This is a genomic window from Streptomyces spiroverticillatus (genome assembly GCA_014650415.1).
GTDB lineage: Bacteria > Actinomycetota > Actinomycetes > Streptomycetales > Streptomycetaceae > Streptomyces > Streptomyces spiroverticillatus.
The window spans coordinates 1-57671 of the sequence record BMUX01000018.1; the positions used below are offsets into that span (position 1 = coordinate 1).

Below are 57671 nucleotides of genomic sequence, written 5' to 3' on the forward strand. Positions count from 1 at the left end.
GCCCGGTAACGGGTGGAGCTGACTGGTACTAATAGGCCGAGGGCTTGTCCTCAGTTGCTCGCGTCCACTGTGTTAGTTCTGAAGCAACGAACAGTTGCTGGTAAAGAGCAGAACCCACTTAATTGAAGAGTGTGCTTGTTCGCTCGAAACCGATAGGGTTTCGGTGGTCATAGCGTTAGGGAAACGCCCGGTTACATTTCGAACCCGGAAGCTAAGCCTTTCAGCGCCGATGGTACTGCAGGGGGGACCCTGTGGGAGAGTAGGACGCCGCCGAACAATCTTTCAAAAGGACCCTTGGTCCCAGCGTTCATGCTGGGACCAAGGGTCCTTTTTGTTTTTCTGCCCGAAGCGCGTCGGATGGCCGACTGCGCGAGAATGACTGCGTTGCCCGAAGACTAGGAGTCACCCATGTCCACCAACTCTCCTGACGATCGTCCGGAGCGCGAGCCGCGTCACCGCGACAACAGCGGTGACCGGGGCGGATACCGCGGTGGTCGTGACAACGACCGTGGCCCCCGCCGTGACAACGACCGTGGTGGCTTCCGTCGCGACGACAACCGTTCCGGTGGCGGGGACCGTGGTGGGTTCCGCCGCGACGACCGTCGTGACGACCGTGGTGGTCGTCCCGCAGGTGGCGGCTACGGCCGGCGCGACGACAACGCGTCCGGCGGTGGGTTCCGTCGGGACGACAACCGTGGCGGTGGCGATCGTGGTGGCTTCCGTCGGGACGACAACCGTTCCGGTGGCGGCGACCGCGGCGGGTTCCGTGGGCGTGACGATCGTGGTGGGCGACCCAGCGGTGGTGGCTTCGAACGTCGCGACGACCGGGGCGGCGACCGTGGGGGCTTCCGGCGTGACGACCGTTCCGGTGGTGACCGTGGTGGCTTCCGTCGCGATGACAACCGCGGTGGCGGCGATCGTGGTGGCTTCCGTCGAGACGACAACCGTTCCGGTGGCGGCGACCGCGGCGGGTTCCGCCGCGACGACAACCGTTCTGGTGGCGGGTTCGAGCGTCGTGACGACCGGGGTGGCGACCGCGGTGGGTTCCGGCGGGACGACCGGCCGAGCGGTGACCGTGGCGGCTTCCGTCGGGACGACAACCGGTCCGGTGGTGGGTTCCGTCGCGACGACAACCGTGGTGGCGGGTTCGAGCGCCGGGACGACCGAGGTGGCGACCGCGGTGGGTTCCGTCGGGACGACAACCGTGGTGGGCGTCCCAGCGGTGGTGGCTTCGAGCGTCGGGACGACCGTCGTGACGACCGTGGGGGCTTCCGGCGTGACGACCGTTCCGGCGGTGACCGTGGTGGATTCCGCCGCGATGACAACCGCGGTGGACGTCCGGGCGGGTTCGAGCGTCGGGACGACCGTCGTGACGACCGCGGTGGCGACCGTGGCGGGTTCCGTCGGGACGACAACCGGTCCGGTGGCGGCTTCGAGCGTCGTGACGACCGCGGTGGTGACCGTGGCGGGTTCCGCCGCGACGACCGTGCGCCCAGGCGGGACGACGACCGTGGGTTCCGGCGGGACGACCGGCCGAGCGGTGACCGCGGCGGGTTCCGTCGCGACGACCGCCGGGACGACCGGGGGCCGCGTCGTGACGACCGGTCCGGCGGTGGCTTCCGTGGGCGGGACGACCGTGGTGGCGAGCGCGGCGGATACCGGGGCGGACGTGACGACCGTCGCGACGACCGCGGGGGCGACCGTGGTGGGTTCCGGCGTGAGGACCGGGACCGTGAGCCGATCAAGCGGCTGCCGATCCCGGACGACGTCACGGGCCACGAGATCGACCCGGACGTGCGTCAGGAGCTGATGAGCCTGCCGAAGACGCTCGCCGAGGACGTCGCCAGGAACCTGGTGATGGTCGCCAAGCTCATCGACGATGAGCCCGAGGAGGCGTACGCGTACTCGCGCATCGCCCTGCGGCTCGCGTCGCGTGTGGCCGCCGTGCGCGAGGCAGCCGGTTTCGCCGCGTACTCCACGCAGCGGTACACCGAGGCGCTCGCCGAGTTCCGGGCGACCCGTCGGATGACCGGCACCGTCGACCTGTGGCCCGTCATGGCCGACTGCGAGCGCGGTCTCGGCCGCCCCGAGCGGGCGCTGGCCATGGCCGGCGAGCCCGAGGTGCAGAAGCTGGACAAGGCCGGCCAGGTCGAGATGCGGCTCGTGGCGGCGGGTGCCCGTCGTGACATGGGGCAGATCGACGCCGCCATCGTCACGCTTCAGGGTCCGGAGCTCGGCTCCAACTCCGTACAGCCGTGGACCGCGCGACTGCGGTACGCGTACGCCGACGCCCTGCTGACGGCGGGGCGTGAGGACGAGGCGCGCGAGTGGTTCGCGAAGGCCGTCGAGGCGGACAAGGACGGCACGACCGACGCCTCGGACCGGCTGGCCGAGCTGGACGGTGTCGAGTTCGTCGACGCGCTGGACGAGGACGAGGACGACGAGCCCGGTGTGATCGAGACCGTGACGGTCGAGGCGACCGAGGACGTCGTCGAGGTGCCGGTCGAGGAGGAGCCCGTGGTGGCTCCCGCCGAGGCCGAGGAGCCGGCCGAGCGTGAGGCCGACAAGGGCTGAGTGTGAAGGGCTGAGTGTGAAGGAAGGGCGGCACTCCGGGAATCCGGGGTGCCGCCCTTTTTTGCGTTCGGGGCGAGTCAGTTGACGTCGAGACTGCGCAGGACCAGGCCGGTGGCCGGTTTCGGGCCGAAGGACGTCGACTTGCGGGGCATGGTGACACCCTGGCGGGCCAGGTCCCGTACGACTTCCTCGCGGACCGGGTGCATGAGGACGGCCGTCGCGTTGTTGCGCTCGGCCTGTTCGACCGCGGCTTCCGTGCCGTGGATGTACGCGATGTCCTCGGGGGCGTCCGGGACGTGCCAGATCTGGGCGAGGAGGGTCTCGTGCAGGACGGCCGCGTCCAGGGTGCGCCAGGCCTCCGGGCGGTCGCGGCGGACCGTGCGGGCGAGGAGGTCGGGGTCGGGGCGGTCCAGGAGGTGGTACGAGCCGTCGCCGGCCAGGAGGAACGCGTTGCCGTGGGCGGCCGCCTCGGCGAGGGCCGTCATCGCGTCCGGCAGGGGCACGTCCAGGTGTCGTACGCGGAAGGAACTGCCGACCGCGGCCAGTGCCTCGGTGACCGGGAGGCGGTGCAGCAGGCGGTGGATGGCGCGGACCTGGAGGGGGTGACGGGCGGTGTCCACCAGGAGGACCAGGCCGTAGTCCCAGGGGCTGGGGGCGGTGGAGTGCTCCTGCTGGAGGCGCAGATAGGTGGCCCAGCGGTGGTGGCCGTCGGCGATGAGCGCCTGGTGGCCGGAGAGGTCGGCGGCGGCCTCGGCGATCTCGTCCGGGTCGGTGATCGCCCAGAGGCGGTGGTGGTAGCCGTCCTCGGTGGTGGTGGCGAGGAGCGGGGGACGGGCGACGGTGCGGTCGATGACGGACGCGGTGTCGGCCGGGCCCGGGGTGCCGCGGTAGGTGAGGAGGAGGGGTTCCAGGTTTGCGGCGGTGGCGCGCATCAGGGCGGCGCGGTCCGCCACCACGTGCGGCATGACGTCCTCGTGGGGGAGGACGACGCCGTCCTCGGGGGCGGACAGGGCGAGGGAGCCGATGAGGCCGCGCTGCAGGAGGCCGTCGCGGGACTGCTCGTACACGTACAGGGCGGGTACCGGGTCCGGGGCGAGGATGCCCTCGGCGGTCCAGTCGTGGAGCGTGCGCGCGGCCTGCTGGTGGCGGGCGGCGGCGGTGTCCGCCTGGGGGAGGATCAGCCGCACGATGTTGTGCGGGTCCGCGGACTCCAGGTGGAGCAGTCCGTCGGGGCGGACCACGACGTCGTACGGAGGAGAGGTGACGGCGGACAGACTGCCGACCGCCTCCGGGACGTAGCGAAGTCCGCGCAGGGGGACTAGTCGCAGGCCGTGGTCCCCGTCCGGCCCTGGTGTGGTCATTGGTGCATCGTAAGTGGGGTGGGGGGATGCGTGATGATCGGGGGAAAAGCAGTGGAGCGAGGAGCGGATCAGAATGAGCCAGCAGCAGGGCAGGACCCGTCCGGGCAGCAGTGAGAAGGCGCTCAGGGAGGCTTACGACACGGCGCTGCTGGACCTGGACGGTGTGGTGTACGCCGGGGGCGAGGCGATCGTGCACGCGGTGGATGTGCTGGGGGTGGCGCGGGACGGGGGGATGCACCTCGCGTACGTCACGAACAACGCGCTGCGGACACCGGAGGCCGTCGCCGCGCATTTGACGGAACTTGGGGTTCCGGCGGAGGCCGGGGACGTCATCACGTCGGCGCAGGCGGTGGCGCGGCTGATTTCGGAGCAGGTGCCGCAGGGGTCGCGGGTGCTGGTGATCGGCGGGGAGGGGCTGCGGGTCGCGCTGCGTGAGCGGGGGCTCGTGCCGGTGGAATCGGCGGACGACGAGCCGGTCGCGGTGGCGCAGGGGTACGGGGGGCCGGACCTGGCGTGGAGCCGGTTCGCGGAGGCGTCGTACGCGATCAGGGCGGGGGTGCCGTGGTTCGCGTCGAACACGGATCTGACGATTCCCAGTGCGCGGGGGATCGCGCCCGGGAACGGGGCGGCGGTCGAGGTCGTACGGATCGCCACGGGGGCGGAGCCGCAGGTGGCGGGGAAGCCGTTGCCGCCGATGCACCGGGAGACGATTCTGCGGACCGGGGCGGAGCGGGCGTTGGTGGTCGGGGACCGGCTCGACACGGACATCGAGGGGGCGAATGTCGGGGGTGTGGATTCGCTGCTGGTGCTGACCGGGGTGACGGATGCGGTGCAGTTGTTGAGGGCGGAGGCGAAGTACCGGCCGACGTATGTGGATGCGGATCTGCGGGGGTTGCTGGTGGGGCAGCCGGAAGTGGTGGAGAGGGACGGAGGATTCGGGTGTGGGGGGTGGACGGCTTCGGTGAAGGGCGAGGCGTTGGTGGTTGAGGGGGAAGGGGATGCGATGGATGGGTTGAGGGCGATGTGTGCGGTGGCGTGGGGGAATGCGGGGGATGGGGCGTGTGGGTTGGAGGTGGAGGGGGCGGTGAAGCGGGTGGGGTTGGCGTAGGGGGCCTGGCTAGTGCGTGTGGGGGCGGTGTCCGGGTGGGCCGGGAGCGGGTGGCCTGCCCGTTCCGCCCCCGGGGGCTCGGGGGAGGCAGGGAGCGCAGGGTAGGCTAGCCTTACCTGGTGTTGGTTGAGAGTGGGCCTGGTCAGAGCGTCGAGCACGGCTCCGCTCCGGTCTCGGGCCGTAAACGGAATTCCGCGCGGGTGCTCGGGCTGCTCGTGTCCGTGGGCCTGCTGGTGCTCGTGGTGCTGGCGAGCATCGCGGTCGGGGCGAAGAACATCCCGCTCGCGGAGGTGTGGCACGGGCTGTGGCACTACTCCGGGACCCCGGACGACGTCATCGTCCGGGATGTGCGGGTGCCGCGCACCATCCTCGGGATTCTGGTCGGTGCCGCCCTCGGCACGGCCGGCGCGGTGATGCAGGGGCTCACCCGCAATCCGCTGGCCGAGCCCGGGATTCTGGGCGTCAACGCGGGGGCGTCCGCCGCCGTCGTGTCAGCGATCAGTTTCTTCGGGGTGACCTCGCTCACCGGGTACGTGTGGTTCGCGTTCCTGGGGGCGGCGGTCGTCTCCGCCGTCGTGTACGTGCTCGGCGGGAGCCGGGGGGCCACGCCCGTGCGGCTGGCGCTGGCGGGGACGGCGGCGACCGCGGCGCTCTTCGGGTACGTGAACGCCGTACAGCTGCTGGATTCGGCGGCCCTGGAGCGGCTGCGGTTCTGGACCGTGGGGTCGCTGGCGTCCGCGGACATGGCGGTCGTCGGGAAGGTCTGGCCGTTCATCGTGGCGGGGCTGGTCCTCGCGCTGGTGCTGGCGCGACCGCTGAACGCCATGGAGATGGGCGAGGACAGTGCCCGGTCGCTGGGCGTGCACCTGACCCGTACACGCGTGTTGTCGATGGTCGCCGTGACGCTGCTGTGCGGAGCGGCGACCGCCGCGTGCGGGCCGATCGTCTTCGTCGGGCTGATGGTGCCGCATCTCGTACGGGCGGTCACCGGCCCCGACATGCGGTGGATCCTGCCGTACGCAACCGTGCTCGCGCCCGTGCTGCTGCTCGGCTCCGACGTGGTCGGCCGGGTCGTCTCCCGGCCCTCGGAACTTCAGGTGGGGATCGTGACCGCGCTCATCGGCGGACCGGTCTTCATCCACCTCGTACGGCGTCGGCGGATGGGGCAGCTGTGAGCATGGACCTGCACAAGGCCGACAAGAGTCCGGCCGCGAAGACGGACGCGCGCAAGGGGGCCCGGGCCCTGCGGGTCGGCGGGGTCTCGGTGCGGTACGACGTCCGGGCGGTCGTCCTCACGCTGCTGATGGGCCTCGTGGCGCTGGCCGTCGCTGTGCTGCTCGTGCTGGTGGGCGGCGGCGACTTCCCGATGTCGCCGGGCGACGTGTTCCAGACGCTGCTGGGCAACGGCGCCATGGCGCAGGAGTTCATCGTTCTGGACGTCCGGCTGCCCCGGGTGCTGACCGCGTTGCTGGTCGGCGCGGCGCTCGGGCTGTCCGGGGCGGTCTTCCAGTCCGTCTCCCGCAACCCGCTCGGCAGCCCGGACATGCTCGGCTTCAGCCAGGGCGCGATGGTGGGCGCGCTGCTGATGATCGTGGTGTTCCGCGGGAACACCTGGACGATCGCCGCCGGCGCCCTGGTGGGCTGTCTGATCACCGGTGTGCTGGTCTACCTGCTCGCCTGGAAGCGGGGAGTGCACGGCTACCGGCTGGTGCTGGTCGGTATCGCGGCGTCCGCCATGCTGACCGCCGTCCTGCAGTACCTGCTGACCAAGGCCAACCTGGCGGACGCGACCGAGGCGATGGTGTGGCTCACCGGCTCGCTCGACGGGCGCGGCTGGGAGCAGGTGTGGCCGATGGCCGCCGCGTGCGTCGTGCTCGTACCGCTGATTCTGCGGCACGGGCGGTCGCTGCGGATGATGGAAATGGGCGACGACGCCGCGTTCGCCCTGGGTGTGCCCGTCGAGCGGGTCCGGGTGGCGCTGATCGTGCTGGCCGTGCTGCTGATGGGCGCCGCCACGGCGGCGGCCGGGCCGATCATCTTCGTCTCGCTCAGTGCGCCGCAGGTCGCACGGCGGCTGACGCGGGCGCCGGGGCCGAACCTGGTGGCCTCCGCGCTGATGGGCTCGGCGCTGCTGATCGTGGCGGACTGGGCGGCCCAGTCGGCGTTCGGCGAGCGGCAGCTTCCGGTGGGCGTGGTGACCGGTGTGGTCGGCGGCTGTTATCTGCTGTGGCTGCTGGTGACCGAGCGCAAGGCGGGACGGCTGTGACGGACGCCCGTGAGGACAGGACCAAGAACGATCTGAGGAGTACGACGCCCATGCAGCGCCTCGCCGCGGAATCCGTGACGCTCGGCTACGACGAGCGGGTCATCGCCGAGAACCTCTCGGTGGAGATCCCCGACAACTCCTTCACCGTCATCGTCGGCCCGAACGCCTGCGGCAAGTCCACCCTGCTGCGCGCCCTGTCCCGCATGCTGAAGCCCGCGCAGGGGCGGGTGCTGCTCGACGGGCAGGTCATCCAGTCGATGCCCGCGAAGAAGGTCGCCAGGACCCTGGGGCTGCTGCCGCAGTCGTCCGTCGCGCCCGACGGCATCACCGTCGCCGACCTGGTGGCCCGCGGCCGCTACCCGCACCAGGGGCTGCTGCGGCAGTGGTCGCCGGAGGACGAGCGGATCGTCGACGAGTCGATGGCCGCCACCGGGGTCGGCGAACTCGCCGAGAGGTACGTCGACGAGCTGTCCGGCGGGCAGCGGCAGCGGGTCTGGATCGCCATGGCGCTGGCCCAGCAGACACCCCTGCTGCTGCTGGACGAGCCGACCACCTACCTCGACATCCAGCACCAGATCGACGTCCTGGACCTGTGCGCGGAGCTGCATGAGACACAGGGGCGCACCCTGGTGGCCGTGCTGCACGACCTCAACCACGCGGCCCGGTACGCCACCCACCTGATCGCCATGCGCGACGGCGAGGTCGTCGCCGAGGGTGCCCCGTCGGACGTCGTCACGGCGGAGCTGGTGGAGCGGGTCTTCGGGCTGAAGTGCCAGGTCATCGACGACCCGGAGACGGGGACGCCGCTGGTGGTGCCGGCGGCGCGGAAGGCGCGTACCGCTGTGGCCTCTTGAGGTGTGCGCGAGCACCACGACCGGTGCTCGCATCGAGGCGCACCACACGTGGTGCTCGCCGCTACAGCAGTTTTCTGAGGTGCAGCAGGTCGCGAAAGCCCGCTTCCAGGCGGACGCGGCCCGAGGCCCACGCCTTGGCGAAGTTCAGCTCGCCGTCGACGAGGGCGAGAAGGTCGTCGCCCGCCATCGCGAGGCGGATCTGTGCGCGCTCGTGCGGGGGACCCGGCCTGGTGTCCTCGACGGTGATCCGGCCGTCCGCGAGACGGCCGCCGAAGGTCGTGTCGAGGTCGGTGATGTGGCAGCTGAGCGTGCGGTCGAAGGCCGCGACGCCGCGCACGCCGTCGTGGTCGGAGCGGGTGAGGTTCTCCGAGAGTCTGTCGAGTGCGTCGCGGCACTCCTGCATGGTCGCCATCAGGGCCGACCGTACCGCAGGCCTTCGCGGTAGCGTCATGACCATGGACGAAGAGGACGCAAGGGCCACCGGGGACGCGGGCGGCGAGGCCGCCGGCATGGTGGCGTACGACCCGGCCGCCCCGGCCCCGCTCGGCGTCGTGCGCGAGGCGACCGGGCACTCCGAGGTGGACGCCCGCCTGGAGCGGCTGGCCGACGTCGACCACCTCACGGCCGACGGACACATCGAGGTGTACGAGGATGTACACCGGGGGCTGCGCGAGACGCTGACCGCACTCGACGCACGCCCGGGACCTCCGGCGCCCCCCGCTTCACCGCACGACAACAGGAGCTGAACGCACGTGGCAGGAGTGGCACGCCGCCGCCTGGACGCCGAGCTGGTCCGCCGGAAGCTCGCCCGCTCGCGGGAGCACGCGAGCCAGCTCATCGCCGCAGGCCGGGTCAAGGTCGGCGGGGCGGTGGCGACGAAGGCCGCCACCCAGGTCGAGACTGCCGCGGCCCTGGTGGTGCTCCAGGACGACGACGATCCCGACTACGTCTCGCGCGGCGGCCACAAGCTGGCCGGGGCGCTGGCCGCCTTCACCCCGCTGGGCCTGAAGGTCGAGGGGCGGCGGGCGCTGGACGCCGGGGCCTCCACCGGAGGCTTCACGGACGTACTGCTGCGCGCGGGCGTGGGGCACGTCGTCGCGGTGGACGTCGGGTACGGGCAGCTCGCCTGGTCCCTCCAGTCGGACGAGCGGGTCACCGTCAAGGACCGTACGAACGTCCGTGAGATGACCCTGGAGATGATCGACGGGGTGCCGGTGGACGTGGTGGTGGGCGACCTGTCGTTCATCCCGCTGGGGCTCGTGCTGCCCGCGCTCGCGCGGTGCGCCGCCCCGGACGCGGACCTGGTGCTGATGGTGAAGCCGCAGTTCGAGGTCGGCAAGGAGCGCCTGGGCAGCGGGGGAGTGGTGCGCAGCCCCGAACTGCGGGCCGATGCCGTACGGAACGTGGCGCGGCAGGCGTGGGGGCTCGGGCTCGGGGTGCAGGGCGTGACCGCGAGTCCGCTGCCCGGGCCCTCCGGGAACGTCGAGTACTTTCTGTGGCTGAGGGCCGGAGCACCCGAGCTCGACCCCGCGGATGTTGACCGTGCAGTGGCGGAGGGGCCCAGGTGACCGGAGCAGCGACGACAGGGACGACTGGAACGGCCGGAGTGCCGGAAGCGGCGCGCGTGCTGGAGCCGGCCGCGGAACGCACGGTGTTCCTGCTGGCGCACACCGGGCGGCCCGCCGCCATCCGCAGCGCCGAGCTGGTCGTGGAGGGGCTGCTGAAGAGCGGCCTGGGGGTGCGCCTGCTGGAGTCGGAGGCGGTCGACCTGCCGCTGCCCTCGTCCGTGGAGACGGTCGTCGAGGCGACCCCGGACGTCCTCGACGGCTGCGAGCTGCTGATCGTGCTCGGCGGCGACGGCACGCTGCTGCGCGGCGCGGACATCGCCCGCGCGTCCGGGGTGCCGATGCTGGGCGTCAACCTCGGCCGGGTCGGCTTCCTCGCGGAGGCCGAACGGGACGACCTGGACAAGGTCGTGGACCGGGTCGTCACCCGTTCGTACGAGGTCGAGGAGCGGATGACGCTCGACGTCCTGGTGCACAACAACGGTGACGTCGTCCACGAGGACTGGGCGCTCAACGAGGCCGCCGTCCAGAAGGTGTCACCGGAGCGGATGCTCGAAGTGGTGCTGGAGATCGACGGACGCCCTGTCACCGGCTTCGGCTGCGACGGCATCGTGTGCGCGACACCGACCGGGTCCACCGCGTACGCCTTCTCCGCCGGCGGCCCGGTGGTGTGGCCGGAGGTGGAGGCACTGTTGATGGTGCCGATCAGCGCGCACGCGCTGTTCGCCAAGCCGCTGGTGACGTCACCGACGTCGGTGCTCGCGGTGGAGGTGCAGCCGCACACTCCCAACGGGGTGCTGTGGTGCGACGGGCGCAGGACCGTGGAACTGCCGTCGGGGGCGCGTGTGGAGGTGCGCAGGGGTGCCGTTCCGGTACGCCTGGCCCGGTTGCACCACGCGTCGTTCACCGACCGGCTGGTGGCCAAGTTCGCGCTGCCGGTGTCGGGGTGGCGGGGCGCGCCGCACTGAGTGCCGGAGGGATCAACCGGGCGATGTGCGTGTCACCCGGTCCGGGCCCCGCATCCGATTCGATCGCAAGTTCGATCAAGAGGGGTCGGGGCTGCCCGGGCCGGGCAGGTGCCCAGCATGAGGCATGTCGCGGATTTCAGGGTGGGGCTTTCGTCGGGTTCCGTACGGTCCCGGGGGGCCGGGGCGGACGGGGGCCGTCGCACGGGGGGCTCAGGACCTCGTAAGGTCGTGTCCGTGTTGGAGGAGATGCGGATACGGTCGCTCGGAGTCATCGACGACGCTGTCGTCGAGCTGTCACCCGGCTTCACGGCGGTGACCGGCGAGACCGGAGCGGGCAAGACCATGGTCGTCACCAGTCTCGGGCTGTTGCTCGGAGGCCGGGCCGACCCTGCCCTGGTACGGCTGGGGTCCAAGGCGGCGGTGGTGGAGGGGCGGCTCACGGTGCGCCCCGGCGACCCCGCCGCGCTGCGCGCCCAAGAGGCCGGGGCCGAGATCGAGGACGGGGCGCTGATCGTCAGCAGGACGGTTTCTGCGGAGGGGCGTTCGCGCGCCCACCTCGGCGGGCGTTCGGTGCCGGTGGGCGTCCTCGCGGAGCTCGCCGACGACCTGGTGGCCGTGCACGGGCAGACCGACCAGCAGGGGCTGCTGCGGCCGTCCCGGCAGCGGCAGGCCCTCGACCGGTACGCGGGCGACGCCGTCTCGGTGCCGCATGCCAAGTACGTGACCGCCTACCGGCGTCTGAAGGCCGTCTCCGCCGAACTGGACGAGATCACCACGCGGGCCCGTGAGCGGGCCCAGGAGGCCGATCTGCTGCGCTTCGGGCTGGAGGAGATCGCCGCCGTCGAACCCCTCGCCGGGGAGGACGCGGAACTCGCCGCCGAGGCCGAGCGGCTCGGGCACGCCGAGGCGCTCGCCTCCGCCGCCGCGCTCGCCCACGCGGCGCTCGCGGGCAATCCCGAGGACCCCGAGGGCGTCGACGCCAACACCCTCGTCGCGGGCGCCCAGCGGGCCGTGGACGCCGTGCGGTCGCACGACGCGGCGCTGGCGTCGCTGGCCGAGCGGATCGGCGAGATCGGCATCCTGCTGGGCGACGTGGCGGGCGAGCTCGCCGGGTACGCCGACAACCTGGACGCCGACCCGCTGCGGCTGGCCGCCGTCGAGGAGCGCAGGGCCGCGCTCACGCAGCTCACCCGCAAGTACGGGTCCGACGTCGACTCCGTACTGGCGTGGGCGCAGGAGGGTGCCGCCCGGCTCACCGAGCTGGACGGCGACGACGACCGGATCGGCGAGCTGACCGCCGAGCGCGACATCCTGCGCGGCGAACTGTCGCTCCTCGCGCAGGCGTTGACCGACGCCCGCACCGAGGCCGCCGCCCGGTTCGCCGACGCGGTGACGGCGGAACTGGCGTCCCTCGCCATGCCGCATGCCCGGGTGTCCATCGACATCCGGCAGACCGAGGACCCGGCGGCCGGCATCGAGGTGGGCGGCCGTCCGGTCCAGTTCAACTCCTCCGGCGCCGACGAGGTCGAGCTGCTGCTCGCCCCGCACCCCGGCGCGCACCCCCGCCCCATCGGCAAGGGTGCCTCCGGCGGTGAGCTGTCGCGCGTGATGCTCGCGGTGGAGGTCGTCTTCGCGGGGTCCGACCCCGTACCGACGTACCTCTTCGACGAGGTGGACGCCGGTGTCGGCGGCAAGGCGGCCGTGGAGGTCGGCCGGCGGCTGGCGAAGCTGGCGAAGTCGGCACAGGTGGTGGTCGTGACGCACTTGCCGCAGGTGGCGGCGTTCGCGGACCGGCAACTGCTGGTGGAGAAGACCAACGACGGATCTGTCACCAGGAGTGGTGTCACCGTGCTGGAGGGCGAGGACCGGGTGCGCGAGCTGTCCCGGATGCTCGCCGGCCAGGAGGACTCGGAGACCGCACGGGCGCACGCGGAGGAACTGTTGGCGACGGCAAGGGCGGACGCGTAAGTGACGGGTCGGACACGGGCGCGTGCCGCCGGGGTGCTGGGCGCCGTAGGGGCGACTCTGGCGGTACGGGCCGGGATGCGCCGGTGGCCACCGGGGGAGGCCGCCCTGTGGGAGCGGAAGAACTACGAGGGCACGGTCGTGGACCTGTACGCGGGCCCCGCCACCGCCCTCGGCGCCGCCGCCTCCGTGGCCGCTTCCCCCGCCGTTCCGGTACGTGCGAAGGCTGCCACTGTGCTGGCGGTGCTCGCCGCCGGGGGCTGCGGAGCGTATGACGACATGGTTGCCCGCAACGACCCGCGCAAGGGATTCCGCGCACACCTGGGCGCACTGCGCCAGGGCGAGATCACCAGCGGCGGCGTCAAGTTGCTCGGCATCGGTGCCGCCGGACTGGCGGCAGGCGCGCTCCTCAAGGACGGTGTCGTCGACAGGGTGCTCGCGGGAGTGGTCGTCGCGGGCACCGCACACCTGGTGAATCTCGTCGACGTACGTCCCGGGAGGGCTGTGGGCACAGTGCTCGCGCTCGGCGCTCCCGGCCTCCTCAAGGGAGGCGCGGCGGGAGCGCTCGCCGCAGCACCCGTGGGAGCCGCCGCAGCAGTGCTGGAGGACGACCTCAAGAGGCGCACGATGCTCGGCGACACAGGGGCGCACGCGCTCGGCGCCGCACTGGGCGCCGCGATCGTCACCGGGAACGGACGCACCGGACTCGTCCTGCACGCAGCCGCCCTGGTCACGGCCGCGGCCTGCGGCGACAGGGTCAGCCGTGCGGCGGGTGCGTCCTGAACGGGCGATCACTCGTGCGGGTGGTACCGGGCAGGAAGTGAAAGGGCCGGGGCACATGTGGTGCCCCAACAGCCCTGCGGGCTGGCATCCTTGGCGCCGTAATGCACACAAGTGCAGCACAAGCGCAGCAGAAGTCGTACGGAGAAGCTGCACGAGGAGCGCGGCACGGCCGCACGTGTGCGGCACCGCCCCCGCAGAGGCCCCCACTTCAGGAGCACCCACCACCGTGAGCAGCACCTCGCCACCGCCGTACGGACAGTCGCCGCTCCGCGCCGTCCAGGTCCTCGGCGGCGGCAGCGCGGGCAGCAGCGTGCACGTCAGGTCGTTGACCGCAGGGCTCGTCGCGCGGGGCGTGCGGGTCACCGTGTGCGCCCCCGCCGAACTGGAGAGCGCCTACGACTTCGCGGACGTGGGCGCCGACGTGGTGACCGTCCCCCGGCGCAGCGACCCGGTGTCGGTGGCGGCGCTGCGGGCCGCCTGCGCCGGTGCCGACATCGTCCACGCGCACGGGCTGCACGCCGCCGTGCGCACCGCAGTCGCCCTGAGCGGGCGGGCCGCCCGCCGGGGCGGGCCGCAGGGCTCGTACGCGGGACGCGGCGGCCGGGTGCCGCTCGTGGTCACCTGGCACACCCGGGCGCATGCGGAGGGGCCGCGCAGTCATGTCGTACGGCTCATGGAGCGCAGCGCCGCGCGGGCGGCCGCCGTCGTCCTGGGCACCTCCTCCGACCTGGTCGACCGGGCCCGCAGCAGGGGCGCCCGGGACGCCCGCCTCGCACCGGTGACGGTGCCCGCGCCCCGGCCGGCGGAGGACTTCCGGGAGAGCAAGGCGCGGGCCGAACTGGGCGCGGTGGAGCGGCCGTTACTGATGGCTGTCGGCAGCCTGGTGCCGTACCGGGGCTACGACGTTCTCCTGGACGCCTCCCGGGCCTGGCGCGACCTCGACCCCGCCCCGCTGGTCACCATCGCCGGAGAGGGCCGTGAGCGGGCCGCGCTCCAGCGCCGGATCGAGGACGAGGACCTTCCCGTGCGTCTGCTCGGGCGGCGCGACGACATCTCCGAACTCCTCGCCGCCGCCGACGTCGCCGTGCTGCCCAGCCGGTGGGAGGCGCGCTCGGTGCTGGCGCAGGAGGCGCTGCGCGCGGGGGTGCCGCTGGTGGCGACCCGGGTCGGCGGCATCCCGGAACTGGTCGGGGAGGCCGCTGAATTCGTACCGTACGGAGATCCTCAGGCGCTCGCGCGCACGGTGCTCGCGCTGCTCGCCGACCCGGACCGGCGGGCGGTGCTCGCCGAGGAGGGCAGGCGGCAGGCCGCCACCTGGCCGACCGAGGACGAGACGGTGGCACAGGTGCTCAGCGTGTACGACGAGCTGACGGGGCAGAGCTGACGCCTCTGAGGGCCCACGACGGGGCAGAGCTGACGCCCCTGCGGGCCCACGCCACGCCGTGTCAGGAGGCGTGCCGCCGTGCCCGCAGTGCCAGGCTCAGCGCCAGCACCGTCTGCGGGTCGTCCAGGTCGGTGCCCAGCAGTTCCGAGATGCGGGCGAGGCGGTTGTAGAGGGTCTGCCGGTTGAGGTGGAGTTCGCGGGCGGTCTCCGCCTTGCGGCCCGCGTGTGCCAGATATGTCTCCAGGGTCGGCAGCAGCGGCGGGCGCGAGGTCTTGTCGTGGTCGCGCAGCGGGCCGATCGCCCGGTCCACGAAGGCGGCCAGGTCCGGATGGTCGCGCAGCCGCCACAGCAGGAGGTCGATGTCCAGGCGCCGGGCGTCGTACCAGGGCCGGTCGTGCAGCCCCTGTGCCGCCGTCGCCGTCTCCGCCGCGTGCCGCAGGCCCGCCGAAGCGGCCGCCCAGCCGCCCGCGACGCCGACCACCACGACCGGCGGGTGCGCGCCCGCCCTGCCGAGCCCGGCGCGCTCCACACCGGCGCGCAGGGCGGCGGCGACCCGGTCGGCGACCGCGGTGCGTTCCGATTCCGTACGGAGACCGAGGAGCAGCGGCACCCGGCCCTCCACGGGACGTACGCCGAGCAGCACCGGCACGCCCACCGACGCCAGCTCCTCCAGCACGGCCCGCGCGAGGACTGCCCAGTTCCCCGACGGCGACAGCTCGGCCGCCAGTCGCATCACCACCGGCAGCAGCGGCCCCTCACCGGGCTTGAAGCCCAGCACGCGGGCCTGCGCCGGGGCCTCGTCCGCCGAGATGCGCCCCTGTGCCAGGTCGGTGAGGAAGTCGCCGCGACCGCGTGCCGCCAGCTCCTCCTCCTGGCGGGCCTGCATCAGCACGACCGCCAGGATGTCCGCCGCCCGCTCCGCCGCCATCCGGTGCACCGGCAGCAGCGGATGCGCGACCCCGAGCAGCACCAGGCGGGCCCGCACCGAGCCCACCCCGTGCCCGCCGCCGGGCACGTCCACCAGCACCCCGTTGGCGGGCGGCCCCGACTCGCGGGCCTCGCGCTGGCCGCGCAGCCCCTCCCAGACCTGGAGCGGGTCGGCCCCGGAGTCGACGGCGGTGGGCCCTGCGGCGTACAGGAGCTGGCCGTCGGCGGTTTCCAGGAAGACGGGGTTGGCGGTGAAGTCCGCGAGGATGCCCAGCACCTGCGGCACCCCGCCGCCGCCGAGCAGTGCCTCCGTGCAGCGGCGGTGCACCTCCTCCGCCTGGCGCAGCAGCGTGTAGTGCCCGTTGACGATCTCGGTGTGCACCTCTTCGGTGACGGACACGAACGGCACCTCGCGGTGCAGCTGCACCAGCGGCAGACCGGCCGCCCGTGCCGTCTCCACCAGCGTGGACGGCAGCCTGCTGAAGCGCGGCCCCAGCTCCACGACGAGCGCCGCGATGCCCCGGTCGGCGAGCCTGCGCACGAAGGCGCGCTGCTCCGCCGGGCGGGTCCCCAGGCCCAGGCCGGTCGTCAGCAGCAGCTCGCCGCCCTTGAGCAGGGAGGCGATATTGGGGACCTCCCCGGCGTGCACCCAGCGCACGGTCCGGTTGAGCCGGTCGGCGCCTGCCACGACCTCCGGGAGTCCGCTGCGGAGTCCCGGCAGTTCAAGCGCCCGTTGCACGGTGATTCCGCCCTGCGTGTCCATGGATCGGGACGGTACCCGGGCGCATGTTCCAGGAACATCACCCGGGGGTTACAGGGCGAGTCCCCGGCCCGATCGCCCCGACAACTCGTCGCGCTCCGGCGGTATTTGGACGACCGGTTGCCGATTGTGGCGTACGTCACGCGGAAGGAGACTGCATCGCCGCCCCCTCCTCCCTCCTTTCGCCGGAAAAGAGAGCGCCCCATGTCGGACAGCGCACCACCTCAGGTGAACCGCCTCAAGGCCAATTCCGTCGGTCTCGTCGGCGTCGTCTTCATGGCGGTCGCCACCGCCGCCCCGATCACCGCCATGACCGGCAACCTCCCCATCGCCGTCGGCTTCGGCAACGGCACGGGCGCCCCCGCCGGATACCTCTTCGCCACCCTCGTGCTGACCGTCTTCTCGGTCGGGTACGTCGCCATGGCCAAGCGCATCACCGCCGCCGGCGCCTTCTACGGGTACATCTCGCACGGCCTCGGCCGCATCGCGGGCATGGCGTCGGGGATGCTCGCGGTCCTCGCGTACGTCGTCTTCGAGGCATCCATCGTCGGGATCTTCGCCTACTTCGCGCAGACCACCATGAAGGCGCAGCTCGGCGTCGACCTGCCGTGGATCCTGTACGCGGCCCTCATGCTGGCGGTGACGGCGGTCCTGTCGTACTTCGACATCAACCTCACCGCGAAGGCGCTCGGCGTGATGCTGGTCGGCGAGATCGCCGTCCTCTTCGCGGTCGCCACCGCCGTCCTGCTCGCGGGCGGCGGCCCCGACGGCATCCCCGTCGAGCCGATCAACCCGGTCATCGCCTTCACCGGGACCTCCGCCGGGCTCGGGCTCTTCTTCGCGTTCTGGTCGTGGGTGGGCTTCGAGTCCACGGCGATGTACGGCGAGGAGTCCCGCAACCCCAAGAAGGTCATCCCGCGCGCCACCCTGATCTCGGTGATCGGCGTCGGGCTCTTCTACATCTACGTGTCCTGGATGACCATCGCGGGCAACGGCCTGGACGGCGCGGTGAAGGTCTCCTCCTCCGCGAGCCCGCTCGACCTCTTCTTCGACCCGACCCGCACCTTCATCGGCGGCTGGGCCGTCAACGCCTTCCAGTGGCTGCTGCTCACCGGGTCCTTCGCCTGCGGGATGGCCTTCCACCAGTGCGCCTCGCGCTATCTGTACGCCGTCGGGCGCGAGGGCTTCCTGCACCCGGCGCTGGGGCGCACGCACGCCTCGCACGGCTCCCCGTACGTGGCGTCCTTCGTGCAGTCGGGGATCGCGGTGCTGCTGGTCGGCGCGTTCTGGCTGGCGGGCGAGGACCCGTACATCCACCTCTACACGCTGCTCGCGATCCTCGGCACGATGGCGATCCTCATCGTGCAGACGCTGTGCTCGTTCGCGGTGATCGGGTACTTCCGGAAGAACCACCCGCAGGACCGGCACTGGTTCAAGACCTTCACCGCCCCGCTGCTCGGTGGCATCGGCATGATCGCGGTCGTCGTCCTGCTGGTCATGAACATGGAAACGGCGGCCGGTCTGGCCGCCGATTCGCTCTTCTTCAAGGCGATCCCGTGGATCGTCGGAGTGGTCTTCTTCGGGGGGCTCGGCCTCGGCTTCTACCTCAAGGCCAAGCGCCCCGACCGGTACGCGGTGATCGGCCGGATCGTCCTGGAGGACGCCGCCGAGCGCACCGAGTCACCGCAGGAGTCAGCCCCCGTACGCCCCTGAGGCCGTCAGCCGCAGTGCCGTGTCGATCAGCGGCACGTGGCTGAACGCCTGCGGGAAGTTGCCGACCTGGCGCTGGAGGCGGGAGTCCCACTCCTCGGCCAACAGCCCCAGGTCGTTCCGCAGCGACAGCAGCTTCTCGAAGAGCTTCCTGGCCTCGTCGACCCGGCCGATCATCGCCAGGTCGTCCGCCAGCCAGAATGAGCACGCCAGGAACGCGCCCTCGTCGCCCTCCAGGCCGTCCACGCCCGCGTTGTCCCCGTCGGTGGGGTAGCGCAGCACGAAGCCGTCCGGGGTGGACAGCTCGCGCTGGATGGCCTCGATGGTGCCGATGACGCGCTTGTCGTCGGGCGGCAGGAAGCCCATCTGCGGGATGAGGAGGAGGGAGGCGTCGAGCTCCTTGGAGCCGTACGACTGCGTGAAGGTGTTGCGCTCCGGGTCGTAGCCCTTCTCGCAGACGTCCCGGTGGATCTCCTCGCGCAGCTCGCGCCAGCGCTCCAGGGGTCCGTCCGCGTCGCCGCCCTCGATCAGCTTGATCGTGCGGTCGACGGCGACCCAGGCCATCACCTTGGAGTGCACGAAGTGGCGGCGCGGGCCGCGCACCTCCCAGATGCCCTCGTCCGGCTGGTTCCAGTGGCCCTCCAGGTAGCGGATCAGCTTCAGCTGGAGGAGGGAGGCGTAGTCGTTGCGGGCCAGGCCCGTCATGTGCGCCAGGTGCAGGGCCTCGGTGACCTCGCCGTACACGTCCAGCTGGAGCTGGTGGGCGGCGCCGTTCCCGACCCGTACCGGACCGGAGTTCTCGTAACCGGGCAGCCAGTCGAGTTCCGCCTCGCCGAGCTCTCGCTCGCCGGCGATCCCGTACATGATCTGGAGGTTCTCCGGGTCGCCCGCGACCGCGCGCAGCAGCCACTCGCGCCAGGCGCGGGCCTCCTCGCGGTAGCCGGTGCGCAGCAGCGAGGACAGGGTGATGGCGGCGTCGCGCAGCCAGGTGTAGCGGTAGTCCCAGTTGCGGGAGCCGCCGATGTCCTCCGGCAGGGAGGTCGTGGGCGCCGCGACGATGCCGCCGGTGGGGGCGTACGTCAGCGCCTTCAGCGTGATCAGCGAGCGCACGACCGCCTCGCGGTAGGGGCCGTGGTACGTACAGTGCTCGACCCACTCGCGCCAGAAGTCGACCGTGAGGTCCAGCGCGCCCTCGGGGTCGGGCAGCGGCGGCGGCTCCTTGTGCGAGGGCTGCCACTGGATGGTGAACGCGAGCCGCTCACCGGGCGCCACCGTGAAGTCGGAGTGCGTGGTGAGGTCTTGGCCGTGCGTCTCGACGTCCGTGTCCAGCCATACGGAGTCGGGGCCGGCCACCGCGACCGTGCGGCCGTCCACCCGGTGCACCCACGGCACGATCCGGCCGTAGCTGAAGCGCATCCGCAGCGCCGAGTGCATCGGCACCCGGCCGCTGACCCCCTCCACGATTCTGGTGAGCTGTGGAGCGCCGTCGCGCGGTGGCATGAAATCGGTCACCCGGACCGTGCCCCGCGGGGTGTCCCACTCCTGTTCCAGGACGAGGGAGTCCCCCACGTAGCGGCGGCGCGAGGCCGCGGGGGCCTCGGTACCTTCCGCGTAGGAGGGTCCGATCCGCCAGAAGCCGTGCTCCTCGGTCCCGAGGAGCCCGGCGAAGACGGCATGGGAGTCGAAGCGGGGCAGGCACAGCCAGTCGACTGAACCGTCCCGGCAGACCAGCGCCGCTGTCTGCATGTCTCCGATGAGTGCGTAGTCCTCGATGCGCCCGGCCACGTGCAATCTCCAGTCGAACGGCCACATTCACCCCCCACGGAAGGGGGCTGCTGCGGTCAGGGGATCTTCGACGGCGAGCTTCAGGGGCCGGGAGCGGGCGGGATGGATGCCTTCGCCGGCCGGCTCGCAGCGATGTTCCGTGAAGGATACGACGCACTCAGCTCATCTGCGGGAGGTCATCGCAAGGTGAGTGGGCCGAACGGGTGAGGCGCAGGTGACGCCTGTGTGCCCGTACGGTGAAGACCGCTCGAACGGGTGGCCGGAGCACTGCCCCCAAGGGTTCCGGGCGTCCACGGGCGTCTTCACAGGTACGTATACGAAGACGACCGGAATCCGATCGGACAGGGACGCCGGGGACGCTCCGGGCACCCGTCGCGACGGACGCAGGAAGCAGCCTCCCGGAGTCACTGTTACCCTGGTAGCCCGTGGGCGGTGGGAGCAAAACCCCCCGAACCGCAGCGACGACGCCCCCAGAAATCACCGGTGGAGACACCGGCGATCCCTCGTTGGGAGGCCGGAAACGCACCCTCACCTCGCGACCACGGGAGCCCCGTCTTGGCCATGCAGCCCAAATCCACGACGACCAAGCACATCTTCGTCACCGGGGGTGTCGCCTCTTCCCTCGGCAAGGGTCTGACTGCCTCCAGCCTCGGTGCGCTCCTGAAGGCCCGCGGTCTTCGGGTCACCATGCAGAAGCTCGACCCGTACCTCAACGTCGACCCCGGCACGATGAACCCCTTCCAGCACGGCGAGGTGTTCGTCACCAACGACGGCGCCGAGACCGACCTGGACATCGGCCACTACGAGCGCTTCCTCGACGTCGACCTCGACGGCTCTGCCAACGTCACCACCGGCCAGGTCTACAACACCGTCATCGCCAAGGAGCGCCGCGGCGAGTACCTCGGTGACACCGTGCAGGTCATCCCGCACATCACCAACGAGATCAAGCACCGCATCCGCCGCATGGCCACCGACGACGTCGACGTCGTCATCACCGAGGTCGGCGGCACGGTCGGCGACATCGAGTCGCTGCCGTTCCTGGAGACCGTCCGCCAGGTCCGCCACGAGGTCGGCCGCGACAACGTCTTCGTCGTGCACATCTCGCTGCTGCCCTACATCGGTCCCTCGGGCGAGCTGAAGACCAAGCCGACCCAGCACTCGGTCGCCGCCCTGCGCAACATCGGCATCCAGCCCGACGCGATCGTGCTGCGCGCCGACCGCGAGGTCCCGACCGCCATCAAGCGCAAGATCTCGCTGATGTGCGACGTCGACGAGGACGCCGTGGTCGCCGCCATCGACGCCAAGTCGATCTACGACATCCCGAAGGTCCTGCATACCGAGGGCCTGGACGCGTACGTCGTCCGCAAGCTGGACCTGCCGTTCCGCGACGTGGACTGGACCGTCTGGGAGGACCTCCTGGACCGCGTCCACAACCCGAACCACGAGGTCACGGTCGCGCTGGTCGGCAAGTACATCGACCTGCCCGACGCCTACCTCTCGGTGACCGAGGCCATCCGCGCCGGCGGCTTCGCCAACAAGGCCCGCGTCAAGGTCAAGTGGGTCACCTCCGACGACTGCAAGACCCCCGCCGAGGCGCAGAAGCAGCTCGGCGACGTCGACGCGATCTGCATCCCCGGCGGCTTCGGCGAGCGCGGCGTGACCGGCAAGGTCGGCGCGATCCAGTACGCCCGCGAGAACAAGGTCCCGCTGCTGGGCCTCTGCCTGGGTCTGCAGTGCATCGTCATCGAGGCGGCCCGCAACCTGGCCGGCATCGAGGACGCCAACTCCACCGAGTTCGACGCCGCCACCGCCCACCCGGTGATCTCCACCATGGAGGAGCAGCTGGCGTACGTCGAGGGCGCGGGCGACCTGGGCGGCACCATGCGCCTGGGCCTCTACCCGGCGAAGCTCGCCGAGGGCTCCATCGTGCGCGAGGTCTACGGCGACGAGCAGTACGTCGACGAGCGCCACCGCCACCGCTACGAGGTCAACAACGCCTACCGCGCCGAGCTGGAGAAGAAGGCCGGAATCGTCTTCTCCGGCACCTCCCCGGACAACAAGCTCGTCGAGTACGTCGAGTACCCGCGCGAGGTGCACCCCTACCTGGTCGCCACCCAGGCGCACCCGGAGCTGCGCTCGCGCCCGACCCGCCCGCACCCGCTCTTCGCCGGCCTGGTGAAGGCGGCCGTGGAGCGTCAGCAGGGCAAGTAAGTCCCAGGTATTACGGTTGCCGGGGTGAGGGCCTTCTTCCAGGTCCTCGCCCCGGTTTTCTCGTTGCATGGAGGCGTACGTGGCGATCAAGGACACCCCCCAGGAGTGGCAGGTCACCGAGTCGGTGACCCCGTTCGAGGGCGCCAAGACCAGTGTCCGCACCGACAGCGTGGTCATGCCGGACGGCTCGGTGGCGGGCCGCGACTACCAGGTGCACCCCGGTTCGGTCGCCGTCCTCGCGCTCGACGACCAGGGACGGGTCGCCGTGCTCTCCCAGTACCGCCACCCGGTGCGCCGGAAGCTGTGGGAGATCCCGGCCGGACTCCTGGACGTACCCGGCGAGAACCCGCTGCACGCCGCCCAGCGCGAGCTGTACGAGGAGGCGCACATCAAGGCGGGGGACTGGCGGGTGCTGACCGACGTCTACACCTCGCCGGGCGGTTCCGACGAAGCGGTACGCATCTTCCTGGCCCGGGACCTCTCGGAGGCGGAGGGCGAGCGGTACGAGGTCTTGGACGAGGAGGCCGACATGGAGCACGCCCGGGTGCCGCTGGCGGAGCTGGTGAAGGGGGTCCTCGCCGGTGAGCTGCAGAACAACTGCATGGTCGTCGGCGTGCTGGCGCTGGCCGCCGCGACGGCGGGAGAAGGGCTGGACGCGCTGCGGCCGGCGGAGGCCCCGTGGCCCGCACGGCCGTTCTGAGGCGCGGACCCCATGGATCGGTGTTGATCGTAAAAACTGTTGATCCGATCGGGGGACCTCTCCGCCACGCTCCTCCGGATCGGTAGCAGAGCGTGAACTAGGCTCGAATCCCCGGCCGCATCCGCCGCCGGGGATCGTGCGCAGGCGGACGGGAGCGTGGCCCGTGACGGACCAGGCGGTGGACATCGGCGGCGCGGCGGCGGTCACTGCGACCACCCCCGCGACGGCCTCGGCCCATGACTGGGCGACCGGTGAATTCTTCGGCCGCACACGCGAGTTGAAGGAACTGCGCGCCGACATCGAGCGCACCGGACTGGACACCCTCACCGGCCGCAAGGCGCCCCGGGCCCGCGTGCTGCTGATCGCCGGACGCCCCGGTTCCGGACGCACCGCCCTCGCCGAGGAACTCGCCCGGGGACTCTCCGGCGACTACCCCGACGGGGCCTACCGGGCCCGCCTCACCGCGTCGGACGGCCAGCGCATCCCCACCGAGGAGACCGCCCGGGGCCTCCTGGACGAGCTGGGCATCGCCGCCCCGGCCGGGGCCGACGCCGACACCCTCTCCGAGATGGTCCGCGAGGCCCTCGCGGTGCGCCGGACGTTGCTGGTCCTGGACGACGCGGCGGACGCCGAGCAGGTGGACCCGCTGCTCCCCGACAACCCCGCATGCCTGGTCGTGGCCACCTCGCAGGGGCCGCTCACCGGCATCGTGGACGTACGCCCGTGCACCCTCGGCGGCCTCGACACCGCCTCCGCCGTCGCCCTCCTCGCGCACTACACCGGCAAGGTCCGCATCACCGTCGACCCCACCGCCGCCGACGCGCTCGCCGAGGAGTGCGGAGGGCAGCCCGCGGCACTGGTACTGGTCGGCGGGTGGCTGGCGGCCCGGCCCAAGTCGTCGGTCGCCGATGTCACCAAGCACCTGCACGAACTCCCCGAGGACCCCGAACAGCCGCAGGGCGCCGCCCCGTTGGCGCGGGCGCTGCGCCTGGTGTACGAGTCGCTGCCGCAGCCGGCGGCGCGGATACTGCGACTCCTCGCCCTCGCCCCCGCCGGACTCGCCGACGCCCACACCGCGTCCGCGCTCGCCGGGTGCTCGGTGTCGGCGGCGCAGACCACGCTGGACGACTTCGCCGTGCAGGGGCTGCTGCACCCGGTGCACGGGCCGGTGCCGCAGTACCTGGTGCCGGGTTGCCTCTCGCCGCTGCTGCTCGCCTTGACGGAGGCCCAGGACCGGCCCGCCGAACGGCAGTTGGCGCGGGCCCGGATGCTGGAGCGGACCGTACGGCAGCTGCACTCCTGCCGGGCGGTCACCGAGCCCGAGGGCTCCCCGGCACGCAAGAAGCTCGCCGGGCTGCCGCGCTCCCTGCGCTTTACGAACGAACGCGCCGCCGCCGAATGGCTGCGGGCCCGCCAGCCCGCGCTGCTCGCCGCCGCGCGGGCGGCCGTCGAGGACGGCGAGCTGGACACCCTCGCGCGCAGGCTCGTCGCCGCGCTCGTACGGGCGCTGGCCGCACACCGGGGCACCGAGGCGGCCGCCCCCGAGCTGTACGGGCTGCACCGCCTGGTCCTGGACGTGGCCGAGCGGCGCAACCTGCACCGCGAGAAGGCCGCCGCCCTGCTCAACCTGGCCGACCTCGACGCGGGCACCGGGCGCACCACCGAGGCGCTGGCCCGCTACCGGGCCGCCCTGGACGCCGCCCGCACCGCGCAGGACCCCTACGCCACCGCCCGCGCGATGGAATCCGTAGGAGGGACGTACCAGGAGATGGGGGACTATCCCCGGGCCTCCGACTGGTACGGGCGCGCACTCGCCCAGCGGCTGGCGCGCGGCGAGCACGAGGACGGCGCCCGGCTCTACGGGCGGCTCGGCGCGGTGCACACCTACGCGGGCCGCTACGGGGAGGCGCTGCGGGAGTGGCGGGCGGCCGCCGCCGCGCTGCGCCGGCTCGGTGATCTCCCGGGATACGCACGGGCGTTGAGCGAGATGGCGCGGGTCCAGGAGTACGCGGGGCGCCCCGAGGAGTGCCTGCGCACCTGCCAGGAGGCGGTGGAGTGGGCGCGCCGTGCCGACGACGTACGCCTTCAGGCGGCTCTTCAGCTGCGGCTCGCCGACACGCTGGACCGGCTCGGCGACCCGGCTTCGGCCAGGCTGCACCGGTCAGCGGCGGACAGACTAATGGAAGATGAGGTTCCAGCCTACGAAATCCGTAGCGCATCCGCGTGAGGTTGATGCTTTGTAAGGCTAGACAGCAGGAAATCCTTCATTAGACTGGCTTTGCTGCAACCGTCCGCGGCATTCCCCAGGCCTGCCCTCTGTGCCTGGTCGTGTGCGGTGAGTGCCCGTTTTGCGGGTACTTGTTGCGCGCTCCGTTTCGTACCCCAGAGTCAAGGACCGTGATCGACGTGAAGGTCGGCATCCCCCGCGAGGTCAAGAACAACGAGTTCCGGGTGGCCATCACCCCGGCCGGCGTGCACGAGCTCGTGCGCCACGGCCACCAGGTCGTCATCGAGAAGGACGCCGGCATCGGCTCCTCGATCACGGACAGCGAGTACGTCTCGGCCGGCGCCCGCATCCTGGACACCGCCGACGAGGTCTGGGCCACCGCCGACCTGCTCCTGAAGGTCAAGGAGCCGATCGCCGAGGAGTACCACCGCCTCCGCAAGGACCAGACGCTCTTCACCTACCTGCACCTCGCGGCCTCCCGCGAGTGCACGGACGCGCTGCTGGAGTCCGGCACCACCGCCATCGCGTACGAGACGGTCGAGACCGCCAACCGCGCGCTCCCGCTGCTCGCCCCGATGTCCGAGGTCGCGGGCCGCATCGCCCCGCAGGTCGGCGCGTACCACCTGATGCGCCAGGTCGGCGGCCGCGGCGTGCTCCCGGGCGGCGTCCCGGGCACGGCGGCCGGCAAGGCCGTCGTCATCGGCGGCGGCGTCTCCGGCTGGAACGCCACCCAGATCGCCGTCGGCATGGGCTTCCACGTGACCCTGCTCGACCGTGACATCAACAAGCTGCGCGAGGCGGACAAGATCTTCGGCACCAAGGTGCAGACGATCGTCTCCAACGCCTTCGAGCTGGAGAAGGCCGTCGTCGAGGCCGACCTCGTCATCGGCGCCGTCCTGATCCCCGGCGCCAAGGCGCCGAAGCTGGTCACCAACGAGCTCGTCGCCAAGATGAAGCCCGGAAGTGTACTTGTCGACATTGCAATTGATCAGGGCGGTTGCTTCGAGGACTCGCACCCGACCACGCACGCCGAGCCGACCTTCAAGGTCCACGACTCGGTCTTCTACTGCGTGGCCAACATGCCGGGCGCCGTCCCGAACACCTCCACCTACGCGCTGACCAACGCCACGCTGCCCTACATCGTGGAGCTGGCGAACCGCGGCTGGGTCGAGGCGCTGCGTCGTGACCCGGCGCTCGCCAAGGGCCTCAACACCCATGACGGCCAGGTCGTTTACCGCGAGGTGGCCGAGGCGCACGAGCTGCCGCACGTGGAGCTGAGCACCCTTCTCGGCTGACCCGTCAACAGGCGTCGTCAACATCGCGCGCCCGGCCGGACCTTGCCCACGCGAGGTCCGGCCGGACGCGTATCCGGCCGCTTTGCGACACTCGCTCAACTCGTCGCGAACGCAACCTTTTCACCGTTTCGCACCCCCGTGAAACGTGTCGGTCGCAGCCTGCTTGTGTGCTTGCGCACCCTTGACAGAGGGGTGTTCCTTTGCCGACACATCCACCCGGGTCCGGTGGATTGTGTTGCTGCGGACCGGTGACACGCCATAGAGTCGGCCACCGTCGGCATGGTGCCACGCTGACCTATCGATAAGTTTCCTGGTCACGTCCCAAGGAGGTAAGACGACTTGTGAATGAGTCGACATTTACTCCCGGGGGTGGTCAACCGGGAACGCCTGCGCAGGGCCAGGGCCCTACAGGGCTCGAAGCTGTCGGCTCGGTCGCGGTCCGCACCTTCGCCACCCATCAGCACATGACGACATCCCACCAGAGCATGGACGGCCTACACGTGAACGCCATGGCCGGCGACCAGAGTGGCGATAAGTCCACCACCGGCTTCGCCGACTTCGACGAGGTGCCCCAGGGGCACTTCTACGATCCCGACGCCGAGTACGAGCCCGACCCCGAGTACGCGGCCACCCTCGCCCCCGACGCTGCCCGCCAGCGCCGCGAGCGGATCGGCCCGACCGGACGGCCGCTGCCGTACTTCCCGATCCCCGGACCGCTGACCGATCACGGCCCGGCCAAGATCATCGCGATGTGCAACCAGAAGGGCGGGGTCGGCAAGACGACCTCGACCATCAACCTGGGCGCCGCGCTCGCCGAGTACGGACGCCGTGTCCTGCTCGTCGACTTCGACCCGCAGGGAGCCCTGTCGGTCGGTCTCGGTGTGAACCCGATGGAGCTCGACCTCACGGTCTACAACCTGCTCATGGAGCGGGGCATGTCGGCCGACGAGGTGCTGCTGAAGACGGCCGTTCCGAACATGGACCTGCTGCCCAGCAACATCGATCTGTCCGCTGCGGAAGTGCAGTTGGTCAGCGAGGTCGCCCGTGAGTCGACGCTCCAGCGGGCGCTCAAGCCGCTGATGAACGACTACGACTACATCGTGATCGACTGTCAGCCCTCGCTCGGCCTGCTCACCGTGAACGCCCTGACGGCCGCTCACAAGGTGATCGTGCCGCTGGAGTGCGAGTTCTTCGCACTGCGCGGTGTGGCCCTGCTGACGGAGACCATCGAGAAGGTCCAGGAGCGGCTCAACCCCGACCTGGAGCTCGACGGCATCCTCGCCACGATGTACGACTCCCGCACGGTGCACAGCCGTGAGGTGCTCGCCCGCGTGGTGGAGGCGTTCGACGATCACGTCTACCACACGGTGATCGGCCGTACGGTGCGCTTCCCGGAGACCACGGTCGCCGGTGAGCCCATCACCACGTACGCCTCGAACTCCGTCGGCGCCGCCGCCTACCGTCAGCTCGCCAGGGAGGTGCTCGCCCGGTGTCACGCCGAGTGAGTCTGCCGGGGGCCGACGAGCTGTTCCGTACGACCGGGGGAATGGGCCTGCAAGCCGCGGGCCGCAGGTCCGGGGCGAACGGTGAGCCCCGCATCCCGGCACCCGCCGGGGAGAGCGAGCCCGCACCCGTGGAGTCCGGCGAGGGCCCCGAGCACGGGGTCGCCGCCGACGCCGCGGGACAGCAGCGGACCCGGGGCGCGGAGGCCGCACCCCCGCCCGCCGCCCCCCAGCCGCCCGCCAACCGCCCCCAGGAAGCCCCTGGAGCGCCTCGTGGAGCCGCGCCGGGCTCCACGGGGGCCCAGCCCCGCCGACGCGGCGGAAGGGGCGCCAACCGGCGTCCCAGCGGTCGCGAGCGGCACGACGAGAAGATCACGGTCTACGTCTCCGCCGAGGAGCTGATGGACCTGGAGCACGCCCGACTGGTGCTCCGCGGCGAGCACGGGCTCGCCGTCGACCGGGGACGGATCGTCCGCGAGGCGGTCGCCGTCGTCCTCGCCGACCTGGAGTCCCGGGGCGACGCGAGCATCCTCGTACGTCGCCTGCGCGGGCGCTGAGCGGTGCGGGGGTAGCCTCGGCTGCCTCCCACCCCGTTGTTCCGCCCGCACTCAGGACCCTCTTTGATGCCGCCCGCCCCGCCCGACGACGTATCCGGCCGCCCCGCGCGCCGCCGCCCACTGGGGCGCGGTGCGGGGGCGGAGGCGTTTGTGGAGCCGGTGCCGGTGCCTGCTGCTTCCGTTCCTGTGGAGGCGTCGGTGCCGGTGCTCGCGGAGGAACTCGTCGACGTACCTCAAGAGGCGCCTGAAACTGCGCCCGAGGCCGGTGACGGGAAGTTCACCGTGCGGCTGGCGAACTTCGAGGGGCCGTTCGACCTGCTGCTCCAGCTGATCTCCAAGCACAAGCTGGACGTCACCGAGGTCGCGCTGTCCAAGGTGACCGACGAGTTCATGGCGCACATCCGGGCCATGGGGCCCGACTGGGACCTGGACCAGACGACCGAGTTCCTGGTGGTCGCCGCCACACTGCTCGATCTCAAGGCCGCGCGGCTGCTGCCCGCCGCGGAGGTGGAGGACGAGGCGGACCTCGCACTGCTCGAGGCGCGCGATCTGCTGTTCGCGCGGCTGCTCCAGTACCGGGCGTACAAGAGGATCGCGGGGATCTTCGAGGAGCGGTGGGAGGCCGAGGGGCGGCGGTATCCGCGCACTGTGGGTCTGGAGGAGCAGCTCGCGGAACTGCTGCCGGACGTGGTGATCAGTATCGGCGCGGAGGGATTCGCGAAACTGGCGGTCAAGGCGATGCAGCCGAAGCCGAAGCCCGAGGTGTACGTCGACCACATCCACGCGCCCCTGGTGTCCGTGCAGGAGCAGGCCGGGGTGGTGGTGGGGCTGCTGCGCGAGCGGGGCACGGCGAGCTTCCAGGAGCTGATCGGGGACGCCCCGGACACCCTCACCGTCGTCGCCCGTTTCCTGGCGCTGCTGGAGCTGTACCGGGAGAAGGCGGTCGAGCTGGACCAGGAGCAGGCGCTGGGCGACCTGCAGGTGACCTGGGTGGGAGCTGCGTCCGGGGACCTGGCGGTGACCGGGGAATTCGATCTCGTGGTGGAGCAGAAGGAGTGACGGGGTTGAGCGGGCAGGAACTGCGCGGGGCGCTGGAGGCCGTCCTGATGGTCGTCGACGAGCCCGCGACGGCCGAGCACCTGGCGAAGGTCCTGGACGTCAAGGAGCGCGAGGTCACGGACGCGCTGCGGGAGCTGGCGGACGAGTACACCGTGCAGGGGCGCGGTTTCGAGCTGCGGCTGGTGGCGGGCGGCTGGCGGTTCTACTCGCGGGCGGCGTACGCGGAGGCCGTCGAGGCCTTCGTACTGGACGGGCAGCAGGCGCGGCTCACCCAGGCGGCCCTGGAGACCCTGGCGGTCGTCGCCTACCGGCAGCCGGTGTCCCGCTCGCGCGTTTCGGCCGTACGAGGAGTCAACTGCGACGGGGTCATGCGCACCCTCCTCCAGCGGGGTCTGGTCGGGGAGGCGGGCACGGAACCCGAAACAGGTGCGATCCTGTACAGGACGACGAACTACTTTCTGGAGCGGATGGGCCTGCGAGGCCTGGACGAGCTCCCGGAGCTCGCGCCCTTCCTCCCCGAGGCAGATGCGATCGAGGCCGAGACGCAAGAGGGTGTGCCGTCGTTCGATCCGGACGCCCCGGAGACTGACGCAGACGACGACAAGACGGATTTTTGATGCGAAGCAACGACAGGAACAGCAGCGGCGGCAACGACCGGAACCAGCGGGGTGCGGGTAACGGACGCGGCCCCGCTGGTGGCGGGCGCGGCGGTGCGGGCGGCGGACGAGGCGCGGGCTCCGGCTCGGGCTCGGCGGGCGGCGGCCGTGGCGGTGCCGGCGGCCGTGGTGCCTCCGGCGGCTCCCGTTCGGGCGGAGGCCAGGGCTTCGGCGGCGGCTCCGGCGGCGGCCGTGGCGGCTCCGGTGGCGGTCGCGGTGGTTCGGGCGGCGGTCAGGGCTTCGGTGGCGGCCGTGGTACGTCCGGCGGCGGCCGTGACTCCAGGGACTTCCGCGACTCCCGTGATTCCCGCGACTCCCGTGACGGCGACCGCGAGCAGCGGGCACGCCGTCCCCGTCCCGAGGAGCGGCGCTACGACGTAGGCCCCTCCGCCACCCACGAGGGTCCCCGCAGCGGCCGCGGCGATTCCGCGCGCGGCGGTGCCAAGGGCGGCCCGAAGGCCCCGAAGACCCCGCAGAAGCCGGGTCGTCGCGGCAACTACAACGCCGGCGCCTCCCGCCCGCGCGAGCTCGACGCCAAGATCGAGCAGCGCAACCGGGACCGCTACGCGGGCAAGCCCGACATCAAGATCGAGAAGACCTTCCCGGGTGCCGAGCAGGAGGGCGAGCGCCTCCAGAAGATCCTCGCCCGCGCCGGCATGGGCTCGCGGCGTGCGTGCGAGGAGCTCATCGAGCAGGCCCGCGTCGAGGTCAACGGCAAGATCGTCGTCGAGCAGGGCATGCGGGTCGACCCGCACAAGGACGAGATCAAGGTCGACGGCCTGACCGTCGCCGCCCAGTCGCACCTGTTCTTCGCGCTGAACAAGCCCGCGGGCGTCGTCGCGACGATGGGCGACCCGGACGGCCGCCAGAACCTCAACGACTACGTGAACAACCGCGAGACGCGGCTGTTCCACGTGGGCCGTCTCGACACCGAGACCGAGGGCATCATCCTGCTCACCAACCACGGCGAGCTGGCGCACCGTCTGACGCACCCCAAGTACGGCGTGAAGAAGACCTACCTGGCCGCCATCCAGGGCCCGCTCCCGCGCGAGCTGGGCAAGCGCCTCAAGGACGGCATCGAGCTGGAGGACGGGTACGCCCGCGCCGACCACTTCCGCGTGGTCGAGAACACCGGCAAGAACTACCTGGTCGAGGTGACCCTCCACGAGGGCCGCAAGCACATCGTCCGCCGCATGCTGGCGGAGGCGGGCTTCCCCGTCGACCGTCTGGTGCGCACGTCCTTCGGGCCGATCGCGCTGGGCGACCAGAAGTCCGGCTGGCTGCGCCGCCTCACCAACACCGAGGTCGGCATGCTGATGAAGGAAGTCGGTCTGTAAGGACTGTTCTGGCTTCTTGTCCGGCTTCTTGAGCCCGGGGCCGGGATCTGCTGACGCAGGTTCCGGCCCCGGGCTTTTTGCTGCCCTTGCGGGGATGGCGGTGCCGCCTTTATAGTCAACCTGACCATTGAGGGCGGGAGGTGCGGCGATGGACTGGACGGAGGTCGTCGGGTTCGTCGCCGGGGCGCTGTGCGTCTGGCTGATCGGGCGCCAGCACGTCGCCAACTGGCCGCTGGGCATGGCGGCCAACCTCCTGTTCGCCGTGCTCTTCTCCCGGGCCGGGCTGTACGCCGACGCGGGACTCCAGCTCGTCTTCACCGCCCTCGCCGCGTACGGCTGGTGGGCCTGGACCCACGGGGGTGGACCAGGCCTGCGGCTGCCGGTCCGGCGCACACGCCGGTCCGAGTGGCTGCTGCTCGGCGCGGCGGGGGCGGTGGGGACGGCAGCCGTCACCGTGCTGCTCCAGCGGGCCACCGACTCGACCGTGCCGTTCTGGGACGCGTCGACGGCGGTGCTGTCGCTGCTGGCGACCTACGGCCAGTGCCGGAAGCTCGTCGAGTCCTGGTGGCTGTGGCTGGCGGCGGACGTGGTGCACGTGCCGGTGTACGTGTCCAAGGGGCTGTGGCTGACCGCGCTCCTGTACGCGGTGCTGGCGGTGCTCTGTGTGGTCGGGCTGCGGGAGTGGCGTCGGGATCTGCGAGGGCGGGAGCGGATGTTGCGTACGGAGGCGAGAAGGTGACAGGAAACGACATCCCCGAGGGGTACGACCCGAAAGCATTCGAACCCTTCGCGGTCACGGTCGATCTCGCGGTGTTCACCGTGCGGGAGGCCGTGCTGCACGTCCTGCTGATCCGGCGCGGGCAGGCCCCCTATGCGGGGGCGTGGGCGCTGCCCGGGGGCTTCGTACTGCCCGACGAGTCGGCCGAGCGGGCCGCGCTGCGGGAACTGGCCGAGGAGACCGGGCTGTCGCGGGAGCGGGCGTCGGGGCTGCACCTGGAGCAGTTGCGCACCTACAGCGACCCGGACCGGGATCCGCGGATGCGGGTGGTGTCGGTGGCCTTCGCCGCGCTCGTCCCCGACCTGCCGGAGCCGAGTGGGGGCGGGGACGCGGCGGAGGCGCAGTGGGTGGCGCTGGACGGCTCGTTGAGGTCGCCGCTGGCCTTCGACCACGGGCGGATCCTCGCCGATGCGCGGCGCAGGATCGGCGACAAGCTGGAGTACACCTCGCTCGCGATGGGCTTCTGCCCGCCGGAGTTCACGCTCGGAGAGCTTCAGCAGGTGTACGAGACGGTGTGGGGCGTGGCGTTGGACCGGCCCAACTTCCGGCGCAAGGTGCTGGCGACGCCCGGGTTCGTGGAGCCCGTGGGCGGGGCGGCGCAGCGGCGTACCGGGGGGCGGGGGAAGCCGGCGGCACTGTACCGGGCGGGGAGGGCAGTGGTGTTGCATCCGCCGCTGCTGAGGCCCGTTGTTGATTCAGCTGGTGACACTTCTGGGGAAGGGGCTTGACGATGACTGCTGCACAGGCGAAGAGGGCCGCCACCGGGGCGATGGTGGGGCTCGCGCTCGGGGACGCGCTCGGCTTTCCGACCGAGTTCAACGACGTACCGTCGATTCTGGCGAAGTGCGGGCCGTGGCGGGAGATGGAGCTGCCGAAGAAGGCGTTCGTCTCGGACGACACGCAGATGACGCTGGCGCTCGGTCGTGGGCTGCGCACCGCCCTGGCGCGGGGGCCGCTGGGGCCGAGGCGGATGGAGCGGCCGGTGCGGGAGGAGTTCGTCGACTGGTACCACTCCCCGGAGAACAACCGGGCGCCCGGGCGGACCTGCATGGTCGCCTGCCGGCTGCTCGACAGCGACCTGCCCTGGCAGAAGGCCTCGCAGGTCGGCTCCAAGGGGTGCGGGGCGAATATGCGGGTGGCGCCGGTGGGGCTGGTGCCGGGGCTGAGCGAGCGGGAGCGGGCGGGGGCGGCGCAGTTGCAGTCGGCGCTGACGCACGGGCATCCGACGGGGCTGGCGGCGAGCGATCTCACGGCGCGGGCGGTGTACTTGCTGGCGCAGGGGGTGGAACCGGCTGGGCTGGTAGGGCAGTTGAGGTCGTACGCGCTGGAGAGCCGGGAGCGGTACGAGTCGTTGTGGCTCGGGGATCTCTGGACCTACTCCCAGGACCCGACACCGTCGCACTTCATGGCACGGGGGTGGGACGAATGTCTGGCGGTGCTGGAGGGGCTGGAGGCGGCCCTGCGGGACCGCTCGGCGCGGGCGGCGCTGGAGGAGACGGATCCGTGTCTGGTCACGGGGGACGGGTGGGTGGCGGAGGAGGCGCTGGGGACGGCCCTGCTGTGCTTCCTGATGTTCCCGGAGGAACCGCTTCTGGCTCTGCGCCGGGCGGCGTGCACGAAGGGGGACTCGGACTCCATCGCGTGCCTGGCGGGGGCTTTTGCGGGGGCTCATCTGGGGGTGGGGGCTTGGCCTGGGGAGTGGGTGGAGCGGGTGGAGTACCGGGGGGAGTTGGTGGGGTTGGGGGAGGGGTGGGACGGGGTGGAGCGGACAGGGTCGTAAGGAGGGATGGTCAGCAGGGCCGGGATGGCGGGCTTGTTGGTGCAGTGGAGTTGGGCGGCCATGGTGCGGGCGAGGGCGCCGGCGACGCGGCTGCGGAGTTCGGGGGTGAAGCCGTCCAGGTTCTTGGCGTTGAGGCGCACCGAGAGGGGGATCTGCTCCTGCTGGGCGGGGTGGGAGCCGGCGACCTTGCAGGGGAAGGCGTAGCGGGAGTCGTCCTCGTGGAGCCACCAGCCGGAGAGGACGTCGCCGCCTGCTTTGTGCCAGCCTGTTCGTGCTGCGGTGGAGAGTGGCCAACCGAGCCACCCCACCCGCACTGTGAGGGAGTTGCGTGACCCGGCTGGGCCGAAGACGCAGGGCGTCGCGCCGGGGTCGAAGTCGTTGTCGCCCGGCTGCCACGCCCGTGCCGTCTCAGACAGTTCAGCAACCAGCTTCCTCAGCGGAATGCCCGTATTGGCGTACGCGACTTCCTTGCCGCCCATGGAACCGGCAACGGCGTCCACGTTGGCTGAACCGACAAGCGAACCGCAGATCTCTTGTCCCGCCGACGGTCCATTGCGAGCAGGAGCCGAGCATCCTGTTGCGAGGAGTGCGACCGCGAGAAGGGCGTACATGGGCGCGCTGTGCTTGTTCATGGTTCCTTCAGGCGACTTGGCGGGCGGACTGGACCTTCGACCTGCCGAGAGCGTGCGATTTTTCGAGGTTTTGGTAGAGGACGGCCTTTTCCTCTCGCGTCATGCCCAAGGCGTCCCCGTATCTCGACACAGGGCGCAATACTTCCGTCTCACAGGCCCTTTCGATCTCCTGCATCGACTTGAGCGCCTCGGCGTCGTTCTTGACCTCGTTGTCCTTGAGGTACTGCAACGTGTGGTTTCCGTACGCCGTGCCCACAGCCCCCGCCGCGGTGTCCATCGCCAAGGGCACGGCGACCGCCACAGCCACCCCGGCGGCAGGGCCGAGGATGAGCGCGCTGCCTACACCTGCGACCGCTGCGGCAGCGCTCTCGACTGTGTACTTGCGCCACTCGCCCTTCTTCTCCTCGTTCAGGTTCGCCTGTTCCTCCGAGTCCTTGAAGTCAAGTTCGACCTGCGAGATCCGCGACTGGTCCAGGATTCCGTGCACCTTGGCGGCGTTGTGCGCGAAGGCCATGCCGGAGCCCCGGTCGTCCTCAAAGGAAGCCAGCGCACTGGAGGTGTACATCTGCTGGGCCGCCGAAAGGATCTTGTAGCCCTCTTCGTCACTGGCGACCACGTTCATGAAGTTCCGTGCCTCGAACTCGCCGAAGCCCCCATGCCGGGTCTTGTCCGTGCGGAAGAGCTGATCCCTGTCCAGGTCGTCGCCCCCGCCACCGAAGTCCAGCGTCGAGTAGTTCAGGTCGTCGATGTACGCCGCCCCCATCCGCCCCAGGCTGTCCATCAGCGCGTCCTGTGGCTCCACTTTCGACGTCGGGCTGTACAGGGCGACGACCTTCCGCATGATTGCGGTCGTCTCGGCGTCCCGATGCAACCCCGGCCTCGTGTCGTCCCAGGGATGTCCCGTCGTCGCTGCCTCCAGGGCGTGGCCCAAAGCGTCCGGGCCACCCTCGTGGGTGTCCTCCGACGAGCGGTCCAGGGTGTCGGGGGCCCATGGGAAGTCCGCGCGGGTCAGGTCGTCGAAGTGGCGGTCGTCCTTGAAGAATTGTTTGGCGGCCTCGGGGCTGTGGCCCAGGCCCTCCAGGACGCTCGTCAGAGGGTCGTAGCCCGCGCCCGAGAGGCCCGAGGGGTTGAAGCCGAAGTCGGGGTCGTGGGAGCGGGTGGGCTTGGTTTCCATGAAGAAGTCGGGGTCTTCTTTGTGGATGCGGAGGATGTCCTCGGCGAGGGGGTTGATGAAGCGCGGGTCGTACTCGCCGTAGCGCAGGAGGCCGCCCAGGATCTGGTAGCCGTAGGGGCGGTCGATGCCCAACGCCGGGGTGGGGATCGGCTGCGTGCCCAGGGTGCGGAATTCCTTGGCCCAGGAGGCGGGAAGGTGGGCGCGGTTGTCGGGGTCGGTGGCGGAGGCGAGCGCCGTACCCATGGCGCGCTGGAGGTCCTTGGCCAGGGCCAAGCGTTCGGGCTGGTCGCCGACCGTGCAGTCCAGGGACATCCGGGCGTAGAACTCCAGGGCCTTCTTGGGGCTGCCCAGGCCCTGGTAGAAGGCTGTGGAGAAGTCGGAGTCCTTGGCGTTGAACGCGAGGATGCTGTTCAGTTCGGTGAACTGGGCGTTGGACAGCATGGGTCCGATACGCGCCAGTTCCAGGGCCCGTTCGGTCTGGGCCGCGTCCAGCGAGGCGTACGTACGGTGGCCGAAGTTGTGTGCGTCGTCGCCGTGTGACATGCGCAGGGCGCGGGCCACCGAGGCGTCGATTTCGGCCGCATGGGCGACCAGCACCTTCAAACGCTGGTTCAGCTCCGTCACGGCCGGCTGGCGCACGTTGTGGGAGGGCTCCGGCATCCCGGGCAGGCCGACCAGGTTGATGCCCAGCCTGGGGGCCTCCACGTCGCGGATGTGGCGGACGGCAGTTTGGATCTTGGTGAGTTCCTGGTGGGCGTCCTCCAGGATGCGGGCGACGGTCGTCGCCTGCGTGCACGCGTCGGTGAATTCCTTTGTCGTTTTGCGGATGAAGTCACGGGTGACGGTGGCGTTGACGCCGTCCCAGCGGGCGTGTTCGGACTTGGTGAGGAGGCCGGAACGAGCCTGTCCTGCAAGGCGCTTGAGGTGGGAGGCCGTCTGGTTCCAGTCGGCGGCCGTGCGGCCCAGCAGGGTCAGGTCGACCTCGGCCACGTCCGTGTGCGTGAGGGTGCTCATGGGCGTACACCCCCTACTTGAAGTAGGTGGAGAGGCGGGAGACGGGGACCTCGGGGGTGGCGATGCCGCGGATCGTGGTGCGGATCTTCGCGTCGTCCCGGGCGTGCGAGGCCTTGGTGTGGTCCAGGTGGTTGGAGATGTGGGCGCAGGCCTGGAGGAGGGCGCGCAGTTGGGACGTCCAGAGGGTGGTCGTCGTGGTCAGGGCGGCGCCCATCGCGAAGTGGTGGCGGGTGAGGGCCGTGGCTGCTCGGGGCGGCGCGCAGGTGGTGGTGGAGTTCGGTTCGTGGCCCGCCATGTCCGCGTGCTTGAGGAGCGCTCCGTGCAGGACGTGCGCCTCGTGGCCGACCGCGCCCAGGTCGTCCTGGTGGGCGACGAGGTCGGCGGCCCGTGGGGCCGGGGCGGGCTTCGGTTGGTTCCACTCGTTCCAGGCCACGGGCCGGTTCCTCCCCAGGTGCGCGTTACCTCGACTCCTCGTACGCGAGGGCCGACTCGCGGCGCGTACGGATCAAGAAGTCTTCCACCCGGGCGTGGTCGGGGAGGGGAGGGAGAGGGCTCGTGGAGAGGGCGGCGGAGGACTGCTCGACCAGGTCGGCGAGGCGCTTTTCGATGGTTGGCCAGGGGACTTCGCCGCGTTTGACCGCGAGGTAGGACTCGCGGGCGTCGCCCACGTCGACGACGAGTTCACCCGTACGGAGAAGGTCGAGGCAGCTCGTGAGGAGGCGCAGGAGGTGCATGGCGTGCTTCCAGCGCGGCGCGCCGTACTGGCGTACGTCCGCGTCGACCTTCCGGCGCTGGCTCTGGGCGTACCCGACGAAGGTCTGGTGCACCTGGCGGGAGAGGAAGGACCCGCGCAGGGAGAGGAGTTCCTCGCCGCGGGCGTCCGTGTGGAGGGGGAGGGGGGAGTGCAGGCATTCCAGGATGTTCGGGTTGGCGCGCAGGGCGAGGTCGCAGAAGCGTTCCAGTTCCCAGGAGAACTGTTCCTCGGCGGGGCCGTCGACGTGGGTGGGGGGTTTGGTGAAGTGCCAGAAGAGGGGGGTGGGGGCGAGGAAGACGCCCCGGACGTCCGTGTCGCTGTCCTTTGTCGCCAGTCCGAACGCCCGCGAGCCCATGACGCAGGAGTAGATCGTGTGGTCGCGGACGAGGGCGTGGTCGGGGGTGGATGCGGGCGGAGGTGCGGTCATGAGGGGATTGTCGGGGGTCAGGACAGGCGGATCGAGCCGTTTTCCACGGTGATGGCGCGGGGCGGGAGGGGGCTGGGCGCCGGGCCGCCCGCGACGGAGGCGTCGGCGACGCGGTACTTGCTGCCGTGGCAGGGGCAGTTGATGGTGCCGCCCGTCACGTCGGCGACCGTGCAGCCCTGGTGGGTGCAGACGGCGGAGAAGGCCTTGAAGCTGCCCGACTCGGGCTGGGTGACCACCACCTTCTCGTCCTTGAAGATCTTGCCGCCGCCCACCGGGATGTCGGCGGTGGCCGCCAAGGGGGCCGGTTTCGCGGCGGGTTGACCGCCGGAGGCGGGCGGAGTGACGGGGGCCTTCGCGGGCGGCGGTTCGTTGGCGCCGCCGTCGCCCTCGCCGTACTTGCTGCAACCGGCGGCCGCCAGCACGGCCGCTGTCGTGGCGGCCGCCGCCAGGACCGTCCGGCGGGTCGTGGGTGCGTGCATGGGGTGCTCCCTGTGGGTGGGGCGTGCGGGGTCGCTGTGGTGCGTTGGCGTGCTTCGGATGTTCAGGCGCTTCGGGTGCTCGGGTGCTCGGGCGTTTCGTGTGCTTCAGGTGCTTCAGGTGGTGACGCCGAAGGTGCGGAAGAACCAGAGGGCCGAGGTCAGCCAGATCACCGTGAGCACGGTGAAGACCAGGCCGCCGACGACCGGCAGCAGCCAGCCCGGCAGCCGCTCCGACCGCAGCAGCAGCATCTTGGCGCTGAACGCGCCGAAGAAGAAACAGCCCGCCAGAGAGTGCCACATCACCCGGCTGCCGAAGGTCTGGAAGCCGAGCCCGTACAGACAGTGCACGGCGACGGGCACGGCCAGGAGGAAGGCGATGCGGCCCGACCAGCGGTGGACGGGAGGCAGCCACGGGGCGTCGCGCAGGCCCGGCAGCCGGCCGTACATGCCCAGCGCGGACACCACCTGGACCAGCGCGAAGGCGAAGGCCGCCGTCGCCAGCCAGGACTTCACCGCGCCCGTGCTGCTGAAGCCGGCCAGGTTGAACGCCGTGCCCGCCGGGTCGTGGATCTTTCCGTACGCCCCGAGCCCGACCGCGACCGCGGCCGCCACCAGCACCGGGACGAGATAGCGCGCCGGGCCCGGACGGCCGTGGCCGGAGGCGGGGGAGGGGAAGGACGCGGTGGGGGCGTTGGGGTCGACGTTGCTCATGTCGGGACCACTCCCTGGGGACGGGCCGGGATGTCCGAAGGCGCTCGAAAGAGGTCGGGCGAGCGCGAAGACGGGCACTAAGGGGTGACGGGGCGTGCGGTGAGCCAGGCGTTGTCGATCGCCACGGCACCGGTGGCCGGGTCGATGCGCGGTGCGGAGGACGGTTTGCCGTCGCGGGTGAAGATGCCGACCTGGCGGCCGTCCTGGAGGACGATCCAGCCGCCGTCGATCTTCGCGCCGCGCACTTCGTTGGTCGCCCGGTACAGGCCGGAGGGCTTGACGGCCTTCGCCGCGCTGAACTCCTGCTTGCGGTCGGTGACCTCGACCTCGCCCTCGACCTTGCCGTTGCGGGTGGTGGCTTCGAGCGTGGCGCCGTTGCTGCCGGTCAGGCGCATGCTGCCGTCGTCCTCGACGTTGCCCTTGAGCCAGGACTCGCGGGTGCGGCCGTCGCAGTAGTACGCCACGGCCTTCTTGTCCCGTACGGAGATGGACACGGCGGCCGTGTCGTCGTCGGTGCGGCCCGCGTAGACGGACTCAGGGCCGGGCGCGGCGGGCGGGGCGCTCGCCGTGGGTGACGTGCTCGCGGCCGGGGGCGGGGCGGCGGACGAGGGCGGTGGGCCGGTGGTGGCGGGCGAGGAAGGGGGCGGGACGGAGGCGGCGCCTCCGGACCCGTACCCCGAACTCTTCGTGCCCGTCGTCGCGTTGAGCGACAGCATGACGGCGGCGAGGAGCAGCCCCGCGAGCAGTGTGTAGAGGGGACCGGAACGCTTCATGGGAGGCCTCCCCGCGGCACCGGGTAGGCGGTGCCGGACTCACCATGCAAGCGGACCCCGGGGCCCGGCGTCCATAGTCAGGACGAAGGGGGCGCGACGGTTCGCCGGACGGGCGCGCGCGGGCGGTCGTTACGAAGGGACGCGCGGGCGGTCGCACGAGGAAACGCGTGGGAGACGGCGGGCGGGATGCGCCCGAGTGGCAGCATGACGCCATTTGGGCGAGATTGAACGGGTCCGACGAGTCAGCGGGCACATGGCGCTCTGTCGTGACCGGACTCGACCGATTCGGCTCTCTCGACCTTCCCGAAAGGCAGAACCATGGCGGGCAACGACCTCGGCAGTCTCCTCGGCGGCCTCCTGGGCGGCGGAAACTCCGGCTCCGGCGGCGGCGCGGGCAACATCCTCGGCTCCCTCATCGGCGCACTCGGCGGCGGCGCCAAGGACGGCTCCAACCCGCTGGGCGGCCTGATGGAGATGCTCCAGAAGTCCGGCCTCGCCGAACAGGCCCAGTCCTGGATCGGCACCGGCGACAACCAGGCGGTCAGCGGCGAGCAGGTCGCCGAGGCCCTCCCCGACGACGCCCTCGCGCACGCCGCCGAGCAGGCCGGGGTCACCCCCGAGGAGGCCGCCGACCAGCTCGCGCAGGCCCTCCCGCAGGCAGTCGACAAGCTCACTCCGGAGGGTCAGCTCCCGCAGGCCTCCTCGCTGGAGGACCTGATCAAGCAGCAGGGCCTCTGACGGTCCCCGCAGCACCGACGGCTCCCGGCCGCCCCGCCCTCGTACGTACGACGGTGTGGGCGGCCGGAGCCGTTGTCAGTGGGGCCCACTACGCTGAACAGGTCGAATGAGGCTGCACAGAGGAGTACGACGTGGCGGTACGAGCGGTCCGCGGAGCCGTCCAGCTGGACGAGGACGACGCCGCGCACATGGGCGAGCGGGTCGGCGCGCTGCTGACCGCCGTCCTGGAGCGCAACGGGCTGAGTGCCGAGGACCTCATCAGCATCTGGTTCACGGCCACGCCCGACCTGCGCAGCGACTTCCCGGCCGCCGCCGCCCGGCACCTCGGCATCGTCGACGTACCGCTCATCTGCGCGCAGGAGCTCGACATCGCCGGGGCCATGCCCCGCGTCGTGCGCCTGCTCGCGCACGTCGAGACCGGACTCGCCAAGCCGGACATCCAGCACGTCTACCTCGGCGCCACCGCCGCCCTGCGCAAGGACATCGCCCAGTGAGGACCGCACTCGTCATCGGCACCGGACTGATCGGCACCTCGGCAGCCCTCGCGCTGGCCGCCCGGGGCGTCTCCGTCCACCTCGCCGACCACGACCCCGACCGCGCGAGCACCGCCGCCGCGCTCGGCGCGGGCACTGACGAGGCCCCCGCCGGGCCCGTCGACCTGGCGATCGTCGCCGTGCCGCCCGCGCACGTCGCCACGACCCTGGCCGACGCCATGAAGCGCGGGGCCGCCCGCGGATACATCGACGTCGCCAGCGTCAAGGGCGGCCCGCGCCGCGAGCTGGAGGCCCTCGGCTGTGACATGACCACGTACATCGGTACGCACCCGATGGCGGGCAAGGAGAAGTCCGGCCCCCTCGCGGGCACCGCCGACCTCTTCGAGGGCCGCCCCTGGGTGCTCACGCCCACCCGCGACAGCGACACCGAGGTCTTCAACCTGGCACTGGAGCTGATCGCCCTGTGCCGGGCCGTCCCCGTCGTCATGGACGCCGACGCCCACGACCGCGCCGTCGCCCTCGTCTCGCACACCCCGCAGCTCGTCTCCTCGATGGTCGCCGCCCGGCTTCAGGAGGCCGACGAGACGGCGGTACGGCTGTGCGGGCAGGGCATCCGCGACGTCACCCGCATCGCCGCCTCCGACCCCCGGATGTGGGTGGAGATCCTCTCCGCCAACCCGGGGCCGGTCGCCGACGTCCTCGCCTCCGTCGCCTCGGACCTGGACGAGACCGTGCAGTCCCTGCGCGCCCTCCAGTCCGCCGACGAGACCAAGCGGCAGGGCGGCGCCGAGGGCATCGAGGACGTCCTGCGCCGGGGCAACGCCGGACGCGTGCGGGTGCCCGGAAAGCACGGATCGGCCCCCACCGCGTACGAGACGGTCACCGTCCTCATCAGCGACCAGCCGGGCCAGCTCGCCCGGATCTTCGCCGACGCCGGAGCGGCCGGGGTCAACATCGAGGACGTACGGATCGAGCACGCGACCGGACAGCAGGCCGGCCACGTCCAGCTCACGGTGCAGCCCTCGGCGGTGGAGGGCCTGACGCGCACGCTGGTGGAGCGGGGGTGGTCGCTGCGGCCGTAGCGGGGCGTCCGCAAGGTGCCGCCCGTCAGGGGTACGCCATTCAGCCGGTACCGTAGATGGTTGGCAGTGATGCGTCACCCATCTTGTGACGTTGCGTCCCTGAAACCGGGACGGCGCTGCCGCCCGCCACCACGCCCCGTGTACCAGGAAGGTGTCCGACACCGTGGAAACCGCCGCCCGGACCGCTCCGGCCGCAGTGATCGTCGCCATTGACGGCCCCTCCGGCACGGGCAAGTCCAGCACGTCCAAGGCCGTCGCCGCCAAGCTCGGACTCAGCTACCTGGACACCGGCGCCCAGTACCGGGCGATCACCTGGTGGATGCTGACCAACGGCGTGGACACCGCCGACGCGGCGGCCGTCGCCACCGCCTCCGCCAAGCCCGCGATCGTCTCCGGCACCGACCCGTCCGCCCCGACCATCACGGTCGACGGCGTCGACGCGTCAGGACCGATCCGTACGCAGGAGGTCACCTCCAAGGTCAGCGCGGTCAGCGCCGTCCCCGAGGTGCGTACCCGGATCACCGAGCTCCAGCGCGAGATCGCCGCCGGAGCCCCCGAGGGCATCGTCGTCGAGGGCCGGGACATCGGCACCACCGTGCTCCCCGACGCCGACCTGAAGATCTTCCTCACCGCGTCCCCCGAGGCCCGCGCGGCCCGGCGCAGCGGCGAGACCAAGGGTGCCGACGTCAACGCCACCAAGGAAGCCCTGATCAAGCGGGACGCGGCCGACTCCGGCCGCAAGACCTCCCCGCTCGCCAAGGCGGCCGACGCGGTCGAGGTCGACACCACCGACCTCACCCTCGACCAGGTCATCGAGTGCGTCGTCACCCTGGTCGAGGAGAAGCGGGCCGGCAAGTGACCGACACGGACACACCCGGCGTCGCCACCCGGCGCGGCGCCGCCGTCGGCCGCGGCATCGGCATCGGCCTGATGTACGGCCTGTGGAAGCCGCGCGTGCTGGGCTCCTGGCGGGTCCCGGCCACCGGACCGGTCATACTCGCGGTGAACCACGCGCACAACATCGACGGCCCGATGCTGATGGGGACGGCACCCCGCCCGGTGCACTTCCTCATCAAGAAGGAGGCCTTCGTCGGCCCCCTCGACCCGTTCCTGCGGGGCATCGGCCAGCTGAAGGTCGACCGGTCGACCACCGACCGGACGGCCATTACCGACGCGCTGGGCGTACTGCGCGACGGCGGGGTCCTGGGGATCTTCCCCGAGGGCTCGCGCGGCGAGGGCGACTTCGCCTCGCTGCGCGCGGGCCTCGCCTACTTCGCCGTACGGTCGGGGGCGCCCATCGTCCCCGTCGCCGTACTCGGCGGGGCGGAGCGCAAGGGGCGGCTGATATCCGCACTGCCGCCGCTGCGCAGCAGGGTCGACGTCGTCTTCGGCGACGCCTTCGAAGCCGGCGACGGCAGCGGACGGCGTACGAGGAAGGCGCTGGACGAGGCCACGGTGCGCATCCAGGAGAGGCTGACCGCCCACCTGGCGGGGGCCAGACGGCTCACCGGGCGATAGGCGTTAGCGCCGCGCCCGATGGTGGGCGAGACTTGAGTAGTGGGTCGCGGGGAAACGCGGCCCATCGATGATGAACGAGGACAGGACTTCATGAACGACCAGATCCACTCCGGCGACGAGCACGGACCCGAGCAGGCCGTGGACCACGGTGCGCTCGGCGACGCCGAGTACGCGGAGTTCATGGAGCTCGCTGCGCAGGAGGGCTTCGACCTCGAGGACATCGCGGGTGCCCTCGAAGAGGCGAACGCCGGACCGCTGCCCGTGCTCGCCGTCGTCGGCCGCCCCAATGTCGGCAAGTCGACCCTGGTGAACCGCATCATCGGCCGCCGCGAGGCCGTCGTGCAGGACAAGCCCGGCGTCACCCGTGACCGCGTCTCCTACGAGGCCGAGTGGGCGGGCCGCCGCTTCAAGGTGATGGACACCGGCGGCTGGGAGCAGGACGTGCTGGGGCTCGACGCCTCGGTCGCCGCCCAGGCCGAGTACGCCATCGAGACCGCCGACGCGGTCGTCTTCGTGGTGGACTCCACCGTCGGCGCCACCGACACCGACGAGGCCGTCGTCCGGCTGCTCCGCAAGGCCAAGAAGCCGGTCGTGCTGTGCGCCAACAAGGTCGACGGCCTGTCCGGCGAGGCCGACGCCACCGCCCTGTGGTCGCTGGGCCTCGGCGAGCCGCACCCGGTCTCCTCCCTGCACGGCCGCGGCACGGGCGACATGCTCGACGCCGTACTGGAGGCCCTTCCGGAGGCGCCCGCGCAGACCTTCGGCAGCGGCACCCCGCTCGGCGGGCCGCGCCGCATCGCGCTCATCGGCCGTCCGAACGTCGGCAAGTCCTCGCTGCTGAACAAGGTGGCCAAGGAGGACCGCGTCGTCGTCAACGAGCTGGCGGGCACCACCCGCGACCCGGTCGACGAGCTGATCAACCTCGGCGGCACGACCTGGAAGTTCATCGACACCGCGGGCATCCGCCGCCGGGTGCACCTCCAGGAGGGCGCGGACTACTACGCCTCGCTGCGTACCGCCGCCGCCCTGGAGAAGGCCGAAGTGGCCGTCATCCTGATCGACTCCAGCGAGTCCATCTCCGTGCAGGACCAGCGCATCGTCACGATGGCCGTCGAGGCCGGACGCGCCATGGTGCTCGCCTTCAACAAGTGGGACACCCTCGACGAGGAGCGCCGCTACTACCTGGAGCGCGAGATCGAGACCGAGCTCGGCCAGGTCGCCTGGGCGCCGCGCGTCAACGTCTCCGCCCTCACCGGCCGCCACATGGAGAAGCTGGTCCCGGCGATCGAGACGGCGCTGGACGGCTGGGAGACCCGCGTGCCCACCGGCCGCCTCAACGCCTTCCTCGGCGAGCTGGTCGCCGCCCACCCGCACCCGGTCCGCGGCGGCAAGCAGCCCCGCATCCTGTTCGGGACGCAGGCGGGCGCCAAGCCGCCGCGGTTCGTGCTGTTCGCCTCGGGCTTCCTGGAGGCGGGCTACCGGCGCTTCGTGGAGCGCCGACTGCGCGAGGAGTTCGGCTTCGAGGGAACGCCGATCCACATCTCGGTGCGGGTGCGCGAGAAGCGCGGCCGCAAGAAGTAGGGGCCTGCGAAGGCTCTAGTAGCCCCTGCGGGGGCCGGGCGGCAGTGCGGCGGGGAAGTGGTTCCCCACGTGCTGCCGCCCTTGGTTGTGCTGGGTGTGCAGGTTGTGCCAGGTGCTCAGGTGCGACGGCTGCACCGGCTGGGGGACCGGGGCGATCTGGTGGTGCCCCTGGTAGTGACCGTGGTGGTGGCTCATGCCCGCTCCCATGCCCGCCCCCACGCCGAACGCCGTGAAGCCGAGGTCCTCCTCGCCGCTCCGGTCGCCCGGCAGGGCCCGGAACGAGCGGCGGTACTCGGAGTACAGCGAGTCGTAGATCGGTGTGTACGTGGGGAAGGCCTGCGGGGTCTCCTGCGCGGGCCGCATCGAGGGGATCTGGCTCTGGTACGGGCGAGTGGGGTCGTATGAGTGCACGTACGTGCCAACGACCCCACTGCCCGTCGGATGCGGGTACGGAGCGTACGGAGCGACCCGGATCCGGATACGCAGCGTAGGTGCGCGCCCGCGCCGGGGGCGGGGCCCCGGGGTGGGCTCAGGTGCCCGCGAGAGGCATCGTCGCGGCCACCAGACGGCCGCCTGCCGCCGCCTTGTCCAGGGCGCTGCGCAGCAGGTCCTCGCGCGGCTGCTGGCCGATGGAGCCGACCGGGGCGGCCAGCACCAGGATCTTCTGCGACTTGTTGGCCGCGGCCCGCCAGCCGTCGGTGACCTGGAGCGGGCGGTGCGCCTGCCACCAGGCGACCGGGCCGCCGCCGCCCGTCCCCGGCTGGAGGACGGCGTGCAGCTGGCCGGCGGCGAGCAGCACGGACCAGCCGGGCAGCACCTCGGGCACCGTCTTCAGGTCGGCCACCGGGTGGAAGCCCTGCTCGATCAAGAGCGGCAGGAACTCGTCGCCGTCCTGCGAGCCCGGGCGGGCGATGGCGGCGGTCGGCTCGACCACCAGGGCGGGCCGCAGCTCGCCCTCGATGAGGACGAGACCGCTGGTCACGCCGAGCACGGCCTGCTCGGGCAGGGCGTCGGGGCCGCCGCCCGCGCCGTCCTGGCTCGCGGTGATGGACTTCACCGCGCCCTGGAGCTGCTCCTCGGAGACCGGGACGACCTGGGAGGGGATGCAGGTGGCATGCGCGAAGGCGAGGACGGCGGTCTCCTCGCCGACGAACAGCACGGTGGAGGTGGCCTCCTGGGCGGAGTCGCCGGGGGTGCGGCAGGAGGTGCAGTCGTAACTGCCGGGGGCGTTCTCGCCGGCGAGCAGCCGGTCGGCTTCTACGTCGCCGATCTCGGCGCGTACGTCGTCGCTGACGTCGAGCATGCGCGACACGGGTGGCTCCTCGAACTGGGTGCGGGCACCGGGCGGTTCCCGGAGCGTCAAGAAGACAACGGGCGATCTGTGGGCAGGGTCACGCCGGACGGGGAACGGAATCGACTCATCCGACGCGGAGGGTGAGCCCGGACCCGGACCCCCTCACTCCCTGTCAACTCCTGGCGTATGCACGGAAGTTGGGGCGGTGAGCTGAGTCACAGATCACCGGGGCGAGTGGTGGACAAATCCCGATATCAGGGAATCAAGTGGGTGTCCGGATTTGGTCGTTACCGGGGGTAGTGGGCAACTGGCCTGGAATGACAAGGACTTGGTTGATTGCGGGGCGCGCGGGTCCATAGATTCCACCGCCGTGTGCATCGAGCACCGCCCGGATGCGCCCCCGCCGACCGTACGACGCACGACCCACGGCGCGGGGCGGGGCGGCACGGAAGGGAGCGCCGGACGCGCTCGTGACCGTACCGCCCTGGGGGAGTCCGGGTCCTGCGAGAGGGACTCCATGACCGCATGTTCCAGTGCGATACGCCGCGGTGGTCGTCGTCGTGAGACCGCAGCGCTCGTCGGAGCCGCCCTGGTGGCCCCGCTGGCCCTGATCGCCGCGACCGGCCAGCCGGCCGCCGCGGCCGACCGCGGAGTGTGGGACCGCATCGCCCAGTGCGAGAGCGGTGGCAACTGGCACATCAACACCGGCAACGGCTACTACGGCGGACTCCAGTTCTCCGCCGGTACCTGGCGGGCCCACGGCGGCACGGCGTACGCCTCGCGCGCCGACCGGGCCAGCAAGGCCGAGCAGATCGCCGTCGCCACCAAGGTCCAGCGCAAGCAGGGATGGGGGGCCTGGCCGAGCTGTTCGCGCCGGGCCGGAGCGTCGGGCAGTGCACCGGCCGTCGCCGCCGCCGTCGCGAAGAGCGCGAAGCCCGTCAAGAAGGACCGGGCGGCGCCGCGCGCCGACCGCGGCGAGAAGCGTGCCCCTGTGACGGGCGGGCGCGCGCACGTGGTGCGCTCCGGGGAGACCCTGGGCGGCATCGCGCAGGACTACGGGATGGGCTGGCGCAAGCTGTACGCGGCGAACAGGGCCGCGGTGGGCGCCGACCCGAACGTGATCCTGCCGGGGCTGCGGCTGAAGCTGTGAGCGCCCATGTGAGGTGAGGCGCGTCAGCGAGGGCCCCGCCCGGTCGCCCGACCGGGTGGGGCCCGACGGGTCCCCGCGCGGCACGCGCGCGCGTGGGCGTCGCGGTGATGGGGTGGGGCGGGTGTTGAAGCCTCGATTCCGATTCCTGTCCTGCGGCGTGCTCGGTGCGCTGCTCGCCCTCTCCCCGCTGTCCGGTGCCGGTGCCGGTGCCGGTGCCGTGGAACGGTCGGTGGAACCGCCGCCCGCCGCGCGGGGGTTCGGTCCGTACGGCTGTGCCGCGAGCCAGTGGCCCTGGAGCTGTCTCGCCGCCTGCGAGAGCGACAACGACTGGGCCACCAACACCGGCAACAGCTACTACGGGGGGCTCCAGTTCGAGCAGCCCACCTGGGAGGAGCACGGCGGCCTCGCGCACGCCCCGCGCGCCGACCTCGCCACCCGTGCCGACCAGATCGCGGTCGCCAAGGAGGTGCTGACCACACAGGGATGGCAGGCCTGGCCGCAGTGCTCGCAGAAGTACCAACTGGGCGACCGGCGCATCCACATCGTGAAGAAGGGCGACACGCTGGCGTCGATCGCCGCCAAGTACAAGGTCAAGGGCGGCTGGCAGGCCCTCTACAAGGCCAACAAGGACATGATCGGCCCGCGCCCGGGGACGCTGAACGTGGGGACCTGGCTGGTCATTCCGGAGGGGTCGGGCCGGGCGCTGGTGCGGCCGGTGCGGAGGCCGTCGGAGCCGGAGGCGTCCGTGGGCGCCGTGTCGGAGAGTTCGCTGTCCGGGGGTGAACTGTCGGGGAGCGCCCTGTCCGGGAGTGTTCCGACGCTTCTCCTGTGAATACGATCCGGCCCCGGTCGAGTTCGTGAACGAGCACCGGCACCGGTGCGCGCAGTGACGGCAGCCGTTGTTCCGCCAGGACGACGGCTGCCGTCGTGCCGAGTGCGGCCAGGAGTGCGTACGTACGGGCCGCGACCTCCGGTGACATGCCGAGGGTGGGCTCGTCGACCAGCACCACGCGCGCGCGTGCGCCGAGCACGCGGGACAGGGCGAGCATGCGCTGCTCGCCGCCGGACAGGGTGCCCGCCGTGCGCGCCAGCAGCGGGCGCAGTTCTGGGTACGCCTCCAGGGCCGGTGAAGTCGGGCCTCCAGGCGCGGTGTTGAGGGCGAGGTTGTCGGCGACCGTCAGGCCCGCGTACACCGCTTGCAGATCCGGTACGTAGCACAGGCCCCGGCGGGCCCTGGCATGGGCGGGCAGCCGGGTGACGTCCTCGCCGCGCCAGTGCACACCGCCCGCGCTGAGCGGGACGGTGCCCGCGAGGGCGCGCAGGGCGGTGGTGCGGCCGGAGCCGTTGCGGCCGAGCAGGACGGTGAGGGCGGCGGCGGGCACCGGCAGGTCGATGCCGTGCAGGGCCTCCAGCGGGCCGTAGCGGATGCGGGCCGCGCGCAGGGAAAGCTCGACGGTCATGGGGGCGGCTCCTGCGCGGTGGTGAGGGTGCCGGCGGTGAGGACGTGCACCGTGTCGGCGAGGTCCGCGACGAGGTCGAGGTCGTGCTCGACGACCAGGACCGCCGTGCCGTCGGCGGCCAGGGCGGCCAGCACACGGGCCAGGGCGGCGGTCTCGGCGGCGTCCAGACCGGCGGCGGGCTCGTCGAGCAGGAGGGTGTGCGGGCGGCCAGCGAGGGCGCGGGCGAGCTCGACGCGGCGCAGGGTGCCGGTGGGGAGGTGCGCGGCCGGGTGGTGACGGACCGGGCCGTCGAGGGCGAGGAGGCGGAGGGCGGCCTCGGCCGATTCGCGGGCGGGCAGGTCGCGGCGGTGGCCGTGTTCGGCGCCCAGGAGGACGTTCTCCTCGACGGTCAGGGAGGGGAACACGGCGAGCTGCTGGAAGGTGCGGGCGATGCCGAGGCGGGTGCGGGCGTGGGTGGGGCGGCGGGTGATGTCGACGCCGTCCAGCTCGATGCGGCCGGAGGTGGGGCGGAGGGTGCCGCAGAGGCAGTGGAAGAGGGTGGACTTTCCGGCGCCGTTGGGGCCGATGAGGGCGGTGAGGTGGGTGGGAGGGAGGGGGAGGGTGAGGTCGTCGAGGACGGTGGTGGGGCCGTAGGCGAGGGTGAGGTGGGCGGCTTGGAGGGGGGTGTGGGGGTACGGGGCGGGGCGGGGCCCCGTGCGAGTGCGTCCGGTGCGGGGGCCGGGCGGGGGGTGTCCCGGTGGGCCGGGAGCGGGCGGGGCCGCCCCCTTGCCCGCCCGTTCCGCCCCCGGGGGGCGGCCCCGCCGCCCAAGGGGGCTGGGGGAGGCGGGAGGGTGGCCCTGCCGCGCAAGGGGGCTGGGGAGTGGCAGGGTGCGGCCCAGGATCGGGCGGAGGAGGGCCAGGGCGCCCACCAGGAGGGCCGCGAGGCCCGGGGAGGTGCCGGCGTCGAGGAGGACCAGGAGGGCCGCGCCAGTGCAGGCCGTCAGGAGGCGGTCCGCGCCCAGCAGGACCACCACCGCGAACCACAGCAGCCCCCGCACCGGGTCGAAGGCCCCCGGGGTGAACGCCTGCGCCGAGAGCGAGAGCAGACCCCCGCCCAGGGCGGCCAGCGCGGCCCCCGTCACGAAGGCCAGCAGCTTCCAGGCCGGGACGCGCACTCCCGCCGCCGAGGCCCCCGCCTCGTGGTCGCGCAGGGCGGCCAGGGCCCGCCCCGAACGTCCCCCGCGCAGCCGCGTCACCAGCAGCAGGCACAGGAGCAGCAGGGCCAGCTCCAGGGCGTAGAAGGCGCGGTCGGAGGTGAAGCCCGCCGGGCGGCTCACGCCCAGGCCCGCCGTCGCGTACGGCTGGTCCAGCACGAAGCGGCTCACCGCCACCCCGAAGGCGAGCGTGGTCAGCGCGAGCGCCAGCCCGTGCCGGCGAATGGCGGGCCACCCCGTGAGCAGCCCCAGCGGTGCGGTGAGCACCACGGCGAGCAGCAGCGAGGTGAGCACCGGCAGCGGCGGCAGCCAGGGCAGGCGCCCGTCGGCCAGCAGCGCGGTGAAGAGCGCGCCGAGGCCCGCGTACGCCGCCTGCCCCAGCGAGATCTGCCCACTGCGCCCGCTCACCACGACCAGCGAGAGCAGCACCACGGCGGTGGCGGGCACGGGCAGCGCGGTCCGCAGCTCACTGCCCGCGAGCAGGAGCGGCAGCAGGAACAGAACCATCACCACGACCGGCACGGGCCGAATGCGCCGCAGCAGTTCGCCGGTGACTCCCTCGCACCTCAAGAGGCGCTCCCGCAAACGCCGTTCCGGCACCACCACCGGCCGCGATGAGCGAGCCCCTGCAACCGGCCCCGGTGCGAGTGTGCCTGTCCCCGGCCCCGGTGCCAGCGTGCCCGTGTTCACCCCCGGCCCCGGTGACGGATACAGCAGTGCCGCCGCCAGCAGGGCCACCGCGAAGAGGTTGGCGCCGAGGGACTGGAGGAGGGGGCCCGCCCAGCCCTCCGGGTGGAAGCGGGTCAGGTGGGACTGTGCGACGCCCAGCAGGAGCGCCGCGCCGATCGCCACCGGCAGGCTCCGCATCCGGGCCAGGGCCGCGACCGCGAGCACCTCGACGACCAGCAGCGGCAGCCCGTACGGGTCCAGGCGGACGTAGGGCGCCAGCAGGACCCCGGTCAGGCCCGCGGAGAAGGAGCCGAACGCCCAGCCCGCCGCCGCGATCCGGTCCGCGTCGATCCCGCCCAGCACGGCCAGCGCCCGGTTGTCGACCACCGCGCGCAACGACCGCCCGAAGCGGGTGAACCGGGTGACCGTGCCCACCACCGCGGCGACCAGCAGCACCGCGGCCAGTGGCGGCCAGGGCGAGTCCCCGAACGCCTCCGGTGCATCCGCCCTCGCGCCCTCGCCCCACACCAGCGCCGCCCCGCCGACCAGCAGCACGAACACCCCGATCGACGCCACCAGCGTGCGCGCGGGGTCCGTGCCGCGCACGGCGAGCGGACGGAAGACGGCACGGTCGAGGAGGAGGCCCAGCGCGGGGGCGAAGAGCAGCAGCGTGAAGGCCGTCGCGAGGGGAAGCGGCCACCGCCAGTCCACCGCCGTCTGCCGCAGGACGTACGCGCAGAGCATGGCGAGGGCGCCGTGCGCCAGGTTCAGCACGCCCGTCGCCCGGTGCGTGACGATCAACCCGATGCCCGACAGCGCGGCGGCGCTGCCGATCGCCAGCCCGGCCAGGGTGAGTTCGTACGTGAGCGAGGCCACCGGCGGTCAGTCCCCGGGGGAGGGGGCGGGCGGCTCGCAGACCGGACAGGGCGTCAGGTCGGGAATGCCATCGGCGGGTTCGATCTCCGGCTTGCCGAACACCAGGGGGCAGTCCGGCCGGTGCACCAGTGTGCCGCCGGGCAGGTGCACCAGCGGCCCGTCCGAGAAGGGGTTCGCCGGGCGCGAACCGTCACCGGTGCCGGGCGCAGTTTCGTACGCGTCACTGCCGTGCGGGGGGAGCCGCCCGTCGACCCGGTTCCGCAACGGCAGGAACCCGGCATGGGCGGCCAGCAGCACCGCACCCGCGACGAGCAGCGCCGCCCCCGGGAGCGTGCAGGACGCGAGATAGGGCACCTGCCGGGCGGTGAACCGCTCGCCGGAGATCCCGTACCAGCCCACCACGCACAGCACCGCGCCGCAGCACACGGCGGCCAGTGCGGCCCAGACGTAGGGTGCTCTGCGCATCGCGCCCCCTGTCCAACTCGGACGATTCCTTGCACTATGCCCTGTGTGGGACCGAGTCAGAAGGCGGTGGGCGTGATGCGCATCAGAGGGAAGTCCCGGACCGTCGCGTGGGCGGCGGCCGCCGTGCTGGCGCTCACCGTCTCCGCCACCGCCTGCGGCGACGGCGGGGACCCCGCGAAGCCCCCGCCGAGCGAAGCGCCGACGGCCCCGGCGGCCCCCGGCGTCGACCCGCAGCCCTCCGACTCCGCGTCCGCGAGCGGACCCGCCGACACCACGAGCGCCAAGCGGCAGGTCGAGGCGAACTGGAAGGCGTTCTTCGACCCCACGGTGCCGACCGCCGAGAAGACCCGGTACCTGGAGAACGGCGAGACCCTGAAACCGCTGCTCCTGGCCTTCACGGGCGACAAGCGGGGCGGTCAGACCTCGACGAAGGTCACGGACGTCCGGTTCAACTCGGCGGCCAAGGCGACGGTCACGTACGACCTGCTGCTCAACGGCGCACCGGTGCTGCCGGGCTCCAAAGGGACCTCCGTCCTCCAGGACGGCACCTGGAAGGTCTCCGTGAAGTCCCTGTGCGCCCTCGTCAAGCTGAGCGGCAATGCAGCGGCCCCGGGCTGCTGAACCCCACCCCGGACGGCTGCTGCGGGCCGCCCTGACGGCCCTCCTGGTGCTCTGCGCCGCCGCCTGCGGCAGCCGCCTGCCCGAGAGCGCCTTCGAGCCGCCCACGGGCGCTCCGCAGAAGGAGGAGCCACCGCTGCGCATCGGCATCCTCGTCAGCGCCACCAGCCCGATCGGCGGCGACGCCTTCACCGGCCCCGGCGACGGCGCCCGCGCCTTCTTCGACGTACTCAACACGCGCGGCGGCATCGGCGGCCGCCGCATCCAGGTGGAGACCTGCGACGACGGCGGCAGCGGCATCGGCAACACCGACTGCGTGCGCGAACTCCTGGACGAGAAGAAGGTGTTCGCGCTCGTCGCCACCACCGCCCTCGACTACGCGGGTGCCCCCCTGGTCTCCGCCGCCGGTGTCCCCGACATCGGCGGCCAGCCGATCGGCAACGCCTACGAGACCTACCCCCACCTGTACGGCATCTACGGCAGCGCCGCACCCCGGCAGGGCGGCAAGCCGGGCTGGAACGGCACCCTGTACGGCGGCACCGAGAGCTACCGCTACTTCCGGCGCGAGCAGGGCGCGCGCACCGCCGCCGTGGTGTCGTACAACCAGTCCTCCTCCGCCGCGTACGCCCGCCTCACCGCCCAGGGGCTGCGCAAGGAGGGCTACACCGTCGTCGAGGAACAGGTCGACTTCGCACTGCCCAACTGGCGTGCGGTGGCGGCCGATCTGAAGGAGCGCGGCGCCGACCTCGTCCTGGACGCCCTCGACACCCACGGCAACGCGCAGCTGTGCAAGGCCATGGACGCCGTCGGTGCGGACGTCACCGCCAAGGTCACCAACGTGCAGAACTGGGCCTCCACCGTGGCCGCCGACTACAAGGACTCCCCGCGCTGCCGCAACGCCCTGTGGGTGACCGGCGCCAGCCGCAACTACGACGACCGCGACGACCCGCAGGTGCGCGAGTTCCGCACCGCCGTGCAGAACGGCCTCAAGCGGAGCGGGGGCGACCCGGACGCCCTGTCGCAGTGGCAGCTCGAAGGGTGGGCCGCCGCCATGTGGTTCACCGACGCCGCCGCCTCCTGCCCGCCGGGCGACCTCACGCGCGCGTGCGTGGAGCGCTACCTCAACCGTGCGGAGCCCTACACGGCACGCGGACTGCTGCTGCCGGTGGACTACGTCCCCGAGCCCGTCCCGCCCGCCGAGCGGCGCACCTGCGTGTCGGTGGCGCGCTGGCGGGACGGCACCGGCTGGGTGACCCAGGGAGACATGCGCCTCAACTGCTTCACCGTGCCCCAACTGCCGTACAGGCCATAACCGTTCTCGATCTGTACCAAAGCGTTCCACCACGCCCGCGACAGGGGCCGGGCCAGTAAAGTCCCCTGCGGAAGGCACGACGGCGGGCCTTGACGCGGACCGCCGCTGACCAGGGGGACGCGCCGCCGCATGCACATCTCATTCCTGCTCCACAACGCGTACGCCGTCGGGGGCACCATCCGCACCACGTTCAACCTCGCCCGCGCACTGGCCGAGCAGCACGACGTCGAGATCACCTCCGTCTTCCGGCACCGGGACGAACCCTCCATGGCCGCCCCCGCAGGAGTGCGCCTGGAACACCTCGTCGACCTGCGCGAGAAGAGCCCGCACTACGACGGGGACCACCCCGACCACCAGCGCCCGGCGCGGGTCTTCCCGGCCGGCGACGGCCGCCACCACCAGTACAGCCGCCTCACCGACCAGCGGATCGGCGCCCACCTGCGGGAGTTGAAGACCGACGTCGTCGTCGGCACCCGCCCCGGGCTCAACGTGCACCTCTCCCGACAGGCCCGCCCGGACACCGTGCGCGTCGCCCAGGAACACCTCACCCTGGACGGGCACCGGTTCCGGCTGCGGCGCGAACTGCGCTACCGGTACGCCACCCTGGACGCCGTCACCACCGTCACCGAGGCCGACGCCCGCTCCTACCGGGAACGGCTGCGGCTGCCCGGAGTGCGCATCGAGGCGATGTCCAACAGCGTCCCGGCCGCCCAGCTGCCGCCCTCCGACTCCACCGGCAAGTGGGTGATCGCCGCCGGACGCATCACCCCCGGCAAGCGGTACGACCTCCTGCTGCGCGCGTTCGCCCAGGTCGCCGCCGTACGCCCGGACTGGCGGCTGCGCATCTACGGCGACGGCGAGAACACCGTGGAACTGCGCGCCCTGGTGCACGAACTGCGCCTGCACAACCACGTGTTCCTGATGGGCATCGCCGACCCGATGGAGGCGGAGTGGCCCAAGGGCTCCGTCGCCGCCGTCACCTCCGACCTCGAATCGTTCGGCATGACCATCGTCGAGGCGATGCGCTGCGGACTGCCCGTCGTCTCCACGGACTGCCCGCACGGCCCCCGCGAGATCATCCGCGACGGCGTCGACGGCCGGCTGGTCCCCACGGGCGACGCCGACGCCGTCGCCCGCGCCCTCCTCGGCCTCATCGAGGACGACGGCCTGCGCCGCCGCATGGGCCGCGCCGCCCTGGAAGGCGCCGCCCGCTTCGACCCCGAACGGATCGCCGAACGGCACGCCGCGCTCTACGCCGAACTCGTCGCCCGCGGCGCCAACTCCCGCTCCCGCGGCGTGCTGCGGGACACCGTGCACCGCCTGCCGGGAGTGCTCGTCGACGAAGCCTTCACCCTGCGCCGCAAGGTCCTCTCCACGCTCCGGAAAGGGCGTACCGCATGAGCAGCTCCCCCTCCTCCCGGTCCGCCACGGCGCCGACCGCGGCGACGGCCGCCGACCCGCCCTGCGCCGACTGCACCGCTGACTCCGCGGGCGGCCTCACCTTCGACGTGAGCGCCGCGGCCGCCCCCGACGCCGCCCTGGTGCTGCGCCGCACCGGCGGGGCCGCAGACGGCGACGTACGGCTTCCGCTGACCCCCGTCTCCGAGGGACGGCTGCGCGCCGTGCTGCCCAGCACGGTCGACGTGCCCGAGGGCCGCTGGGAGACCCGGGTGCACGGCGCGGGGGCCGACCTGGCGGTGCGGCCGGGCCTGTGCGACCTGCGCGCCCTCGTGGACCGCACGCCCGACGCGCGCACCGAGGGCGTCGCCGTGCGCATCCCGTACGCCACCTCCGACGGCCGTCTCGCGGTGCGCAGTTGGCGGCGCGCACCTCACGCCGAGGCCGGTGACATCGTTTTCGCGGACGACGGCGGGGAGATCACCCTCCACGGCCGGCTGTACGGTGCCCGGCTCGGCGAGGGCGCCGCCGTCGAGGCCCGGCTGCGCGGCACGGGGCGCGTGCACCGCGCGCCCGCAAGGGGCGAGGGGCACGACTTCGCCTGCACCCTGCCCTGCGCGCCGCTGGCCGAGGGGCGCGGCGGGGACAAGCAGGTGTGGGACCTGTGGCTGGTGGCCGCCGAGGGCACCGCGCCGATACGCGTCGCACGGCTGCTGGACGACGTCGCCGAGAAGCAGCGCGTCTTCACCTACCCGGCGCTCCCCGTCGGCGACGACCCGAAGACCGTCGCGTTTCCGTACTACACGCTCGACAACGACCTCGCCGTCCAGGTCAGCACCCCCTGAGCCGGAAGGAGTCGCGGACCGTAGTTGTCCGCGACTCCTGGCAGACTCCACCGCATGTTGGAGACCTCGGCCCGGCTGCTGCGTCTGCTCTCGCTGCTCCAGGCCCACCGCGAATGGACCGGACCCGACCTGGCGGAGCGGCTCGGCGTCACCCCGCGCACCGTGCGGCGCGACGTCGACCGGCTCCGCGAACTCGGCTACCCCGTCAACGCCAGCCCCGGCACCGGCGGCGGCTACCAGCTGGGCGTGGGCGCCCAGTTGCCGCCGCTGCTGCTCGACGACGACGAGGCGGTCGCCGTGGCGGTCGGCCTGCGCACCTGTGCCGGGCAGGGCGTCGAGGGCATCGGCGAGAGCTCGGTGCGTGCCCTGACCAAGCTGGAACAGGTCCTCCCCGACCGGCTGCGCCGCCGGGTGGGCGCGCTCAACGCGTTCACCGTGCCGCTGCTGCACGGCCGCAGCTCCGCCGCCGTCGACCCCGCAGTCCTCACCGAACTCGCCACCGCCTGCCGGGACTCCGAGCGCCTGCGCTTCGAGTACCGCGACCACTCCGGCACCACCACCCGGCGCACCGTCGAGCCACACCGCCTGGTGTGCACCGAGCGCCGCTGGTACCTCGTCGCCTGGGACGTGGACCGCGTCGACTGGCGTACGTTCCGGGCCGACCGGATCGACCCCAGACCGCCGCACGGACCCCGCTTCGAGCCCCGCGAGGCCCCGGCCGAGGACCTCGCGGCGTACGTCTCGAAGGGGATCTCCACGACGGCGTACCGGGCGACCGCCCTCCTGCGCCTGCACGTCCCCGTGGAGAGCGCACGCGAGGTCGTGGGCCCCGACGACGGCGTGCTGGAGCCCGAGGGCCCGGACAGCTGTCTGCTGCGCACCGGGGCGCACTCCATGGACGT

General features: G+C 72.0%; 53 protein-coding genes, 1 rRNA gene and 1 pseudogene (1 of these 55 running past the window's edge). 38 read left to right on the plus strand and 17 right to left on the minus strand.

Features of this window, described 5'->3' with window-relative positions; genetic code table 11:
• Positions 1-159 precede the first annotated feature (159 nt).
• Positions 160-276 (plus strand): 5S ribosomal RNA (gene rrf, locus IE269_RS34260).
• Between the two features lie 126 nt (positions 277-402).
• On the opposite strand, the gene IE269_RS34265 is transcribed toward rrf, so the two are convergent.
• Positions 403-1779 (minus strand): hypothetical protein, encoded by a 1377-nt coding sequence (locus IE269_RS34265; RefSeq protein WP_189827178.1) that lies wholly within the window; start codon positions 1777-1779, stop codon positions 403-405.
• Positions 1780-1794: 15 nt separating this feature from the next.
• Between IE269_RS34265 and IE269_RS34270 the strand changes: the two genes are divergently transcribed.
• A complete protein-coding gene (locus tag IE269_RS34270) occupies positions 1795-2574 on the plus strand; it encodes a tetratricopeptide repeat protein (protein ID WP_189827179.1) in 780 nt (259 codons plus the stop codon).
• Between the two features lie 77 nt (positions 2575-2651).
• On the opposite strand, the gene IE269_RS34275 is transcribed toward IE269_RS34270, so the two are convergent.
• On the minus strand, positions 2652-3935 hold the full coding sequence (locus IE269_RS34275) for a DUF1015 family protein (RefSeq protein WP_189827180.1): 1284 nt from the start codon (positions 3933-3935) through the stop codon (positions 2652-2654).
• A 73-nt stretch (positions 3936-4008) separates the two neighbouring features.
• Between IE269_RS34275 and IE269_RS34280 the strand changes: the two genes are divergently transcribed.
• The 4 genes from IE269_RS34280 to IE269_RS34295 all read left to right on the plus strand — a co-directional run bounded on the left by IE269_RS34280 (position 4009) and on the right by IE269_RS34295 (position 8163).
• On the plus strand, positions 4009-5043 hold the full coding sequence (locus IE269_RS34280; protein WP_189827181.1) for an HAD hydrolase-like protein: 1035 nt from the start codon (positions 4009-4011) through the stop codon (positions 5041-5043).
• 119 nt (positions 5044-5162) lie between these two features.
• The gene (locus IE269_RS34285) at positions 5163-6218 is read left to right on the plus strand and encodes a FecCD family ABC transporter permease (RefSeq protein ID WP_189827182.1); all 1056 of its coding nucleotides are present in this window, start codon (positions 5163-5165) and stop codon (positions 6216-6218) included.
• A 2-nt stretch (positions 6219-6220) separates the two neighbouring features.
• On the plus strand, positions 6221-7309 hold the full coding sequence (locus tag IE269_RS34290) for a FecCD family ABC transporter permease (RefSeq protein WP_189827183.1): 1089 nt from the start codon (positions 6221-6223) through the stop codon (positions 7307-7309).
• A gap of 50 nt (positions 7310-7359) precedes the next feature.
• Positions 7360-8163 (plus strand): ABC transporter ATP-binding protein, encoded by an 804-nt coding sequence (locus IE269_RS34295; protein WP_189827184.1) that lies wholly within the window; start codon positions 7360-7362, stop codon positions 8161-8163.
• A 61-nt stretch (positions 8164-8224) separates the two neighbouring features.
• On the opposite strand, the gene IE269_RS34300 is transcribed toward IE269_RS34295, so the two are convergent.
• Positions 8225-8575: an SCP2 sterol-binding domain-containing protein gene (locus IE269_RS34300; RefSeq protein ID WP_189827185.1), complete on the minus strand. Its 351-nt coding sequence runs from the start codon at positions 8573-8575 to the stop codon at positions 8225-8227.
• A 43-nt stretch (positions 8576-8618) separates the two neighbouring features.
• On the opposite strand from IE269_RS34300, the gene IE269_RS34305 reads away from it, so the two are divergent.
• The 6 genes from IE269_RS34305 to IE269_RS34330 all read left to right on the plus strand — a co-directional run bounded on the left by IE269_RS34305 (position 8619) and on the right by IE269_RS34330 (position 14828).
• Positions 8619-8909, plus strand: coding sequence for a hypothetical protein (locus tag IE269_RS34305; protein ID WP_189827186.1), 291 nt, complete (start codon positions 8619-8621; stop codon positions 8907-8909).
• Positions 8910-8915: 6 nt separating this feature from the next.
• Entirely contained in the window at positions 8916-9731 is an 816-nt protein-coding gene (locus tag IE269_RS34310; protein ID WP_189827187.1) for a TlyA family RNA methyltransferase, read from the plus strand.
• A gap of 59 nt (positions 9732-9790) precedes the next feature.
• Complete coding sequence (locus IE269_RS34315) at positions 9791-10696, plus strand: NAD kinase (RefSeq protein WP_189827319.1); 906 nt, start codon at positions 9791-9793, stop codon at positions 10694-10696.
• Between the two features lie 228 nt (positions 10697-10924).
• A complete protein-coding gene (gene recN / locus IE269_RS34320; protein WP_229898162.1) occupies positions 10925-12664 on the plus strand; it encodes a DNA repair protein RecN in 1740 nt (579 codons plus the stop codon).
• Positions 12665-13444 (plus strand): hypothetical protein, encoded by a 780-nt coding sequence (locus tag IE269_RS34325; RefSeq protein ID WP_189827188.1) that lies wholly within the window; start codon positions 12665-12667, stop codon positions 13442-13444.
• A 226-nt stretch (positions 13445-13670) separates the two neighbouring features.
• Positions 13671-14828 carry a glycosyltransferase family 4 protein gene (locus tag IE269_RS34330; protein WP_229898161.1) on the plus strand — a complete coding sequence of 386 codons (1158 nt, stop codon included), beginning with the start codon at positions 13671-13673 and terminating at the stop codon, positions 14826-14828.
• Between the two features lie 61 nt (positions 14829-14889).
• Here IE269_RS34330 and IE269_RS34335 read toward each other — a convergent pair whose 3' ends face one another.
• Positions 14890-16518, minus strand: coding sequence for a PucR family transcriptional regulator (locus tag IE269_RS34335; RefSeq protein ID WP_189827190.1), 1629 nt, complete (start codon positions 16516-16518; stop codon positions 14890-14892).
• Between the two features lie 201 nt (positions 16519-16719).
• On the opposite strand from IE269_RS34335, the gene IE269_RS34340 reads away from it, so the two are divergent.
• A complete protein-coding gene (locus IE269_RS34340; RefSeq protein WP_189827191.1) occupies positions 16720-18228 on the plus strand; it encodes an APC family permease in 1509 nt (502 codons plus the stop codon).
• Here the strand turns inward: IE269_RS34340 and IE269_RS34345 are convergent.
• Positions 18208-20010, minus strand: a complete 1803-nt coding sequence (locus IE269_RS34345) for a glycoside hydrolase family 15 protein (protein WP_189827192.1) — start codon at positions 20008-20010, stop codon at positions 18208-18210. The two genes, IE269_RS34340 and IE269_RS34345, sit on opposite strands and share 21 nt — an antisense overlap.
• 561 nt (positions 20011-20571) lie before the next feature.
• On the opposite strand from IE269_RS34345, the gene IE269_RS34350 reads away from it, so the two are divergent.
• From IE269_RS34350 to IE269_RS34405, 12 genes are all read left to right on the plus strand, one after another.
• Entirely contained in the window at positions 20572-22221 is a 1650-nt protein-coding gene (locus IE269_RS34350; protein ID WP_189827193.1) for a CTP synthase, read from the plus strand.
• A gap of 79 nt (positions 22222-22300) precedes the next feature.
• Positions 22301-22921, plus strand: a complete 621-nt coding sequence (locus IE269_RS34355) for an NUDIX domain-containing protein (RefSeq protein WP_189827321.1) — start codon at positions 22301-22303, stop codon at positions 22919-22921.
• Between the two features lie 163 nt (positions 22922-23084).
• On the plus strand, positions 23085-25148 hold the full coding sequence (locus IE269_RS34360) for a tetratricopeptide repeat protein (protein ID WP_229898160.1): 2064 nt from the start codon (positions 23085-23087) through the stop codon (positions 25146-25148).
• Between the two features lie 179 nt (positions 25149-25327).
• A complete protein-coding gene (gene ald, locus IE269_RS34365; protein ID WP_189827323.1) occupies positions 25328-26443 on the plus strand; it encodes an alanine dehydrogenase in 1116 nt (371 codons plus the stop codon).
• A 341-nt stretch (positions 26444-26784) separates the two neighbouring features.
• Positions 26785-27948: a ParA family protein gene (locus IE269_RS34370; RefSeq protein WP_189827194.1), complete on the plus strand. Its 1164-nt coding sequence runs from the start codon at positions 26785-26787 to the stop codon at positions 27946-27948.
• Positions 27933-28502 (plus strand): hypothetical protein, encoded by a 570-nt coding sequence (locus IE269_RS34375; protein WP_189827195.1) that lies wholly within the window; start codon positions 27933-27935, stop codon positions 28500-28502. The genes IE269_RS34370 and IE269_RS34375 overlap by 16 nt, the downstream gene beginning before the upstream one ends.
• A gap of 66 nt (positions 28503-28568) precedes the next feature.
• On the plus strand, positions 28569-29561 hold the full coding sequence (locus IE269_RS34380) for a segregation and condensation protein A (protein WP_189827196.1): 993 nt from the start codon (positions 28569-28571) through the stop codon (positions 29559-29561).
• A complete protein-coding gene (gene scpB, locus IE269_RS34385; protein WP_189827324.1) occupies positions 29531-30178 on the plus strand; it encodes an SMC-Scp complex subunit ScpB in 648 nt (215 codons plus the stop codon). Before IE269_RS34380 ends, scpB begins: the two co-directional genes overlap by 31 nt.
• Positions 30178-31554 carry a pseudouridine synthase gene (locus tag IE269_RS34390; protein WP_189827197.1) on the plus strand — a complete coding sequence of 459 codons (1377 nt, stop codon included), beginning with the start codon at positions 30178-30180 and terminating at the stop codon, positions 31552-31554. The genes scpB and IE269_RS34390 overlap by 1 nt, the downstream gene beginning before the upstream one ends.
• Positions 31555-31702: 148 nt before the next feature.
• The gene (gene pnuC / locus IE269_RS34395) at positions 31703-32293 is read left to right on the plus strand and encodes a nicotinamide riboside transporter PnuC (protein WP_189827198.1); all 591 of its coding nucleotides are present in this window, start codon (positions 31703-31705) and stop codon (positions 32291-32293) included.
• Positions 32290-33060, plus strand: coding sequence for an NUDIX hydrolase (locus tag IE269_RS34400; RefSeq protein WP_189827199.1), 771 nt, complete (start codon positions 32290-32292; stop codon positions 33058-33060). The genes pnuC and IE269_RS34400 overlap by 4 nt, the downstream gene beginning before the upstream one ends.
• Before the next feature lie 2 nt (positions 33061-33062).
• Positions 33063-34112, plus strand: coding sequence for an ADP-ribosylglycohydrolase family protein (locus IE269_RS34405; protein WP_189827200.1), 1050 nt, complete (start codon positions 33063-33065; stop codon positions 34110-34112).
• On the opposite strand, the gene IE269_RS34410 is transcribed toward IE269_RS34405, so the two are convergent.
• The 7 genes from IE269_RS34410 to IE269_RS34440 all read right to left on the minus strand — a co-directional run bounded on the left by IE269_RS34410 (position 34001) and on the right by IE269_RS34440 (position 40076).
• A complete protein-coding gene (locus IE269_RS34410) occupies positions 34001-34744 on the minus strand; it encodes a hypothetical protein (protein WP_189827201.1) in 744 nt (247 codons plus the stop codon). The two genes, IE269_RS34405 and IE269_RS34410, sit on opposite strands and share 112 nt — an antisense overlap.
• A gap of 7 nt (positions 34745-34751) precedes the next feature.
• On the minus strand, positions 34752-36932 hold the full coding sequence (locus tag IE269_RS34415) for a hypothetical protein (RefSeq protein ID WP_189827202.1): 2181 nt from the start codon (positions 36930-36932) through the stop codon (positions 34752-34754).
• Between the two features lie 13 nt (positions 36933-36945).
• The gene (locus IE269_RS34420) at positions 36946-37365 is read right to left on the minus strand and encodes a hypothetical protein (RefSeq protein WP_189827203.1); all 420 of its coding nucleotides are present in this window, start codon (positions 37363-37365) and stop codon (positions 36946-36948) included.
• Positions 37366-37390: 25 nt separating this feature from the next.
• Entirely contained in the window at positions 37391-38113 is a 723-nt protein-coding gene (locus IE269_RS34425) for a nucleotidyltransferase domain-containing protein (protein ID WP_189827204.1), read from the minus strand.
• A 17-nt stretch (positions 38114-38130) separates the two neighbouring features.
• Positions 38131-38592 carry a Rieske (2Fe-2S) protein gene (locus tag IE269_RS34430; RefSeq protein WP_189827205.1) on the minus strand — a complete coding sequence of 154 codons (462 nt, stop codon included), beginning with the start codon at positions 38590-38592 and terminating at the stop codon, positions 38131-38133.
• A 114-nt stretch (positions 38593-38706) separates the two neighbouring features.
• Positions 38707-39303: a DUF6529 family protein gene (locus tag IE269_RS34435; protein WP_189827206.1), complete on the minus strand. Its 597-nt coding sequence runs from the start codon at positions 39301-39303 to the stop codon at positions 38707-38709.
• A 77-nt stretch (positions 39304-39380) separates the two neighbouring features.
• Complete coding sequence (locus IE269_RS34440) at positions 39381-40076, minus strand: hypothetical protein (RefSeq protein ID WP_189827207.1); 696 nt, start codon at positions 40074-40076, stop codon at positions 39381-39383.
• A 318-nt stretch (positions 40077-40394) separates the two neighbouring features.
• Here IE269_RS34440 and IE269_RS34445 point away from each other — a divergent pair, with 318 nt between their 5' ends.
• From IE269_RS34445 to der, 6 genes are all read left to right on the plus strand, one after another.
• Positions 40395-40814: a YidB family protein gene (locus tag IE269_RS34445; RefSeq protein WP_189827208.1), complete on the plus strand. Its 420-nt coding sequence runs from the start codon at positions 40395-40397 to the stop codon at positions 40812-40814.
• A gap of 131 nt (positions 40815-40945) precedes the next feature.
• The gene (gene aroH / locus IE269_RS34450; RefSeq protein WP_189827209.1) at positions 40946-41308 is read left to right on the plus strand and encodes a chorismate mutase; all 363 of its coding nucleotides are present in this window, start codon (positions 40946-40948) and stop codon (positions 41306-41308) included.
• Positions 41305-42390 carry a prephenate dehydrogenase gene (locus tag IE269_RS34455; RefSeq protein ID WP_189827210.1) on the plus strand — a complete coding sequence of 362 codons (1086 nt, stop codon included), beginning with the start codon at positions 41305-41307 and terminating at the stop codon, positions 42388-42390. Before aroH ends, IE269_RS34455 begins: the two co-directional genes overlap by 4 nt.
• A 151-nt stretch (positions 42391-42541) precedes the next feature.
• Positions 42542-43249, plus strand: a complete 708-nt coding sequence (gene cmk / locus IE269_RS34460) for a (d)CMP kinase (protein ID WP_189827211.1) — start codon at positions 42542-42544, stop codon at positions 43247-43249.
• Positions 43246-43908 carry a lysophospholipid acyltransferase family protein gene (locus tag IE269_RS34465; RefSeq protein WP_229898159.1) on the plus strand — a complete coding sequence of 221 codons (663 nt, stop codon included), beginning with the start codon at positions 43246-43248 and terminating at the stop codon, positions 43906-43908. The genes cmk and IE269_RS34465 overlap by 4 nt, the downstream gene beginning before the upstream one ends.
• 90 nt (positions 43909-43998) lie before the next feature.
• Complete coding sequence (der, locus tag IE269_RS34470; protein WP_189827212.1) at positions 43999-45489, plus strand: ribosome biogenesis GTPase Der; 1491 nt, start codon at positions 43999-44001, stop codon at positions 45487-45489.
• A 15-nt stretch (positions 45490-45504) separates the two neighbouring features.
• Here der and IE269_RS43450 read toward each other — a convergent pair whose 3' ends face one another.
• Together IE269_RS43450 and IE269_RS34480 are read right to left on the minus strand one after the other, a co-directional pair.
• Positions 45505-45900, minus strand: a complete 396-nt coding sequence (locus IE269_RS43450; RefSeq protein ID WP_229898158.1) for a hypothetical protein — start codon at positions 45898-45900, stop codon at positions 45505-45507.
• Between the two features lie 118 nt (positions 45901-46018).
• Positions 46019-46801 carry a hypothetical protein gene (locus IE269_RS34480; RefSeq protein ID WP_189827213.1) on the minus strand — a complete coding sequence of 261 codons (783 nt, stop codon included), beginning with the start codon at positions 46799-46801 and terminating at the stop codon, positions 46019-46021.
• Between the two features lie 499 nt (positions 46802-47300).
• Here IE269_RS34480 and IE269_RS34485 point away from each other — a divergent pair, with 499 nt between their 5' ends.
• Both IE269_RS34485 and IE269_RS43455 read left to right on the plus strand, forming a co-directional pair.
• A complete protein-coding gene (locus IE269_RS34485; RefSeq protein ID WP_189827214.1) occupies positions 47301-47933 on the plus strand; it encodes a LysM peptidoglycan-binding domain-containing protein in 633 nt (210 codons plus the stop codon).
• 229 nt (positions 47934-48162) lie between these two features.
• Positions 48163-48426 (plus strand): annotated as a pseudogene (locus IE269_RS43455) (transglycosylase family protein); the annotation flags it as partial.
• Between the two features lie 184 nt (positions 48427-48610).
• Here IE269_RS43455 and IE269_RS34490 read toward each other — a convergent pair.
• The 3 genes from IE269_RS34490 to IE269_RS34500 are packed head-to-tail and all read right to left on the minus strand — an operon-like array spanning position 48611 to position 52596.
• Positions 48611-49393, minus strand: a complete 783-nt coding sequence (locus tag IE269_RS34490) for an ATP-binding cassette domain-containing protein (RefSeq protein ID WP_189827215.1) — start codon at positions 49391-49393, stop codon at positions 48611-48613.
• Positions 49390-52131, minus strand: a complete 2742-nt coding sequence (locus IE269_RS34495; protein ID WP_189827216.1) for an ABC transporter permease subunit — start codon at positions 52129-52131, stop codon at positions 49390-49392. Before IE269_RS34495 ends, IE269_RS34490 begins: the two co-directional genes overlap by 4 nt.
• A 6-nt stretch (positions 52132-52137) precedes the next feature.
• Positions 52138-52596 (minus strand): hypothetical protein, encoded by a 459-nt coding sequence (locus IE269_RS34500; RefSeq protein WP_189827217.1) that lies wholly within the window; start codon positions 52594-52596, stop codon positions 52138-52140.
• A 45-nt stretch (positions 52597-52641) separates the two neighbouring features.
• On the opposite strand from IE269_RS34500, the gene IE269_RS34505 reads away from it, so the two are divergent.
• The 5 genes from IE269_RS34505 to IE269_RS34525 form a co-directional block, all read left to right on the plus strand.
• Positions 52642-53217, plus strand: coding sequence for an MTB12 C-terminal domain-containing protein (locus IE269_RS34505; RefSeq protein ID WP_229898157.1), 576 nt, complete (start codon positions 52642-52644; stop codon positions 53215-53217).
• Positions 53195-54526, plus strand: coding sequence for an ABC transporter substrate-binding protein (locus IE269_RS34510; RefSeq protein ID WP_189827218.1), 1332 nt, complete (start codon positions 53195-53197; stop codon positions 54524-54526). The genes IE269_RS34505 and IE269_RS34510 overlap by 23 nt, the downstream gene beginning before the upstream one ends.
• A gap of 129 nt (positions 54527-54655) precedes the next feature.
• Entirely contained in the window at positions 54656-55927 is a 1272-nt protein-coding gene (locus IE269_RS34515) for a glycosyltransferase family 4 protein (RefSeq protein WP_189827219.1), read from the plus strand.
• On the plus strand, positions 55924-56769 hold the full coding sequence (locus IE269_RS34520; RefSeq protein ID WP_229898156.1) for a transferase: 846 nt from the start codon (positions 55924-55926) through the stop codon (positions 56767-56769). The genes IE269_RS34515 and IE269_RS34520 overlap by 4 nt, the downstream gene beginning before the upstream one ends.
• A 54-nt stretch (positions 56770-56823) precedes the next feature.
• Positions 56824-57671: the 5' portion of a helix-turn-helix transcriptional regulator gene (locus IE269_RS34525; RefSeq protein WP_189827220.1), read on the plus strand. The gene runs 211 nt beyond the window's last position; only the first 848 of its 1059 coding nucleotides appear in the window; its start codon is at positions 56824-56826; its stop codon lies off the right edge, out of view.

What these genes read in the sequence shown, in the direction of transcription:
- IE269_RS34275 (WP_189827180.1), bottom strand. Translation starts at nt 3,935, where the DNA reads ATGACCACACCAGGGCCGGACGGGGACCACGGCCTGCGACTAGTCCCC.
- IE269_RS34280 (WP_189827181.1), top strand. Translation starts at nt 4,009, where the DNA reads ATGAGCCAGCAGCAGGGCAGGACCCGTCCGGGCAGCAGTGAGAAGGCG.
- IE269_RS34290 (WP_189827183.1), top strand. Translation starts at nt 6,221, where the DNA reads ATGGACCTGCACAAGGCCGACAAGAGTCCGGCCGCGAAGACGGACGCG.
- IE269_RS34295 (WP_189827184.1), top strand. Translation starts at nt 7,360, where the DNA reads ATGCAGCGCCTCGCCGCGGAATCCGTGACGCTCGGCTACGACGAGCGG.
- IE269_RS34300 (WP_189827185.1), bottom strand. Translation starts at nt 8,575, where the DNA reads ATGGCGACCATGCAGGAGTGCCGCGACGCACTCGACAGACTCTCGGAG.
- IE269_RS34305 (WP_189827186.1), top strand. Translation starts at nt 8,619, where the DNA reads ATGGACGAAGAGGACGCAAGGGCCACCGGGGACGCGGGCGGCGAGGCC.
- IE269_RS34335 (WP_189827190.1), bottom strand. Translation starts at nt 16,518, where the DNA reads ATGGACACGCAGGGCGGAATCACCGTGCAACGGGCGCTTGAACTGCCG.
- IE269_RS34340 (WP_189827191.1), top strand. Translation starts at nt 16,720, where the DNA reads ATGTCGGACAGCGCACCACCTCAGGTGAACCGCCTCAAGGCCAATTCC.
- IE269_RS34350 (WP_189827193.1), top strand. Translation starts at nt 20,572, where the DNA reads ATGCAGCCCAAATCCACGACGACCAAGCACATCTTCGTCACCGGGGGT.
- IE269_RS34380 (WP_189827196.1), top strand. Translation starts at nt 28,569, where the DNA reads ATGCCGCCCGCCCCGCCCGACGACGTATCCGGCCGCCCCGCGCGCCGC.
- IE269_RS34390 (WP_189827197.1), top strand. Translation starts at nt 30,178, where the DNA reads ATGCGAAGCAACGACAGGAACAGCAGCGGCGGCAACGACCGGAACCAG.
- pnuC (WP_189827198.1), top strand. Translation starts at nt 31,703, where the DNA reads ATGGACTGGACGGAGGTCGTCGGGTTCGTCGCCGGGGCGCTGTGCGTC.
- IE269_RS34405 (WP_189827200.1), top strand. Translation starts at nt 33,063, where the DNA reads ATGACTGCTGCACAGGCGAAGAGGGCCGCCACCGGGGCGATGGTGGGG.
- IE269_RS34410 (WP_189827201.1), bottom strand. Translation starts at nt 34,744, where the DNA reads ATGAACAAGCACAGCGCGCCCATGTACGCCCTTCTCGCGGTCGCACTC.
- IE269_RS34415 (WP_189827202.1), bottom strand. Translation starts at nt 36,932, where the DNA reads ATGAGCACCCTCACGCACACGGACGTGGCCGAGGTCGACCTGACCCTG.
- IE269_RS34425 (WP_189827204.1), bottom strand. Translation starts at nt 38,113, where the DNA reads ATGACCGCACCTCCGCCCGCATCCACCCCCGACCACGCCCTCGTCCGC.
- IE269_RS34430 (WP_189827205.1), bottom strand. Translation starts at nt 38,592, where the DNA reads ATGCACGCACCCACGACCCGCCGGACGGTCCTGGCGGCGGCCGCCACG.
- IE269_RS34435 (WP_189827206.1), bottom strand. Translation starts at nt 39,303, where the DNA reads ATGAGCAACGTCGACCCCAACGCCCCCACCGCGTCCTTCCCCTCCCCC.
- IE269_RS34440 (WP_189827207.1), bottom strand. Translation starts at nt 40,076, where the DNA reads ATGAAGCGTTCCGGTCCCCTCTACACACTGCTCGCGGGGCTGCTCCTC.
- IE269_RS34445 (WP_189827208.1), top strand. Translation starts at nt 40,395, where the DNA reads ATGGCGGGCAACGACCTCGGCAGTCTCCTCGGCGGCCTCCTGGGCGGC.
- der (WP_189827212.1), top strand. Translation starts at nt 43,999, where the DNA reads ATGAACGACCAGATCCACTCCGGCGACGAGCACGGACCCGAGCAGGCC.
- IE269_RS34485 (WP_189827214.1), top strand. Translation starts at nt 47,301, where the DNA reads ATGACCGCATGTTCCAGTGCGATACGCCGCGGTGGTCGTCGTCGTGAG.
- IE269_RS34490 (WP_189827215.1), bottom strand. Translation starts at nt 49,393, where the DNA reads ATGACCGTCGAGCTTTCCCTGCGCGCGGCCCGCATCCGCTACGGCCCG.
- IE269_RS34500 (WP_189827217.1), bottom strand. Translation starts at nt 52,596, where the DNA reads ATGCGCAGAGCACCCTACGTCTGGGCCGCACTGGCCGCCGTGTGCTGC.
- IE269_RS34510 (WP_189827218.1), top strand. Translation starts at nt 53,195, where the DNA reads ATGCAGCGGCCCCGGGCTGCTGAACCCCACCCCGGACGGCTGCTGCGG.
- IE269_RS34515 (WP_189827219.1), top strand. Translation starts at nt 54,656, where the DNA reads ATGCACATCTCATTCCTGCTCCACAACGCGTACGCCGTCGGGGGCACC.
- IE269_RS34520 (WP_229898156.1), top strand. Translation starts at nt 55,924, where the DNA reads ATGAGCAGCTCCCCCTCCTCCCGGTCCGCCACGGCGCCGACCGCGGCG.